General features: G+C 42.0%; 54 protein-coding genes and 1 tRNA gene (1 of these 55 cut by a window edge). 27 read left to right on the forward strand and 28 right to left on the reverse strand.

Features of this window, described 5'->3' with window-relative positions; genetic code table 11:
• Positions 1 to 63: 63 nt before the first annotated feature.
• The gene (locus EW142_RS11530) at positions 64 to 477 is read right to left on the reverse strand and encodes a DUF6691 family protein (RefSeq protein ID WP_130613992.1); all 414 of its coding nucleotides are present in this window, start codon (positions 475 to 477) and stop codon (positions 64 to 66) included.
• Between the two features lie 2 nt (positions 478 to 479).
• A complete protein-coding gene (locus EW142_RS11535) occupies positions 480 to 1037 on the reverse strand; it encodes a YeeE/YedE family protein (protein ID WP_130613994.1) in 558 nt (185 codons plus the stop codon).
• 106 nt (positions 1038 to 1143) lie between these two features.
• Between EW142_RS11535 and EW142_RS11540 the strand changes: the two genes are divergently transcribed.
• From EW142_RS11540 to EW142_RS11550, 3 genes are read left to right on the forward strand one after another with little or no spacing between them, the layout of a single operon-like run.
• A complete protein-coding gene (locus tag EW142_RS11540) occupies positions 1144 to 2364 on the forward strand; it encodes a sulfite oxidase (protein ID WP_130613996.1) in 1221 nt (406 codons plus the stop codon).
• Between the two features lie 2 nt (positions 2365 to 2366).
• Positions 2367 to 2828, forward strand: coding sequence for a monoheme cytochrome C (locus EW142_RS11545; protein WP_130613998.1), 462 nt, complete (start codon positions 2367 to 2369; stop codon positions 2826 to 2828).
• A 7-nt stretch (positions 2829 to 2835) separates the two neighbouring features.
• Complete coding sequence (locus tag EW142_RS11550; RefSeq protein WP_130614000.1) at positions 2836 to 3714, forward strand: sterol desaturase family protein; 879 nt, start codon at positions 2836 to 2838, stop codon at positions 3712 to 3714.
• Here the strand turns inward: EW142_RS11550 and EW142_RS11555 are convergent.
• The 5 genes from EW142_RS11555 to EW142_RS11575 all read right to left on the reverse strand — a co-directional run bounded on the left by EW142_RS11555 (position 3711) and on the right by EW142_RS11575 (position 8843).
• A complete protein-coding gene (locus EW142_RS11555) occupies positions 3711 to 4091 on the reverse strand; it encodes a rhodanese-like domain-containing protein (RefSeq protein WP_130614002.1) in 381 nt (126 codons plus the stop codon). The two genes, EW142_RS11550 and EW142_RS11555, sit on opposite strands and share 4 nt — an antisense overlap.
• A gap of 3 nt (positions 4092 to 4094) precedes the next feature.
• Positions 4095 to 5507: an MBL fold metallo-hydrolase gene (locus tag EW142_RS11560; RefSeq protein ID WP_130614004.1), complete on the reverse strand. Its 1413-nt coding sequence runs from the start codon at positions 5505 to 5507 to the stop codon at positions 4095 to 4097.
• A 57-nt stretch (positions 5508 to 5564) separates the two neighbouring features.
• A complete protein-coding gene (locus tag EW142_RS11565) occupies positions 5565 to 7316 on the reverse strand; it encodes a SulP family inorganic anion transporter (RefSeq protein ID WP_240740204.1) in 1752 nt (583 codons plus the stop codon).
• A 33-nt stretch (positions 7317 to 7349) separates the two neighbouring features.
• The gene (locus EW142_RS11570) at positions 7350 to 7982 is read right to left on the reverse strand and encodes a Crp/Fnr family transcriptional regulator (RefSeq protein WP_130614006.1); all 633 of its coding nucleotides are present in this window, start codon (positions 7980 to 7982) and stop codon (positions 7350 to 7352) included.
• Positions 7983 to 8105: 123 nt separating this feature from the next.
• Positions 8106 to 8843: a slipin family protein gene (locus EW142_RS11575; protein WP_130614008.1), complete on the reverse strand. Its 738-nt coding sequence runs from the start codon at positions 8841 to 8843 to the stop codon at positions 8106 to 8108.
• 196 nt (positions 8844 to 9039) lie between these two features.
• Between EW142_RS11575 and EW142_RS11580 the strand changes: the two genes are divergently transcribed.
• Positions 9040 to 9762 carry an energy transducer TonB gene (locus EW142_RS11580; protein ID WP_130614010.1) on the forward strand — a complete coding sequence of 241 codons (723 nt, stop codon included), beginning with the start codon at positions 9040 to 9042 and terminating at the stop codon, positions 9760 to 9762.
• Positions 9763 to 9859: 97 nt separating this feature from the next.
• On the opposite strand, the gene EW142_RS11585 is transcribed toward EW142_RS11580, so the two are convergent.
• Positions 9860 to 10294 (reverse strand): hypothetical protein, encoded by a 435-nt coding sequence (locus EW142_RS11585; protein ID WP_130614012.1) that lies wholly within the window; start codon positions 10292 to 10294, stop codon positions 9860 to 9862.
• A 470-nt stretch (positions 10295 to 10764) separates the two neighbouring features.
• Here EW142_RS11585 and EW142_RS11590 point away from each other — a divergent pair, with 470 nt between their 5' ends.
• A complete protein-coding gene (locus EW142_RS11590; protein WP_165395266.1) occupies positions 10765 to 11298 on the forward strand; it encodes a hypothetical protein in 534 nt (177 codons plus the stop codon).
• A gap of 3 nt (positions 11299 to 11301) precedes the next feature.
• On the opposite strand, the gene EW142_RS11595 is transcribed toward EW142_RS11590, so the two are convergent.
• From EW142_RS11595 to EW142_RS11635, 9 genes are all read right to left on the reverse strand, one after another.
• Entirely contained in the window at positions 11302 to 12471 is a 1170-nt protein-coding gene (locus EW142_RS11595; RefSeq protein ID WP_130614015.1) for a porin, read from the reverse strand.
• 64 nt (positions 12472 to 12535) lie between these two features.
• Complete coding sequence (aspA, locus tag EW142_RS11600; RefSeq protein WP_205783300.1) at positions 12536 to 13957, reverse strand: aspartate ammonia-lyase; 1422 nt, start codon at positions 13955 to 13957, stop codon at positions 12536 to 12538.
• Between the two features lie 36 nt (positions 13958 to 13993).
• A complete protein-coding gene (locus EW142_RS11605) occupies positions 13994 to 15295 on the reverse strand; it encodes an anaerobic C4-dicarboxylate transporter (RefSeq protein ID WP_130614019.1) in 1302 nt (433 codons plus the stop codon).
• A 39-nt stretch (positions 15296 to 15334) separates the two neighbouring features.
• On the reverse strand, positions 15335 to 15763 hold the full coding sequence (locus EW142_RS11610; protein ID WP_130614021.1) for a hypothetical protein: 429 nt from the start codon (positions 15761 to 15763) through the stop codon (positions 15335 to 15337).
• Positions 15764 to 15901: 138 nt separating this feature from the next.
• On the reverse strand, positions 15902 to 17110 hold the full coding sequence (gene gltS, locus EW142_RS11615) for a sodium/glutamate symporter (protein WP_130614023.1): 1209 nt from the start codon (positions 17108 to 17110) through the stop codon (positions 15902 to 15904).
• Positions 17111 to 17113: 3 nt separating this feature from the next.
• Positions 17114 to 17686: a hypothetical protein gene (locus tag EW142_RS11620; protein WP_130614025.1), complete on the reverse strand. Its 573-nt coding sequence runs from the start codon at positions 17684 to 17686 to the stop codon at positions 17114 to 17116.
• Between the two features lie 97 nt (positions 17687 to 17783).
• Positions 17784 to 18218 (reverse strand): hypothetical protein, encoded by a 435-nt coding sequence (locus EW142_RS11625; protein WP_130614027.1) that lies wholly within the window; start codon positions 18216 to 18218, stop codon positions 17784 to 17786.
• 42 nt (positions 18219 to 18260) lie between these two features.
• Positions 18261 to 18773 carry an MBL fold metallo-hydrolase gene (locus EW142_RS11630; RefSeq protein ID WP_165395267.1) on the reverse strand — a complete coding sequence of 171 codons (513 nt, stop codon included), beginning with the start codon at positions 18771 to 18773 and terminating at the stop codon, positions 18261 to 18263.
• Between the two features lie 84 nt (positions 18774 to 18857).
• Positions 18858 to 19097, reverse strand: a complete 240-nt coding sequence (locus EW142_RS11635) for an MBL fold metallo-hydrolase (protein WP_130614031.1) — start codon at positions 19095 to 19097, stop codon at positions 18858 to 18860.
• Between the two features lie 105 nt (positions 19098 to 19202).
• Here EW142_RS11635 and EW142_RS11640 point away from each other — a divergent pair, with 105 nt between their 5' ends.
• Positions 19203 to 19886, forward strand: coding sequence for an outer membrane beta-barrel protein (locus tag EW142_RS11640; RefSeq protein WP_130614033.1), 684 nt, complete (start codon positions 19203 to 19205; stop codon positions 19884 to 19886).
• Positions 19886 to 21001: a BamA/TamA family outer membrane protein gene (locus tag EW142_RS11645; protein WP_130614035.1), complete on the forward strand. Its 1116-nt coding sequence runs from the start codon at positions 19886 to 19888 to the stop codon at positions 20999 to 21001. Before EW142_RS11640 ends, EW142_RS11645 begins: the two co-directional genes overlap by 1 nt.
• Positions 21002 to 21006: 5 nt before the next feature.
• On the opposite strand, the gene EW142_RS11650 is transcribed toward EW142_RS11645, so the two are convergent.
• From EW142_RS11650 to EW142_RS11685, 8 genes are all read right to left on the reverse strand, one after another.
• On the reverse strand, positions 21007 to 21672 hold the full coding sequence (locus tag EW142_RS11650) for a potassium channel family protein (protein ID WP_130614037.1): 666 nt from the start codon (positions 21670 to 21672) through the stop codon (positions 21007 to 21009).
• 9 nt (positions 21673 to 21681) lie between these two features.
• Positions 21682 to 24792: an efflux RND transporter permease subunit gene (locus EW142_RS11655; RefSeq protein ID WP_130614039.1), complete on the reverse strand. Its 3111-nt coding sequence runs from the start codon at positions 24790 to 24792 to the stop codon at positions 21682 to 21684.
• Between the two features lie 22 nt (positions 24793 to 24814).
• Entirely contained in the window at positions 24815 to 25906 is a 1092-nt protein-coding gene (locus EW142_RS11660; RefSeq protein WP_240740205.1) for an efflux RND transporter periplasmic adaptor subunit, read from the reverse strand.
• Positions 25907 to 25924: 18 nt separating this feature from the next.
• The gene (locus EW142_RS11665; protein ID WP_205783262.1) at positions 25925 to 28300 is read right to left on the reverse strand and encodes a TolC family protein; all 2376 of its coding nucleotides are present in this window, start codon (positions 28298 to 28300) and stop codon (positions 25925 to 25927) included.
• Positions 28278 to 28673: a hypothetical protein gene (locus EW142_RS11670; RefSeq protein WP_130614043.1), complete on the reverse strand. Its 396-nt coding sequence runs from the start codon at positions 28671 to 28673 to the stop codon at positions 28278 to 28280. Before EW142_RS11670 ends, EW142_RS11665 begins: the two co-directional genes overlap by 23 nt.
• Positions 28674 to 29058: 385 nt before the next feature.
• On the reverse strand, positions 29059 to 29916 hold the full coding sequence (locus tag EW142_RS11675; protein WP_165395269.1) for an MORN repeat-containing protein: 858 nt from the start codon (positions 29914 to 29916) through the stop codon (positions 29059 to 29061).
• A gap of 35 nt (positions 29917 to 29951) precedes the next feature.
• Positions 29952 to 30764 (reverse strand): DUF2490 domain-containing protein, encoded by an 813-nt coding sequence (locus EW142_RS11680; protein WP_130614047.1) that lies wholly within the window; start codon positions 30762 to 30764, stop codon positions 29952 to 29954.
• Positions 30765 to 30790: 26 nt separating this feature from the next.
• The gene (locus EW142_RS11685) at positions 30791 to 32743 is read right to left on the reverse strand and encodes a hypothetical protein (RefSeq protein ID WP_130614049.1); all 1953 of its coding nucleotides are present in this window, start codon (positions 32741 to 32743) and stop codon (positions 30791 to 30793) included.
• A 254-nt stretch (positions 32744 to 32997) separates the two neighbouring features.
• On the opposite strand from EW142_RS11685, the gene EW142_RS11690 reads away from it, so the two are divergent.
• The 11 genes from EW142_RS11690 (at position 32998) to ggt (ending at position 48811) form a co-directional block, all read left to right on the forward strand.
• Positions 32998 to 33828, forward strand: coding sequence for a M48 family metallopeptidase (locus EW142_RS11690; RefSeq protein WP_165395270.1), 831 nt, complete (start codon positions 32998 to 33000; stop codon positions 33826 to 33828).
• Positions 33828 to 36176, forward strand: a complete 2349-nt coding sequence (locus EW142_RS11695) for an FHA domain-containing protein (RefSeq protein WP_130614053.1) — start codon at positions 33828 to 33830, stop codon at positions 36174 to 36176. The genes EW142_RS11690 and EW142_RS11695 overlap by 1 nt, the downstream gene beginning before the upstream one ends.
• 9 nt (positions 36177 to 36185) lie before the next feature.
• Positions 36186 to 37040, forward strand: coding sequence for a hypothetical protein (locus EW142_RS11700; protein ID WP_130614055.1), 855 nt, complete (start codon positions 36186 to 36188; stop codon positions 37038 to 37040).
• 21 nt (positions 37041 to 37061) lie between these two features.
• Positions 37062 to 37628 (forward strand): RNA polymerase sigma factor, encoded by a 567-nt coding sequence (locus EW142_RS11705; RefSeq protein WP_130614057.1) that lies wholly within the window; start codon positions 37062 to 37064, stop codon positions 37626 to 37628.
• Complete coding sequence (locus tag EW142_RS11710; RefSeq protein WP_130614058.1) at positions 37625 to 38761, forward strand: hypothetical protein; 1137 nt, start codon at positions 37625 to 37627, stop codon at positions 38759 to 38761. Before EW142_RS11705 ends, EW142_RS11710 begins: the two co-directional genes overlap by 4 nt.
• A gap of 75 nt (positions 38762 to 38836) precedes the next feature.
• Complete coding sequence (locus tag EW142_RS11715) at positions 38837 to 39370, forward strand: hypothetical protein (protein ID WP_130614060.1); 534 nt, start codon at positions 38837 to 38839, stop codon at positions 39368 to 39370.
• Between the two features lie 10 nt (positions 39371 to 39380).
• Positions 39381 to 40160, forward strand: coding sequence for a tetratricopeptide repeat protein (locus tag EW142_RS11720; protein ID WP_130614062.1), 780 nt, complete (start codon positions 39381 to 39383; stop codon positions 40158 to 40160).
• Positions 40161 to 40210: 50 nt separating this feature from the next.
• Entirely contained in the window at positions 40211 to 42976 is a 2766-nt protein-coding gene (locus EW142_RS11725) for a serine/threonine-protein kinase (protein ID WP_130614063.1), read from the forward strand.
• 9 nt (positions 42977 to 42985) lie between these two features.
• A complete protein-coding gene (locus EW142_RS11730; RefSeq protein ID WP_130614065.1) occupies positions 42986 to 43729 on the forward strand; it encodes a PP2C family protein-serine/threonine phosphatase in 744 nt (247 codons plus the stop codon).
• A 135-nt stretch (positions 43730 to 43864) separates the two neighbouring features.
• Positions 43865 to 47017: a WD40/YVTN/BNR-like repeat-containing protein gene (locus EW142_RS11735; RefSeq protein WP_130614067.1), complete on the forward strand. Its 3153-nt coding sequence runs from the start codon at positions 43865 to 43867 to the stop codon at positions 47015 to 47017.
• 96 nt (positions 47018 to 47113) lie between these two features.
• Positions 47114 to 48811: a gamma-glutamyltransferase gene (gene ggt / locus EW142_RS11740; protein WP_130614069.1), complete on the forward strand. Its 1698-nt coding sequence runs from the start codon at positions 47114 to 47116 to the stop codon at positions 48809 to 48811.
• Positions 48812 to 48923: 112 nt separating this feature from the next.
• Here the strand turns inward: ggt and EW142_RS11745 are convergent.
• Both EW142_RS11745 and rseP read right to left on the reverse strand, forming a co-directional pair.
• Positions 48924 to 48997, reverse strand: a tRNA-Asn gene (locus EW142_RS11745).
• A 68-nt stretch (positions 48998 to 49065) separates the two neighbouring features.
• Positions 49066 to 50421, reverse strand: coding sequence for an RIP metalloprotease RseP (gene rseP / locus EW142_RS11750; RefSeq protein WP_130614071.1), 1356 nt, complete (start codon positions 50419 to 50421; stop codon positions 49066 to 49068).
• A gap of 152 nt (positions 50422 to 50573) precedes the next feature.
• Between rseP and EW142_RS11755 the strand changes: the two genes are divergently transcribed.
• The 9 genes from EW142_RS11755 (at position 50574) to EW142_RS11790 (ending at position 57429) form a co-directional block, all read left to right on the forward strand.
• Entirely contained in the window at positions 50574 to 51248 is a 675-nt protein-coding gene (locus EW142_RS11755; protein ID WP_130614073.1) for an SCO family protein, read from the forward strand.
• A gap of 89 nt (positions 51249 to 51337) precedes the next feature.
• Positions 51338 to 51580 (forward strand): FeoA family protein, encoded by a 243-nt coding sequence (locus EW142_RS11760; protein ID WP_130614075.1) that lies wholly within the window; start codon positions 51338 to 51340, stop codon positions 51578 to 51580.
• Positions 51577 to 53814, forward strand: a complete 2238-nt coding sequence (gene feoB, locus EW142_RS11765; RefSeq protein WP_130614077.1) for a ferrous iron transport protein B — start codon at positions 51577 to 51579, stop codon at positions 53812 to 53814. Before EW142_RS11760 ends, feoB begins: the two co-directional genes overlap by 4 nt.
• Positions 53815 to 53964, forward strand: coding sequence for a hypothetical protein (locus tag EW142_RS16730; RefSeq protein ID WP_165395271.1), 150 nt, complete (start codon positions 53815 to 53817; stop codon positions 53962 to 53964).
• Positions 53965 to 54122: 158 nt separating this feature from the next.
• Entirely contained in the window at positions 54123 to 54620 is a 498-nt protein-coding gene (locus EW142_RS11770; RefSeq protein WP_130614079.1) for an RNA polymerase sigma factor, read from the forward strand.
• A gap of 2 nt (positions 54621 to 54622) precedes the next feature.
• Positions 54623 to 55414: a zf-HC2 domain-containing protein gene (locus EW142_RS11775; RefSeq protein ID WP_130615691.1), complete on the forward strand. Its 792-nt coding sequence runs from the start codon at positions 54623 to 54625 to the stop codon at positions 55412 to 55414.
• 19 nt (positions 55415 to 55433) lie between these two features.
• Positions 55434 to 56183 carry a DUF4097 family beta strand repeat-containing protein gene (locus EW142_RS11780; RefSeq protein ID WP_130614080.1) on the forward strand — a complete coding sequence of 250 codons (750 nt, stop codon included), beginning with the start codon at positions 55434 to 55436 and terminating at the stop codon, positions 56181 to 56183.
• Between the two features lie 22 nt (positions 56184 to 56205).
• On the forward strand, positions 56206 to 56907 hold the full coding sequence (locus tag EW142_RS11785) for a DUF4097 family beta strand repeat-containing protein (RefSeq protein ID WP_130614082.1): 702 nt from the start codon (positions 56206 to 56208) through the stop codon (positions 56905 to 56907).
• A gap of 3 nt (positions 56908 to 56910) precedes the next feature.
• A complete protein-coding gene (locus EW142_RS11790; RefSeq protein ID WP_130614084.1) occupies positions 56911 to 57429 on the forward strand; it encodes a DUF4440 domain-containing protein in 519 nt (172 codons plus the stop codon).
• Between the two features lie 3 nt (positions 57430 to 57432).
• On the opposite strand, the gene EW142_RS11795 is transcribed toward EW142_RS11790, so the two are convergent.
• Positions 57433 to 57671, reverse strand: the 3' portion of a protein-coding gene (locus tag EW142_RS11795; RefSeq protein WP_130614086.1) for a DUF423 domain-containing protein. 151 nt of this gene lie beyond the right edge of the window; 239 of the gene's 390 nt are visible here — the last part of the coding sequence; its start codon lies off the right edge, out of view; the stop codon is at positions 57433 to 57435.

The following is a 57671-nucleotide window of genomic DNA, read 5'->3' on the forward strand; positions in this document are numbered from 1 at the left end:
AGACCTTCCTGCGAAAATTCAAGCCAAATTCGGCGTTTGGACCAATTAACTGGACAGATAACCTTAATGAGGCAACCTACTCCTTAAGATTCCATAACAATAAGTCCCTAAAATTGCTGCCCCCAACGCAATCAGTATTGGGAAATAACCCGCGCCAGCAAGCACAAACATGGGACCTGGACAGGCACCGGCCAAGGCCCATCCCAAACCAAAAAGAATTCCTCCCAAGATGTATCTCGCATATCCCCGATCCTTGGGGATGAAAACAATTTTTTCACCATAAAATGATTTTATGTTGAATCTTTTGATCAGTTGAATCTGTACAATCCCCAAAACAAGTGCGGAACCGATTATCCCGTACATGTGGAAGGCGTCAAACTGAAACATTTCGTAAATACGGAACCAAGAGGCCGCCTCAGATTTAAAAAGGACTATTCCAAAGAAGATTCCGACAAATAAATAACCTAATACCCTCATTGCTAAAACAATATTGGAAATAAAACATGAACCATAAAAAGTCCTCCTATGAAAAACCCTATTACAGCAATCAAGGAAGGAAGCTGCAGGTTGCTAAGACCTGAAATCGCATGACCAGAGGTGCAACCTCCGGCATATCGAGCGCCGAAGCCTACCAAAAAGCCCCCAACTATCAATATGAGCAAAGACGAAATATCTGTAAAAACCTGGCTTCCAAAGAGGTTTTCAGGTAGATAGGCCTTACCTGCATCGGCAAAGCCCAAAGTATGAAGTTCCGCGCTGCTTTCGTTGGCAATTGCCACGGCATTATCAGGAGAAAGACCATAGTTGGCAATAAATCCTCCAATTATTACACCGAGAACCACAGTGAGATTCCATCGATTCGCTTTCCAATCAAACCTAAAAAAATCGGCATGTTTTCCGGCTCCACAAATGGTACACAGCGTTCTGAGGTTGGACGACATTCCAAAATTTTTGCCCATCATCGTTAGCAAAAAGAGTACAAGGGCTATTAATGGCCCTGATACATACCAAGGCCAAGGTTCGAAGATAAAATCCATACTATGTTTTGTTCATTCGTGCAAAAATACACTTTGCACGCGGGTCATTGGGTTACTTGGGTTACATAAGTATCCTAAAATATATGTTACCTTTAAATCTGGCATTATGAACCGAAGAGATTTCAACAACAAGTTTTCACTATCCACCATTGGAAGTTTTTTGGGAATCCATTTCATTTCCGGACACCTACTTTCAGCAAAACAGCTCCCAGTACACCTTCAAGATCCCGATCCCTACAAAATGTTCGGCAAGGATAAGAACATGGTGCTCTTGAATGACAGGCCATGGAACATGGAAGCGAGGGCCCACCTTTTGAATGATGCAATTACCCCGAACAAGTACATGTTCATCCGCAATAATGGCAAAATTCCACAGAACATCGACATCAAAAATTGGAGTTTGACCCTAGATGGTGAATCTGTAAAAACAAAAAAAACCTATTCCCTTAACGAGCTAAAATCAAGGTTTGAGCATCATACCTATCAGTTGACCTTGGAATGCGGTGGCAATGGTAGAAGTGAGTTCGACCCCCCTGCAAAGGGCAACCAATGGAGCGTTGGTGCGGTTTCATGTGCGGAATGGACCGGGATTCGGTTAAAAGATGTTCTCAAGGATGTCGGCCTTGAAGATTCTGCGGTTTATATCGGCTATCATGCAGCTGACACCCATTTGAGTGGTGACCCAACAAAAGAACCCATTTCACGGGGTGTTCCGATAGCCAAAGCGATGCAAGACGAAACCCTTTTGGCCTTTAAAATGAATGGGAAGGACATTCCTTTGGCACATGGATATCCGCTTCGTTTGGTTTGTGGCGGTTGGCCCGCCTCCGCTTCGGGCAAATGGATAAATCGCATTAGCGTTCGCAATAAAGTACATGATGGAGCCAAAATGGGAGGCAGCTCGTACCGAGTTCCCTGTGAAACCGTCGCACCAGGGGCTAAAGTTTCCGATGAAAATATGTGCATCATTCAGTCCATGCCCATAAAATCACTGATTACATATCCAAAGACCGGGGCTATACTTCCCTTGGGAAAATCACTATCCATTAAGGGTCATGCCTGGGCAGGGGAATTAGAGGTTGCTAAAATGGAATATTCCATTAATTTTGGAAGCACTTGGGCGTCCTGCTCGCTTAAAAATCCACCCAATCGCTTGGCATGGCAACATTTTGATGCCAAAATTCGCTTTCCCAAAAAGGGATATTATGAAGTATGGGCGAGAGCTACCGACTCCCATGGAATTGGTCAACCGATGGTGTTGCCAGGATGGAACCCTAAAGGGTATTTGAACAACGCTTGCCATCGTATTGCCGTAAAAGTAGTTTAAGAATGTCCGAAGTTTTTAGAAAACAGGTAAAAAGGTTGATGGGCATGCTAACGATATTCATGTTCTTGATAATTCTCTTTTTGGGCGGATTGATCTATTTTCAAAATCATCCAGAAAAACTATACCTCAATGCTCCGGAAGAGGAACTTGTTGAAATTTCGGAGCAAATTGACGACAAAATCGAAAATGGAATCCACGTTCGAACGGGATTTGTGGCTGATGAGGGCATGGACCTGGTCATCCAAAATTGTACCAGTTGCCATTCATCCAAATTGGTCACGCAAAATCGCATGAGCAAGGAAGGCTGGGAGGCTACCATACTGTGGATGCAGGAAACTCAAAATCTTTGGGATTTAGGGGCGAATCAGGACGTCATAACAGCCTATCTTGCCAAAAATTATGGACCTGTGGCCAAGGGAAGACGACAAAATTTAAAGGATATCGACTGGTATCCACTTAAATAAGTACCGTATGCAAGAATATTTTGAAGCATTCGTCAGTGGTTTTTTGGGGACTCTGCAATGGACATGGAAGTCCATACTTTTTGAAGTGCCCTGGTACACCAATTATTTTTGGGGCCTGGTTTTGATTTCTTTGTTCATTTGGGCATTGGAGATACTATTTCCTTGGAGAAAGGACCAATCGGTTTTTAGAAAGGATTTTTGGTTGGACGGGTTTTACATGTTCTTCAACTTTTTCATTTTCTCCATCGTCATCAATGGTGTTTATAAGATGTTGGAGGTTGGGTTTCAGGAATTTGGAATTTCAGCAAGCAGTTTGGCCCTTATTGATATGTCTTCATGGTCCATCGGGTTGCAATTGTTGGTCTTCTTTGTCCTTTTGGATTTTGTCCAATGGCTCACCCACATCGCCCTGCATAAGTTCCCAATACTTTGGCGCTTCCATAAAGTACATCACAGTGTAAAGGAAATGGGCTTTGCCGCCCACCTTCGCTATCATTGGATGGAAAACATTTTTTACAAACCCTTAAAAACTTTTGGGGTGATGTTGTTGGGAGGCTTTGAACCTGATCAGGCCTACATTGTACATTTTACCGCCATTGCCATTGGGCATTTCAACCATTCCAACATTAAGATTACTTGGGGGCCTTTCAAATACATCTTCAATAATCCCGTGATGCACCTGTACCATCATTCTTATACCCTCCCCAAAGGAAGCTATGGAGTGAATTTTGGGATTAGCCTGAGCTTATGGGATTACCTATTTAAGACCAATTACATTCCAGAAGATGGTGGTACGATTGACCTGGGGTATCCCGGGGACGAGTCCATGCCCAGCGGTTTTTTTAAACAACTGGTCTACGGATTTATTAAAAAAAGGAAGACTTAATCCCTGGTCCAGTCATCATAGCCCCCAGAATAGTCCAATATGTTTTGAAAGCCTTCTTTTCTCAATAGTTGGGCCGCCGAGTTGCTTCGCCCACCTTTTTTGCAATACAGGTACACCGGTTCATCCTTCTCGAGAGCCGAGATTTGTTTTAAGAAAGTTTCTTTGTCCTTAATGTTGAAATTAACGGCACCATCAATATGTCCTGCGGTAAATTCGGCAGGAGTTCGGACATCAAGTAGTTGTACATCCTTCCCCACAACCTCAGCCATCACCGTTTGCTTGTCAATCTTTTTGATGGAACCTTCCTTTTTTGGCTGGCATCCAAAAAATTGTAGAAAAAGAGCAACGGCAAGAACAGGTTTAAAAATAGTGCGCATTCCCTAATCTTTTAAAGTGGTCGGGCAAACAAAGTTCGTAACCGGGATTCCAGCCTTTTTAATGGCAGCAAAGCCACCAGCTACGTCCACCAAATTATGTACACCCCTACTTTTAAGAATGGATGCTGCAATCATGCTGCGGTAACCTCCAGCGCAATGCACATAAAAGGTTTCATCGGATGGGAACTCGGTCAAGTGATCATTAAGAAAATCCAGTGGGGTCAAGTGGGCATTATCAATATGCTCCGCGCTGTACTCAGGTTCTTTTCGGACATCAAAGACAGGTACTCCTTCCTCGACTTTGCTCTTAAAGGTGTCAGCTTGGATGCTCTGTACACTATCCGTTTCTTTTCCCGAGGCTTCCCAAGCCTCAATTCTACCTTTCAAATAACCTATGGTCCCATCAAAACCAACACGGGATAGCCTTGTGATGGTTTCTTCTTCCTTGCCCTCCGGTGTTATGAGCAAAATGGGCTGTTTCACATCAGCAATTAAGGAGCCCACCCATGGTGCGAAGCTTCCATTTAAGCCAATAAATATGGAACGTGGTATATGGGCCTTGGCAAAGTCATCCTGATGACGGACATCCAGAACTACGGCTCCGGTTTCGTTGGCAGCAATTTCAAAAGCCGCCGGTGACAAGGCAACAGCTCCTCTTTCGATTACTTCATCGATATCATCATACCCCTCTTTGTTCATTTTTACATTTAATGGGAAATATTGCGGGGGTGGTAATAAGCCATCCGTGACTTCTTTTATGAACTCCTCTCGGGTCATATTTGCTCTCAAGGCGTAGTTCATCTTCTTCTGATTGCCCAAAGTATCGACCGTTTCTTTCATCATGTTCTTTCCGCAAGCCGAACCTGCTCCGTGTGCCGGATAAACAATCACCTCATCTGCCAACGGCATGATTTTGGTTCGAAGACTGTCAAACAAGGTGCCTGCCAATTCTTCTTGGGTCATATCGGCCGCCTTTTGCGCCAAATCAGGTCTTCCCACATCCCCCAAAAACAGCGTATCACCACTAAAAATGGCATGGTCCTTTCCATTTTCATCCCTTAACAAATAGGTTGTGCTCTCCATAGTATGCCCTGGTGTATGCAGCGCAACTATGGTTAGTTTTCCTAAAGGAAACTCCTGGCCATCCTCGGCTATAATGGCATCAAAACTTGGATTGGCCAGTGGCCCGTAAACTATAGGGGCTCCACTTTCCTTGGAAAGGGTAACGTGGCCGCTCACAAAGTCCGCATGAAAATGGGTCTCGAAAATATATTTTATTTTGGCGCCATCGGCCTGAACCCTTTTAAGATAGGGCTCGACCTCACGCAAAGGGTCAATAATCGCTGCTTCTCCTTCGCTTTCTATATAGTAGGCTCCTTGCGCCAAGCATCCTGTATAAATTTGTTCAATTTTCATCTCAAATAATTTTAATTCAAAGATAACACTGCTAAACTTTCTTTTTGGCTACTCAAGTTACATAGCCCCAGTTTTTGATTGCAGGGAAATCTTTTCTTGAATTTCGTTTTTTGTTTTTGGGTTTTCACAATAATCCACAGCCTCATGGGTACGCACAAATAAACTTTGCTTGCCGATGATCTCTATTAATCCGCTAGAATAAAAAATATCTCGTGTCGGACCAATGGCCCCCGCTATTAAAAATTGAATATTCCGCGCTCGGAGATCGTTAATAATTTGTTCCAGCGTTTTGGCTGCACTGCTGTCAATATAATTTATGGCTTCGGCATTTAGCACGACATACCTTAACCCTTCTCCCTTATTGGTCACCTGTCTGAACAATTCCCTTTTAAAGTAATCTTTGTTTCCAAAGAAAAGTTGTGCATCAAACCTCAAAATTAGAATTTCAGGTCGGGTCTCCACTTCCTTCTCAAATCGTTCCACATTTTTAAAATAATTGGTGCCCTTGATACGGCCCAAAATGGCGATATGTGGTTTTGAAATTCGATTTACCAGAAGAAAAAGAGAGAACAATACGCCTATGATAATCCCCTGTGAAATACCAATCAACAAAGTGGTCAAAAACGTAAAAGCCAGCAGTATAAATTCATCTTTACGTTGTTTGTAAAGTTCCACGGGGTATTTAAAATCAATTAAACTATAGACTGCCACCAAAATAATGGCTCCTAATACCGCCTTGGGCAAATAACTGAAAAGCGGGGTCAAAAAAAGCAAGGTCAAAGCCACTACTAAGGTGCTAACTATGGATGCCAGCCCTGTTTTAGCTCCTTCATTGACGTTGACCGCTGTTCTAGACAAGCCGGAATTAGCGGGATAGGACTGGAAAAATGAGCCCACAATATTGGAAATGCCCAAAGCCCTTAGTTCTTGATTGGCATTAGTATAATACTTATTGCTGCGTTCCTCAACTGCCTTGGCCATAGTCATCGCTTCCGCAAATGAGATAAAGGCCAAAGTAAGCGCTAGGGGAAACAAGGTGGACCAGTATCCGGTACCCATTGAGTGCATGGTAAATCTTGGAAGTCCCTTGGGAATTTCACCCACTAGGGCTATGTTTCCTTCTTGTATAGGCAGGTAGTACACAGCTAAAATGGAAAGTATCACCACAGCCATGGCTGCAGGTAATTTTCGGTGTAGTCGCTTCAATGCCAAAATCAGTAGTACGCTGGCCAAACCAACTACCAAATCAGGAAAATTGGTTTCTCCAATTTTGTAGAAAATCTCTTTAAGAACAGCCAATGTGCCCAATGCATCTATCGATATGCCCAAAAGGTATTTTAATTGACTAATGGCTATCACCAAAGCTGCCGCGGAAGTAAAACCACTGACCACGGGACGTGATAAAAAATTGGCCAAAAATCCCATTTTTAAGAATCCCATAGCCAACTGCAACAATCCAACAAAGAGGGCTAGAAACAAAGCCATGGCAATGTAATCCTGAAGATTGGACAGTTTCAAGGCCGCTAAGCCAGATGCCACAATTAATGAATCGAGAGCCACCGGACCCACGGCCAACTTTCTGCTAGATCCCGTTATGGCGTATAAAAGATTCGGTACCAAGGCGGCATATAGTCCGTAAACTGGAGGTAGGCCCGCAATGAGAGCATAAGCCATACCTTGGGGAATGAGCATGATTCCCACGGTGACTCCCGCAGAAATATCTCCAGACCAATAGCTTTTTTTATAGTTTGGAAGCCAATCGAGTATTGGAAAGTAGCGTTTCAGCATTGCCACAAAGGTAGTTAGCATTTATGGGAAAGTGGGTAACCCAGGTTGCAAAACCTAAAGGTCCACTATCTTGATATGATTTCTATGAAGTTCAAGTTTGCCCATTTTTTCCAACTTTTTGAGCAATCTGGAAACCACAACCCGCGAAGTGTGCAAATCCATGGCTATTTCTTGATGTGTGCTCTGCAAATAAGTATCGTTGGCTATTTCTGATTTCTTTTTGAGATAGTCCACCAACCTTTGGTCTAAATTCTTGAATGCGATATTGTCCACAGTCTGCAATAGTTCATTCATACGGTTGTGATAGCTTTCCATAATAAACTTTCGCCATCCATGGTATTTCCCCATCCATTCCTCCATCTTTTGGGCAGGTATCATGATGAGTTCCGAGGGAGTCTCGGTAACGGCCATAATCTCACTTTTGGTTTGTCCCAAACAACATGCGGTGGTTACGGAACAGGTTTCACCTTGTTCCAAATAATACAACAAGAGTTCATCGCCGTCTTCATCTTCCCGTAAAACCTTTATGGCTCCAGATAAAAGAAGCGGTATGGACCGAATATATTTGCCTATCTCCATAATCTTTTCCCCAGTAGGTAATTCCAAAAGCTTGCCGACATCATTGATTTCATCAATTAATTCTTGCTCAAAAAGGTTTCCAAAAGTGGTTTGAAGTGCTTCTTTCATGACTTTAAATGACCCTTCTAAGATATCGATTTTGGGTGTTTCAGATATGATTTGGGTTCATGTAAAATCCTAAAAAGTCATCAGGGCCAAGCACAAAACAACCATTGAGGGGGAGTACAAGGTTTACTGCTTTGAATTTCGTGGCAGTACTTCCTCAGGAAATGGGAATAGAATCGTAGAGTTTTTCTCAGCCGCAATATTGGATAAGGTTTGATACAACCGGAGCTTGATGGCTGAGGGAGATTTGTCTATCTGTAGTCCTGCCTCCAAAAGTTTGGCGGCGGCCTGTTCTTCGGCTTCGGCCAGAATGATTCGTGCTCTTCTCGAACGCTCAGCTTCGGCCTGATTGGCCATCATTCGTCTCATATTTTCTGGCAACTGAATGTCCTTAATTTTTACATCCATGATTTCAATACCCCAATGGCCGGTTTCGTTTTCCACTATGCTTTTGATATTCTTGCCCATTTCTTCCCTTTTTGACAAAATGGTATCGAGTTCCACTTTTCCACAAACATCCCGAAGTGCCGCTTGGGACAACTGGGTTATCGCAAAATCGTACTGTTCCACTTCAAGAACCGCTTTTTCGGGGTCATTGATTTTAAAAAATACCACGCCGTCAATACTACAGGGCACATTGTCCTCGGTCATTACTTCTTGTGATACAATATTGATGGTAATAACACGGATATCGACCACCTGAATGGTCTCCACCAAAGGAATGATCCATCGGAAACCAGGATTCAGGGTCTTCACATATTTTCCAAAACGGAACTTCAATGCTCTTTTATACTCAAAAACAATTCGTATTCCGGCTAAAAGGATGATGCCAAACAGAATACTCAAGAATAATGGAAGGTTCATATTTTCTCTGATTTAGGTTGTGGATTTCGCTAGTGCTGCATCTCTATAATTTACGAAAAATAATCGGGACCTGAAAGCATGATTTTCCGTGGTAATGCCTACAAAATCCATCAAAAAGTGGACCTAGGATGATCTAGGTCATTTGGTAATTTAAATGTTCAGAAGATCTTTTAAACAAATACAGAAGACAAAAGCGATGGAACCCAAAAAATATCCTAAAGCAAATTTAAATCGAAGCAGCAGTCTTTTTTTTGTGATCGGTTTAGCGGTCACTCTGTTTCTAACTTGGATAGCCCTCGAATATAAAAGCGATGAAAAGGAAATTAAAATAGAGATTTCCCATAGAGAGGTGCAAGATTTAAGGGAAGATGTTCCAATCACCGAAATCATAAGAGCCGAGCCTCCGCCACCCCCTCCAAGCGCCCCAAGCGTAATAGAGGTCATTGAGGATGAAAATGAAATTGAGGAAACCGTTATCAAAAGCACAGAAGTTTCACAGGAAACGGTTGTAGATGACCCAATAATTGCGGTGGAGGATGTTGATGTTGACGAGGTGGAAGAAGAAATTACAGTTCCTTTTGCGGTAATTGAGAATATTCCCGTCTTTCCCGGTTGCGAGAATGGCACCGATGAGGAAAAGAGGGCCTGTTTTCAAAAAAAAGTTCAAGAGCACGTTCGAGATAACTTTAAATACCCCGATTTAGCCCTTGAAATGGGAATTCAGGGAAAGGTGTTTGTTCAATTCATCATTGATTCAAAAGGTCATGTCACCCAAATAAGGACTAGAGGCCCCGACAGGCTTTTAGAGAAAGAGGCAAAGCGAATCATAGCTTCATTGCCTCAAATGACCCCTGGCAAACAAAGAGGCAAGTCTGTGAATATGCCTTATAGTATTCCCATTAATTTTAAGCTACTTTAAGAAATACAATTACAGGGTTTAACTCTTCAACGAAGCGGATTGCCTTGTGGTAAAGCTCAATGCAATACTTCTGGTATTGATTTCATACTTTGTTAATCTACTTAATCCATATACCGTAAGGCGGTAAATCCCCGGTCGCCACAGTTTGACCCCATTTGACGGCTTTTGCCTTAAAACCTGACTTTTTGTTTTTCAGTTTGGTAGCAGTTGCCGAACCTTGTTCGGTGATTTTTGGAATAAGCTTATGTACCACAGCCTTTACCGCAAAAACGTAATGCCCTGGTGGAAGGTCGGGTTGATACTCCCATTTTTTTAACTGGATAATGTAAAAGCCGCTTGGACCTTCGGTGACCTTCTTAATCTCGCGCTGGTGTTTATTGGCATGATTCAAAGATGCCATATGATAAATTCCAAAATTTGTTTTGGTCAAATTCTTTACCGGCTTGCCGGTTTCTTCATCCGAAACAGAAACAACCATCAAAAAATTCCCAAAGAGCGGACTTGCTTCTGCAGATACTACTAATTTGCTCATGACCTATATAATTACTGTTGATAATCAGACTTTTATACTAGGTATGAATATTATTAGGGTTCTCCAATGGTAATTGTATGATCTGTACGGAATATTGTGTTTAAGGGGATTCTTGACGGGCACAAATGGTATTGCTACCTCAAATGACCCCTGGTAAAAAAAGGTCGGCCTGTGAATATGCCTTATAGCATTCCCACTAATTTTAAACTGCTTTAGAAAAGCCAGTTATCTTATTTCATCTTAATTTTGAGGTTATCTGGAACATAATCTTGATACTGTTTTCTCTTCGAGTTGATTTTGCACACTTTGATTATTGATTATCTTGGGATGGAAAAACTAAGCTGACCAGTATGATAAATCGTGTGCTAATATTTCTGCTAGGTTCATTAATCTTGAGTTGCACATCTACTAAACTCTCCAACTCATACAAGTCCGATAATTTTGAATCGATTCAGGACAAAAATATAATTGTGGTCTCTAGAACCCCTCAAGAAGATATCAGAAAATCTTATGAGAATGAGATCTCAAGAAAACTCAGGTCAAAGGGTTTTAATGCAACGGCCAGCCATTTGGTTTTTCCAAATCTCAAGCCTTTGAGGAACAAAACTGTGGAAAGAATAGCCGAAACAATTGCCATGTTTAAAGATGAGGGTTTTGATATTCTATTGTTGACTTCCCTTAGGGGTGTAGAAGAACAAGAAGTGCTTAGAAGGCAAGAAGGTTATGGTTCTTTGTTAGATTATTATGGTAATAAATATATCACCCTAAAAGGGTATTATGACGATGTCAACGCCCCACCGAAACTGGAACCTCTGAACAAGGAATTGCAACCGGTAACACAAAAGACCGTAACTTTTATTTTAGAGGCGGTGACTTACAATCTTTCCTTGCCGGAAGAACAGCGATTACTTTCCGTAGTGACCACTGAGATTACCAATCCCAGTACAGCTTCTTCCGTAAAGAAAGGGTTTGCTAAAATAATTTCTGAGCAGTTAGCGCAATAATTGTTAAAAATCAAAACGAATACCTATACCAAAGATGCTAGGCCTCCTACCATCTCCGTTGACATCCTTGCTTTGATCGATTCGAGAAGATGCTGAAATGTAACTGGATTTTTTAAATCTATATGCCAATTCAGTAATAAAGAATTTCGTGTCAAAATCACCTAAATCCTCATCTTCCTTGGGTTTCAGATAGTTGTATCCCAACGCAAAATGCCACCTTTCATTTTTTGAAAACCGGTATCGGCCAAAAAATTCGAGACCCGTGGCATCGTAGAAGACATCCCCAGCACGTTGATGTTGATTTAAACTAGCATAAGAAGCTGCCACGGTAAACCTATCTTTTTCATAGGACGCAGATACAACAAAGGACTCATCTCCCTCTTTGGCTTGGTCTGGCAGTGGGTCTTCAACACCATCGTTTACCTTGTTATACCCCACTCCGATACCAAATCCGTCGATTCTGTAATTGGCTCCAAAACCGTAGGTGTCTATAGATTCGTTGTTCTCTGAAATGTTTCTGACCTGTGCTTGTGCTCCAAGGCTCAATCCGTTTTTGGCATATTTCAATATCATGACCTGATTGGCACGCCCAGTTCCTGAAACACCCCCATCGGCAATATTCCACACTCCTATACCCGCCCCTCCAAAGGCAAGGGTTTTATCAACCTCAATAGCTCCCAATGTATAGTATACGGAGTTTTGTTTCCCGAAAGTAAATTGAAAGTCCTTATAGGTAACCCCCAACCAGCCCAGTCTACTAAAAACGGCATCTCCAACTTGGGCTATTCCAGCCCCCGGATCTACGGCAAATTCAATAGTTTCATCTCTTGAAACAAGGTTAAACCCAAGCTCAACCCTCCCGACGGCATTAAAATTGTCTGCCTTATTCGCAGATAAAGCATGTTTGAACCGTATTCCAGCACGAGGGGCATTATTACCTATGCCTATTTCTCCATCCTCGTCGAAACCCACACCTATACGGATACTGGCATATGGCTCAATTCTGGATGTTATCTCATCAAACCAATTGGTAACACCATCTTGATTGGAGACAGTTTGTGCTTGTGATACTTGAGCAACTACAAAAAACAATCCAAAAATCAATATTTTGAGATACCGGCATATTGAAGTCTTTCTAAGGTTCGAAATTTTCCCTTCTTTTCTCGATTCCATAGTTATACTTTTCGTCTGCAAATAGAATGCTTTATAGCAATTATTTAAAGAGGTTTTGAAACAATTATTTGTGCAATTTAGCCCTATACTTGGGATGCATTAGGTTGTCAATACTTAGAATCTTATCCAACTCTTCTTCGGTCAACAACTCTTTTTCAAGAACCAATTCTCGGATGCTCTTTCCCGTTCGTACCGCTTCTTTTCCTATGACATCGCCCATATGGTGCCCAATAAAAGGATTCAAAAAGGTGATGATGCCCACCGAGTTGAAGACCATTTGTTTGGTATGTTCCTCATTGGCGGTGATACCGTCAATACATTTTTCCGCCAAAGTTGTACAGGCATTGGACAACAGTTCAATGGATTCGAACATGCATTGCGCAATTACCGGTTCCATTACGTTCAATTGCAGTTGACCCGCCTCTGCAGCAAATGATACGGCGACATCATTGCCAATGATCTTGAAACAGACTTGGTTGGCAACTTCAGGAATCACTGGATTCACTTTGGCCGGCATGATCGATGAACCTGCTTGCATCTCCGGCAAATTAATCTCATTCAATCCGCATCGGGGCCCAGAGGACAAAAGCCGAAGGTCATTACATATTTTTGACAGCTTGACCGCGGTCCTCTTCAATGCTCCGGACATCATGACATAGGCACCACAGTCGGAAGTGGCCTCTATCAGATTGGCAGCAGGAACAAAGCTGGCCTTGGTGAATTTTTGCAAATACCCAATGGATAGGGCCGTAAAACCGTCGGGCGCATTTACACTGGTCCCAATGGCAGTCGCCCCCAAATTGACCTCGAGGATCAAGTCCCTAGAATTTTTCAGGTTCTTGGTCTCTTCCTTTAGGTTTACCGACCATGCCCCAAATTCATCCCCCAGGGACATGGGCACGGCATCCTGCAACTGGGTCCTACCCATTTTAAGCACTTTTTTGAACTCGGCCGCTTTTTTGTCCACGCTCGTGGTCAAAACATTGAGATGTTCGAGCAGTTCGTTCATGTAATAATAAAGGGCCACGCGAAACCCTGTGGGATAGGCATCGTTGGTGGATTGGGACTTGTTCACATGATCATTGGGGTGCAATATATCATAGTTGCCCTTTTCATGGCCGTTCAGGGTAAGGGCGACATTGGCAATGACCTCGTTGGCATTCATATTGACCGATGTTCCGGCGCCCCCTTGAAAAACATCCGAGGGGAAAAACTTGGAATAGGTATTCAAATCCCCAAGAATGTGGTCGCACGCCTGTAGGATCATATCAGCCTTGTCAGCGGGAATGGTCCCAATTTCCTTGTTGGCTGCGGCACAGGCTTTTTTAGTGAGGATAAGCCCCTTGATAAATATGGGATAATCCCCGATTTTGGATTTGGATATCTTAAAATTGTCAATGGCCCGTTGCGTGTGCACGCCATAGTACAATTCATTGTAAATTTCAAGTTCCCCCAAAAGGTCGGTCTCTTTTCTAGTCTTCATGATAGCTTATTATTAGGTTCCCAAAGGATATTGTAATGGTTATAAGATTAGTCCACCTATCAAAAACCCGAATATGACACTTGCGGCAATAGTGACGATGCCCGGGATGATAAATGAATGGTTGAACACGTATTTGCCTATTTTGGTGGTACCTGTATCATCCATTTCCACAGCGGCCAAAAGTGTAGGGTAGGTGGGCAATACGAAAAGGGCACTTACCGCGGCAAAGGATGCGATGGCCGCTACGGGACTTATGCCCAAAGCCAAAGCGGCTGGCATCAATGCCGTTGTGGTCGCCGCTTGGGAATACAATAGCATACTGGCAAAGAACAGTACCACGGCTAGCAACCAGGAGTATTGGTTCAACATTCCGCCCGCAGCGGCCTTGATTTCCCCTATATGGTTGCTGACAAAAGTATCACCCAACCAGGCGACCCCCAATACACAAATTGCGGCGCTCATCCCCGATTTAAACGTGGACATGTTTGGGATGTCCGACATTTTAAGCTTACAGACCAATGCAATGACTGTAGCTGTCAAGAGCATTACCGCTATTATGGCTTGATTTCTCGCAAGAGGCGGAGATTCTATAAGGCCCACTTTTTTGGATATGAGTGAGGCATAGGTAACTATGATTACAATGGCCACCAGAAACACCAAAACACTCCTTTTCGCTTCCTTGGTGTTTTCATTGGTCGCAGCATTTTTTTGTTTGACCAATCCGGCCTTTAACCGTTCTTGGTAAACGGGGTCTTCGGAAAGTGGTTTTCCAAGGCGGTTTGCAACGATGGCCCCTACGACGCATGCTAAAATGGTCGTTGGGATGGCTACGGCCAACAGTTGAAGGTAGGAAATGCCAAAAGGTTCCAGAAAACTGGCAAATATGACCACGGCGGCCGAGATCGGGGAAGCCGTTATGGCTATTTGGGAGGCCACTACTGAAATACTCAGGGGTTTGGAGGGTCGAACATTGCCCTCCTTGGAAACTTCGACAATTACCGGAAGTGCTGCATACGCGGTATGCCCGGTACCGGCAAGCAGGGTCATAAAATAGGTTACCGTTGGACCTAGGAAGGTGACCCGTTTCGGGTTCTTGCGAAGTACCGATTCCGAGAGATGCACCAGATAATCCAGTCCCCCGGCTTTTTGCATGGCGGCGATGGCGGCGATAACGGCCATGATGATCAAAATAACGTCTACGGGTACCGAACCGGCCTCAAGCCCAAATAGTAAGGTCAGTACCACCACACCGGCCCCGCCGGCATAGCCAATACCAATGCCTCCCATTTTGGAGCCAAGAAATATAAATAAGAGAACGATAAGCAATTCTAGCCAAATCATAATGTTCTTAGTTTAAGGGTTGATTATAGTAAATAGTACTCAGTTGGTGTCAAGGCCTTCTTTGAGAATTACGGCCCTAATGATGGCTTCCCAACTTTTTTGATGGATTTCGAACTGGGTCTCATTCAAGAATGGACGTACGTCATCATTGAGCAGTCCGACCTGCTGTCTGAGCCGTGATTTAATTTCCTCGTTATCGAGCTTCGGCCTACTTTGTTTCAAAAGCTCCATTTTCAATGCATGGTAGGCCACCATTTTGTGGTAGTCTTCCCGCAGCTTTCCCTTGAGTTTCATTTCGTCCATACGATCCTCATACCAAAGGCGCTGCAGCTCTTTGTCATCGGATGTGAAAATTATGACCTTGTATTTCAGATTTTCCCTTTGTTCCTTGGTCAATTCCTGACCATGTACAAAAGAGACGCCCATCATGGCCAGGCACAACAAGGCCGTGGTGTATTTTGCAACCATAGTTTAAATATTAGAAAGAAATTTGCCCTTCTTGTTGGCGTTAAGAATTATTTGCTCAAACCTGTAAAATCCCAACTATGTGAAGCTATGAAATTTAAAGGAAATTTAAAACCGACCTACGTTATTAAATTGTAAGGGTCAACCAAAGGTCCCGAGCAGAAATTTGATGATCAGCGCATTGGAAAGATCAATAAAGAAGGCACCTACCAAGGGTACAACAATGAAAGCCTTGGGAGAGCCCCCGAATTTTTTGGTGACCGCCGTCATATTGGCAATTGCGGTGGGGGTAGCACCAAGGGCCAACCCTGCATAACCGGCACTCATTACGGCCGCATCATAGTCCTTGCCCATGATACGGAATACAAAAAGCACCACGAACAGACTAATCACTATAACTTGGGCCAGTACGATTAAGAGCAAGGGGCCGGCCAGATCCACCAAGGTCCAGAGCTGTAGGCTCATGAGCGACATCGCCAAAAACAGACCAAGGGATAAATCGGAAGCCAGCGCGAGTGACTTGGATTTTTCAGGATTCCAGTCCACTTTCTTGAAGAATACGGGGATAAGGTTGGTGATAAGGATGCCCGCAAACAGGGCGGTGACAAAGCGCGGAAGTGAAAGGCCCATGGCACTGACCAGGGCATTGAGACCTTCACCAACGCCAACTGTGGCAAAAATCACATAGATCATCTGTAGGGCACTGCTATAGGTTATCTGAACATCCTCTCCCTTATCATGACGGACACCAACCGTGATCGGTTGTTCTTCTTTGGGCGTAAGCCGATACTTGTTGATCAAGAATTTTGCGATGGGTCCACCAATGACGCCTCCCAGTACCAGTCCTATGGTGGCACATGCAATGCCCAATTCCATCGCGTTGTCCAACCCAAAATCCCCTTTGAACGTCGGCACCCATGCAATGGTGGTCCCATGGCCCCCACTAAAAGAAACGGAACCGCCCAAGATACCGGTAGTTGGGGAAAGCCCTGTTATTGCGGCCACACCCATACCGGTGAAATTTTGAATGAAGAGATAGCCAACGGCAAGCACCAACAAAATGATCAGGGACCTACCCCCTTTTACCAAGGTCTTGAATTGGGATGAAAGCCCAATGGTGATAAAGAAAATTACCAATAACGCATCCCTAAGATCCAAGGCGAAACTGAGTTGTATGCCACCGATAAAATATAGCGCTCCGAATACTATGGAGAACAATACTCCACCCGTTACCGGCTCGGGGATATTATACTCCCTTAAAAATGGGACTTTTTTGTTAATGTACTTTCCAAAGAAGAGCACCAAACAGGCGATCATAATAGTATCGGCAGGCCCAACAGCTATATCCATAATTTATCTTGGAATTATTATTCCGTCAGCAACGATTTGATTGACCATGCTTTTGGTAAAGGTTTGCGAGGCAGCTTTTAAGGAAGAAGGCTCCAGCAAAGAAGATTGCCCTGTCCATACCATGGTTTCCTTTCCTTCAAACAACTCTCCTTTAACATTATACAATACCGCTTCAATGAGATATGATTTCGCATTGGTATAATAGCCCGGTGCACTATAGGTTCGATAACCTCGATAGATATATTTTCCTACACGATAATATGATGGGATATAGACGGTCTCCCCAGGCTGGTAGCGTTCTTTCTCGTTTGAATCCACTAAGGCCATGGTAAGAACGCCGTCCAAGTTGTTTTCCTTGATTATTTTGATATAGTCTTTGGGCCCGCGTATTTCTACTTTCCCGCCGGGGGGAAACATATGAATCCCTACAACTGCATTGATTCCTTGTGCTCTTAAAAGTTCAACGGCATCTTGTTCAAAAGTGTTTCGTGCCGATAGATCTTTCCCTACTCCGACAACCGCAATTTTAGCGTACTGCCTATCAGAATAACTTTCTTTGATCCATGTAGATTGCATTTTAGTGGGGCCACAAGACAACATAAGACTACCAATTGCAAGTAGAAGTATTCTGCCGATTACTTTTATTGAAAAAAAGTTTTTTATGTAACGTAGATTATTGAGTCGCACTGTCGTTCACCAAAATTTTAAGTATCGCTGTATCGAATTGATCAAATTCAATGTCTTCTCTGGTAAGTGATAGGGCCTCTGAAGTGATCTCCCCGATAGAATTTGGTTCAAAGCCTATTGACCTTGCTACCCGACCCAACCATCTGGTCTGATCTTTTCCCTCAATGGTTTTATCCGAGTTTAAAATTTTTCCCAACTCGTACAAGGCTTTTATTCGTTCATCTTTGGAATATGGAGCAGTTATAGGATAGCTCATATAGTTCTGCATGATAAACTCATATTCCCTCTCGTCGAGACTGAGTTTATACCTAAGGTGTTCCAAAAAGATAATCTCCCTTTCCGAAGCATCGCCATCTCTCAAGGTAATCTTTACCATACTGGCGAAAGCATCGTGGTATTGGCCTTTAAATGGATATCTCATTTCTTAACTGTTATAATCAAAGGTAATTGGCTATAGAACAATTCAAATTAAATTCTCATCTCCCTCTCTTGCAAAATAACAATTTTGAAACCTTTCTTGGCATTTTCTTTCTTCCTTTTGTAGGAATTCATCATTGTGTTCTGGGTCATGATTGGTAAGGTACAACTTCTTTACGCCGGCCAGTTTGGCCACTTCAATGGCCTGTTCCCAACTGCTATGTCCCCATCCCCTGAATTTTGGAAGCTCCTCCGGGGTATATTGTGCCTCATATATTAGCAAATCGGCCTCTTTCGCAAATTCTATGACTTTTTCATTCAAGCATTCACCATGCTCCAAATCGGTACAATACACAAACACCTTTCCCCCTACCTCCAGTCGGTATCCATAGGCCCCTCCGGGATGGTTGTGTCTATTGGTCAGCAAACGACCTGTTTTACCTGTTGAATAAGAATGTTTATCCGTATTCTCTAAATGAAAGCTGAACTGTGCGCCCATATTATCCAAACTCACTGGAAAGAATGTGCTTTCCATTTGCTTAGCAAATATTGTTTTCAAATCTGGTATGTTCAAGTCTTTTCCCATGGCAATAACATCAATTTTTTTTGAAGGGTCGTAGGCTGGAGCGAAAAAGGGAAATCCCTATAAATGGTCCCAGTGGAAGTGCGAAAAAGCCATTACAAGTCTGATTAGCTCACCAGGGGGTCTTAGCATCAATTCCTTTCCCAGTTTTCTTATTCCCGTTCCTGCATCAAAAATCAATACATCCCCTCTTTTGTTGTCCTCCATTACCGCAACACAGGTGGTGTTCCCTCCAAATTCTTGGAAACTTTTATCACATACAGGTATTGAACCTCTGGTACCATAAAACTTAATTAACATAATTCAAATATATTTTTTACAAAATGCCAAGCATCTATGGAAAATTTTATTTCCAATAATATATCGAGTATATTGCTATGATACTAATTACCATTCCATATTTTAATGGGACCAAATCTCAGCAAAAGCACCAACTTATATATTGTCGCCTTGCTCTTATTATCGGCATCTTTTTGTGTGCAAGCCCAGCAAAATATCACAACGGATTCCTTAAACACTCCTTTTCGAAAGGGACGATGGCTTACAGGGCTCTCCGGCAGTATAAGTTCCAATTCCAGTGAGGTCAGAGGTTCTGATTTAAAAACAATTACAAACGAGTTTGGACTGAACATCTCTACGGGTCAATTTATCAAGGACCGCTGGCTTGTAGGAGGTACGCTAAATGCGGATCGTGCCAGTTCGGGCGGAAATATTGACAGTACGACTGAAACCCTATATATAGGGCCATTTACAGGTTATTACCTTTCTTCAAATAGTCGAGGGTCACTTTTTGCAAGATTTTCCCCAGGTTATGTTCGATATAATGAAGAAACCCAACTGAACACATTGTCTGTGCCATCGGAGCTCGAATCGGAAGGCAGCGGTTTTGGTATGTTGATTGGTCTTGGCTATTCCTATGTCATACATGATAAAATCGCCTTTGATATTGGCTTCGATCTTAACCTATTTTGGATAGGAATTGACCAGGTACAACAGCCCCCTGGAACTACTACTTCCCAAAACCTGACCATAAGCAACACCGCCTTTACCTTTGGTTTCAACGTAATTCTAGATGATTTCTTTTTTTAATGGGAAAGCGAATATTACATTTTTTGACCTTGATTCTGGTTCCTCTCACTCTTAACGCACAGGGCCGCCCAGAGGAATTTGTAAAAACGGATACAATTGGCAAAAAAAAGAACATAAAATTTATAGGGCTTCCAATAGCCTTTTATACTCCAGAAACTGAGTTCGGAGTTGGTGGGGGCGGGCAAATGTTTTTGCTCAACAACACCAATCAATACAATCAACGATTATCCAACATTCTTTTTAGTGGAATATATACCACAGCAGGACAAATTATGTTCAATGTTACTCCACAGGTATATTTGGGCAAAGGCGACTATTTCATTGATGCTGACTATTTGTTTGAGATATATCCCAATTCCTTCTGGGGAATAGGTCCGGAAACTCCAGAGGAGAACGAAGAGTTTTATGAGCAAACTACACATAAGGTCAAATTGCGATTTCTGAAAAGGTTACCTCCGGATCTGAATTTTGGCCTTACCTATAATTTTGCAAATCATCAGGTCACAGAAGTACTTAGTGGGGGTTTATTGGACTCTGGTGATATTCTGGGTGCCGATAGGACTGTAATCAGTGGTATTGGTGCAGAGTTTAATCTGGATACCAGAAATAATACGGGTTCACCAACCAATGGACAATTATTTGAAATTGGGGCCCACTTTTCAAGTCCAATTCTAGGGGCAACCCATGGTTTCAATAAGTTTACGTTAGATTTACGCAATTACGCACCTGTCGGTACTTGGGGGACGCTTGCCACCCAAATCTTCGTCGAAAACAATTTTGGGGACGTTCCTTTTCAAGGCATGGCTTTCTTTGGGGGCAGTAACAGCGCAAGAGGTTATTTTTACGGTCGTTTTTTGGACAAAAACATGTATGTGGTACAAGCAGAATACCGGTATCAATTTAAACCAAGATGGAAGTTAGCGGCATTCGGTCTTTTCGGAAGTGTTGCAGGAGATGCTCAAGACCTGCTCCGATTTAACTCTTTAAAACCTGGTTACGGTGCAGGGGTGCGATTCAAATTATTAAAAGAGCAAGGTACATGGCTACGATTGGATATTGGTAATGGCAAGGATGGTCAGAATGGAATCTATTTTGGAATAAATGAGGCTTTTTGACATAATTATGAATTCCTTTGATTTATAAATTTCCCTACAACTACCGCAGTGATGATAACCAAATAAAATTGTCCTATGAGTCCAACTAATATTGCAGCTTTTTGTGCCAATGGTGTTACCGGCACAATCTCACCATAACCAATTGTCATCAATGTTATAAAACTAAAGTACATAAGCTGCTCCGTAAGCACATTGGGCATTTCACCTCGCATAGCCAAAAGTCCACCTTCAAAAGAATTCGGATGGGTCAACTCTATGCTCATATAAATAAAAAAGCCAATCAAACCAAGGCATATGAATCCACTTAACATACCAAGAATCACTTTTTTGTTCACTACGTCGGTATACCAGACCTGTCTGATAATCTCATAGCTTATCAACAAATAAAAAGCAAAATAAATCCCAAACTGGATATACCTTGTGGAAAGGGTCATATCATCATAGGCCTGCGCAAGACCAAGAATGATGCTACTGGCAAACAATAAGACCAAAAAGAACCAGAAAAGCTCTTTTCTTTTTGAAATTAATATAACACCCGCAACCAAGTTCAGCAAAAACGCAATGGGCGCAACCGTTTGTTCGAAAAATTCACCAGGAATAACGAGACCCCCAAAGAGAATAATCATTTGAGTAATAAAAAAGAGCTCAAACCGATACAAATATAGGTTCATAACAATAGGTTACTCAAGTAAAGCTTCATTAAAGGTATATCCCTTATAGTTTACACGATACAATACACTGTAAAATGCCGGAATAAACAATAAGGTAATAACAGTGCCGAATAAAAGACCCACCATAATGGTTACGGCCATAGGTTCCCACATTTCACCCCCACCTAGATATAAGGGTATCAAACCAAGAACCGTAGTGAACGTGGCCAAAAGGATTGGTCTAAAACGTTGCAGACAGGCCGCAATAATGGCATCCTGTGGTTTTCGTTGGAGTTCATTTTCCTCTATTTCTATCCTATCCACCAATACAATAGCATTGTTGATTACGATTCCCGCCAATGAAATAACACCTAAAAAAGCCATAAAGCCAAAGGGGACATTGAAAATCAACAATCCAAGAACCATTCCAATGATTCCCAATGGAATTGTACAGACAATCATCACCATTTTTCGGAAAGAGTTAAATTGAATGATTAATAACATCACTATTATGAATGCGGATAGTGGTAAATAATTGGCCACGGCACCCATGTTCTCAGCTGTACTTTCTGCGTCTCCACCCAATTTATAGGAATAGCCCGAACCCCATATTTCGGCCTGCTCCTCCAACCATGGTGTAACTTCAGCAACAATGGCGGACGCATTCCCATCTTCAGTCAATTCACTGGAAACGTTTACGGTTCGGGTCAAATCCAATCGTTTGATGCGGGTATATTGCCATTGCGGAATGATGGAAGCTACCTGAAGTAGCGGGACGCTTTTTCCCGAGTTTTGGGCATATATGTTCAATGTCTCCAAGGATGCCAGCGATTGTTGCTTATTTTGGTCGCTGAGCATCACTATAGGGATGGATTTATCCTCCTCTCTATACTCTCCCGTTCTAAAGCCATCCAGTACTGTTTGCAGAGAGGTTGCAATATCTTGATTGGTAACACCGGCCAATTGCGCTTTGTTCTGGTCAATGTCAATGATAAATTTCTTCCCTTTAGGTCCCCAGTCATCCTTAATGTTTTTAGTACCGGAAATACCAAACAATTTGGTTTTGATAGATTGTGATATCTCGGCCAGTTTGTCCGGATCGTCCCCTGATACCTTAATTTCAATGGGCGTGCCTCCTCCCCCTGAACCTAAAAGCCCCACTTTGATGTCCGCATTGGGAAAAGTATTGAAACTGAAAGAGTCCAGTTTTTTGACCATTTCATTGTTGACCAGAAAATTGGAAGTATTGATCAGGATATGGGCATAATTGGAATTTGCCTCATCGGGATTATAACCTAAATCGTAAGTAGAAGGCCCCTCCCCAATATAGGCTGACCAATCCACAACTCCATCGGTTTTTTCTTCGGAGACCTGAAGTTCATTCCGCATGAATTCTTCTATGGCCGCCACCATTTCCTCGGTGCGTTCAATTTTCGTGCCTTCAGGCAAATTGATGTCAGCCGTAATCATGTTTCGGTCGCTGTCTGGGAAGAACACAAAGGCTAACAGTCCAAAGCCCACAATAGATAGCACAAACAAGCCAACGATACCTAAAAGCACGGTGCGTTTCCAACTTAGTGCCACCAAAATCAAATCTTTGTATTTCTTTTTTAAACTGTTGATAAGACGGTCTAAGAAACTGGTTTTTCCCTCTTCCCTCTTTTTGACTTTTAAAAAGAACACACAGAACAACGTGATGATGCTCAAGGCAATGATCCAAGACGATAACAGTGCTATGGTGATGACCACAAAAATAGGCCCCATGATATCCCCCATTACAGATTCCGCCATGTAGAAAGAAAGGAAAGCGGCCGAGGTAGTCAATGTTGATATCAATAAGGGCGTAAACAACTCTGAACAAGAATCAATGGCAGCTTTTTTAACATTGGCCCCATTTTCCATTTTGACCATTATGGATTCAGCCACAACAATGCCGTTGTCCACCATCATACCCAAGGCCATGATCAAGGCAGCCAATGTTATTTGGTTAAGACCAACATCAATCAACCCCATTACAAACAGAGTGGTAATGGTCACTATTGGAATCAGACTGGCAATTATCAACCCCGTACGGAAACCAAGAAAAATCAGCATCACTGCCAAAACGATTCCTATGGATTGTAAAAGGTTGCCGACAAAATCACTGATTTTAAGTTCAATATAAGAATCAATGGAGGCTACTCGATTCAATTCCAATCCGACCGGAAGTTTTTCTCTCCATTCAGCAAGAACCACATTGAGTTCTTCTCCCAATTTGATAATGTTGGCGCCTGCTTTTAAGGAAACATGCAATGAAAGTGCATCCTTGCCATTGATACTTACAATTTGGGTGGGTGGGTTAATGTAACCTTTATGCACATTGGTAATATCTTTTAGAGGCACCACTTGACCGCTTTCCCCAACAGGAATCAACATTTCTTCTATATCAGACACATCATCGAAATTACCGGTAGGTTCCAAAATAATTCGTTCGTCCTCGACATTCACCTGTCCACCAGAGCTTAAAATATTGGTGTTGCTAATCAAGCCTTGCAACCGGCTTGATGTAAGTCCATAGCTCTTTAGTTTGGTGTTATCAAACTCTACAAAAACCCTTTCCTCTTGGTCCCCATTGATTTCAACCTTTGCCGCATCTGAGAGTTTAATAAGGTCATCCCTAATATCATCGGCAAATTCTTTCATCTCGGCATAGGAGTAGCCATCACTGGTGACACCAACAGCAATACCAAAAACCTCTCCAATGCCATCATCTTTCAATTGGGGTTGCACCCCATTGGGCAACCCTTGGATACTATTTAGTTTTCTACGAAGCCTATCCCAAACAGGTTGCAAATCTTGAGGTTCCACTTGCATGACCAATTCAACCTGTACCACGGAAAGACCTGTTCTAGAAGTGCTTGTTACCTTTTTTAATTCAGGAAGTTCTTGGGCTACTTTTTCAATTTTATCGGTAACCAATTCTTCAACGCGCTCAGGACTTGCTCCCGGAAAGGAAGAAACAATGGAAGCAACTCGAATGGTGTAGGGTGGCATACTATCACGCGAAAGACTTTGATAACCCACCAGTCCCATGAGCATTACCACACCCAAAATACTTAATACAACACGGTTGTTGTCGATTGAAAACTTAGTAAGATTCATAATGTGATTGGTTTCAGGTTGGTTATTGTAATCTTACTTTCTGACCATCAAGTAAGGTCTGCAGGCCGGCGGTTGCGATTTTCTCCCCTCCGTTAAGCCCACTTTTTACTTTGAAACCATTGCTCGTTAGTTCGCCAACTTCAATAGTTTGCCTTTTGACCGTACCTGTTTCCCCGTCCTCAGATTCAATGATAAAGACATAATTTCCATCACCATCTTCGCCTACAGCTTTTACTGGAATAACCAGGGTGTTATCATCTTCCACTTCTCCTGATTCAAAATTGAATGTAACCGATGCTGCCATACCTGGCTTGATTTCGGATGAAGGATTGATTATACCAATCGCGGTTATATAGGTCGAAGAGCTCTCATCTATCGAAGGAGAAACCTCGATGACCGTTCCCTTAAAGGAGCTGTCTTCAATTGAAGAAAATTCAAGGTCCGTCTCCATACCCACATTTACCCTATTGACAAGTGATTCTGGCAATCCAATTTCAATCTTCAAATCATCCCCGGCATTTAAAACTGCAAATACATGTCCAGCGGACACCCTTTCATTGACACCCCCATCAGTGCTTGCGATTACCCCATGCTTCGGTGCTCTTATAATGCCATAGCTCAATTGGGTTGCTTGTATACTTCTGTTTCGTTTTGCAGATTCGTATTGGTCCAAAGCGGATTGATAGGAATTCTTTGCTTGCTCATAATCACTTAAGGATTGACTCCCACTCTCATATAGGGCCTTGACGCGGTCAAGGGCCGATTTTGCAGTTTTCATGGCCGAGTTCGCACTGTTCAATGCCGAAACCGACTGTTCATAAGCTAAATTTGCTTCTACATTGTCCAATCTTGCAATGATATCTCCCTTTTTAACATTGGCCCCCTTCCAATGATTGACCTTAGTAATGACACCACCACTTCTAAAGCTTAAATCAATGGCGTCACTCGCTTTTGCGGTTCCACTAAACGTTCTAATTTTTTGGGCACTGGATGTTCCTACCACTTGATAGTTTACCGGACGTAAAGCTTCTTCCTTCTTCTTTTCTTCCTCTTTACAGGACGTAAATGCTACAATTGCTAAAAGCATTAGTGTTTTATAATGGAAAAATTTCATGGGTGGTATTTTTTATGTTTAGTTTCGACTTAGGATAAACGTTCTAGCTCTTTGAATAAAATCTTGATTGTTTTCATCGGAATTCATTAAAAAGAAATACCCAATGGCTCTTTCCAATTGCATGGAGGCCAGTAGATAGTTATAATTAGCAGTGGCACTTGCCAATTGTGATTGCAAATAGTTAGTCTGAGCATCAATTAATTGAATCAATGGAACGGCTCCTTCGCTGTACGCAATTTGGGTCAAATCCAAACTTTCTTTCGCCGCTTCCTCGGCAATTTTCGAAATTTGAATATTGGCAATCTCATTGGTTAAATCCAAAACTAGGGCATTGACATTGGTTTCGATATTTAAGTCGATATTATCTTTTTGGATATTCAGTTGGTCTTCTTGGATTTTAGCTGTTTGCCTACCAATATTGTTCAAGTTCTGTCTAAATATGGGAAGGGAAAGATTCAATCCAAAATTGTAAGTGCCATCGGGAGGCACAGGAAACCCAGTTGGTATCGTTGAACCTTCACCAGACTCGGTTAAAGCCAAATTATATTGTCCTTGAAGTGCCACTGTTGGAACAAATCTTCCGCTGGAACTCAAGCGGTAACTGCGTAGGGTTGCCTCAAGATTATATCCAATCCCCCTTAATTCCGGAGCATTCTTCTTAGCTTCTTCAATTAAAAAATCAACAAGGAACGGTCTTAGTTTAGGGTCATCTAAAATCTCCAAAAAATCCTCATAGCGATAATTGGAAAACAAACCTTCAGAAATAACAGCATCTTGGATGTCAATTTCTGTGTCAATCGGATTGTTCATCAATTGATTGACGGTAAAATAAGCTTGGTTCAGTTGATTGCCCGCCTCGATCAAGGTCTGAATGTTTTGGGCCAACTGACTACGAAAACGAAGTACATCGGATTTGCCTGAGGCTCCGGCCTCAAAATTTTGCTCCGAAATTTCAAGGTTCTCTTTTGTTACTTCTAAGTTCTCCGCCTGAATCTTAGCATTTGTCTTCAAAATCAAGGCATTAAAGTAGGCAACCGAGCCGTTCAAAATAGCATCCAATTCTGCTGCATTGTAGGTTTCAATCTGCGCTTTCTGCAAGTTCTCCTGTATGGTGATGCCCGCTGCTGCTGCTTCAGAATATAGCAATTGTTGCAATCCCACGCTACCTGCTGTAGAGAACTCTGGACTAGCTCCATTTGATATTTCCGCAATTCTGGGGTCGACATAGAGCCCAGTGGCGGAAGCAGTGACATCTGGATAAAAATTGCTTTTGGCCGTTTTTACATCCTGAATGCTCAAATCGATGTTCCTTCGCTCCACCTCCAGACTCAGATTGCGCCCAATAACCCCATTCATGATGTCCAATAGCGAGTACGCATTTTCTGAGGTGAATCTACTTTCACCTCCAACAATGTCAACAGTACCCAACATACTGTACCGCAGCGGAAATTGAATTTCCTTGGCGGTATTAAAATTTAGAGACAGTCGGTTTTTATATTCCAGACGTAATGGTAGATCTGAAGGGTTGGTGCCATTCACTATGGATTCCACATTGAGAGCTATCCGCCTAAAAAACTGGTCAATATTTGTTTCGGGTTGGTTGGTGGCCAAAATCCCCTTTTCCACATCCTGTTTTTTGCTTGCCGAAAAAGAAGGCAGTCGTCTTGCATTAATCTCTGAAACCAAGGTTTCAAAAGCGGCATCTGAAAAGGCAAAGCCTCCTGCCAAATATATGGCATCCTCATCTCCAAGTAGGTTAGCAATGTTGCCGTCAGTAGGCAGCGCAACTAAACTATAGGTAGATTCTTTGTCCGCAAAATAATCATCAAAAAGTTGTTTTAAGGGTAAGGCTCCAATCAAATAATCATCTACCAAAATGGCCACCTTTTTGAAGTCATAAATGGACTTGAAGGCGTCGAGATCCCCTGAGTACGAAATAGGCGTAATGATATAGGCCAAATTATTAATACCAGAGGTGGTCTGACCTTCTTCCAATTCTATAAAATCACCGTTAACGGAACCAAAAACAATTACGGGTTTTGCGTATGATTTTTCCTGATACAGGGCAATATTATTGATGACCCCGAAGGCAAGGATGATATCGGCATCACTTGATACCATTGCCAAATAATTTGCTTTGGCCCTTCTCAAATCAAACCCGTTCTCAACGGGCTCCTTAAAGATCACATTGGCATCTTGGCCAACCACTACAGTTATCTCATTTTGCAGTTTTTCAAGCAAAGGAGCATTTTCAGCAGAAGTTTCATCAGCCAATATTCCAATTGTGACAGTCTTTTTTACCTGCGCTGACAACCCCGAGGTCACAAAAAGAAAAAGAATGATAAGTATTGACCTCTTTATGTTTTGCATTTTATTTCCAACCCTTTCTATCATAGATATCTCGTAATAGTTTGTCGTAAGTATCAAGATAATATGCGTATTGTTTTTCATCCAATATGGTCTTTACCTCCTTGTGTTGTTTTAATAATAATTCATTGAATTTCTGTCTGATTTGATCCGATGTATACCCTTTTTCCTTTTTCTCCAAAGCCTTCATCTTATAGGTATGGTATAATACGGTGTTGTAGAATTCGTTCCTTTTATCCTCATTCAATCCCATTACCGTTGATCGGTCATAGAACCAAAGCTGTAGACTATCACGCTCAGAACCATTAAAAACGTCATTTGTTTTATCATTCTTTATTTGCTTTTGGCAGGTTGCGCTTAAAGAAAAAAGTATCGCAAAGCAGCTTAGTAAGACTCTCATATTTTCATTATTATGAAGGCAAGTTAGTTCTTTTTCAATATAAAGTTTTTTGGAGTAAAAACCAGCATTAGTCAATCATGAGAACCTAGGTGTTTTGTTTAAAGTTAAGCTTAGAAATGACCTTTTCATTGGTCAAAACTTAAACAATAATTGAATCAATGAGCTAAGGTATTCAATCAACAAAACAATTTTTAATATAGTTTAGATGAGCCTTAGCATAAGGTGAAATGAAAAGCACCCCGAACCAAACCGTTATTTAGATAAAGGCAGGCTTGAGCAAACAAAGAGGTCGGTCTGTGAATATGCCTTATAGCATTCCCATTAATTTTAAGCTACTATAGGTAGCTTAAGTTAAAAGGAATAAATAAAATGAATGTAATATGATTTAAGGTTTGTGAGCTTGCACCAGTTCATCGCTTTCCCAGATGCCCTTGGCGACTACTTTTCCGTCTTTACCATAAAAAACGCCTTCCCCAGTACGCTTGTCTTGCTCCCACAGGCCAACAAATTTTTCGCCATTTGACCAATAGTAGGTGCCTTGCCCATCACGTCGGTCGTTTTTGTACTCTCCCACATAATATTCCCCATCGGGCCAGTGAAAGGTACCCTCACCGTGGCGTTGGTTGTTGTTCCATTCGCCTTCGTATCGGCTACCGGTATTGAACAGGGCTATGCCATGCCCATGGGCCTTGTTGTTTTTGACTTGCCCTACATAGTGAATCTCGCTGCCTTTACTACTTTTAAAAGTTAGGTATCGGCCAAGAGATTTTTGGCTTAATCGCCTTTCCATACGTGCCATTCGTATTTTGGACTTTTCAAGAGCGAACCGCAACGAATCCACATAGCGAATTTCTTTGGGTGAGGGTGCTTCAGCCACGGTCAAACTATCAACGGTTTCCTGTGGTTGGCTAGGTTGGGATACCTGCTCAATATTCCTTTCCAAATCCATAAATTTCTGTGCCAAAGCAATACGCAAGTTTGCGTTGTTTTTCCAATCTTTGGTCTCCACAAATTTTTCTTTTGAAGCGTTTAAGGCATCCTCATATTCACCAGCCACCAATAGCGAATCAACCGCGATTAAACTTCGGTATTCCTCCATTTCTTGCTGAACTTCTTGTTGAGATGCCAATTGTTCCGTCAGTTGTTTGTTAAGACTGTTCGACTTAATGGCGTAAAACAGGGCCAAACCTGTTGCAACGACCAAACACGAGATCAAAATTTTTGTAGAAAGGGGCTGTTTCATGATATGCATTAACTGACTAACAGTACATATACGTTCTAATCGTCAAAATGGATGGCCGGAAGTTTATTTTTTACCCGGCGGATATCCGGAGAGAAGTACACATGAAAGCGAACCGTCCAACTTTGCTTAAAAACTCCAGGATTTTCAAGAGTCTGCCCATGGGAGTACATCAGCCCTCCGGCAAGGGTCAATCTTGGAGTCAGTATGTAGCCCAAAGTGGTGGTCAATCGCAAGTCTTCCATAACGCTGCCCACAACGGCCTTTCCACTTTGCATGATCAACTCCGCTTCGGGTGAGACATATAGCGTATTGGTTTCCAACTTGTAATTGTTCAGTGGAATCTTTGCCCGGAACATATATCGCCATCGATTCCGAAAGATATAGTTGCTGTTCTCCTCAAATCCTTGGGTCCATCGGTGCTCAATCCGAATTCGATGATAGATCATGGCACTATATAAGGGCATGGCAAATTGATATTGGTGCCAAATACGCCACTCCGGAACCACATTCCTATCGGTAGAATCTTCATCCGTATTGAAGTTGATACGCATGACCCCACCAAGGCTGAAATTGGTTTTTTTATCATAGATATAACCAATGGCGTGACGATTGTAAATCTGTGCAATTTGCCCGATGAAGGGGGTATCTTCCGACTCTTTAAATCTAAAATGCGTTTGAGCATCCCAGAATAAACGCTTTGATATGCGAATGTTCCCATAGGTATTGAACCATATTCTGGTATCAGGATCCTTAAACTCCGATGCTTCTGGAAGTACTTCGGTTTGCTGCGCGGTACCCACAACCAACGAACATAACCATGCCGCAGCTATCCAAACGGATTTTTTCATGAACAATGTTTTCATAAATGGCCTGCTCATTTTTTAGATTGGATATTGAACAGCCCAAGGACGATTTGAGGGTCTCGTTCCCGTTTCAATTTTCGCTCAAGCTTGGTGGTATTCTCATCCCTCAATTCATACATACGCATGTGAATTTGCTCCAGTAGCTTGTTAAATTGAGGGGTATTGTCACATGAAAGTTCTGATTGTATTGAAAGTAGCAAGTAGGGAATCAGGACATTTTCGTAGGCACTCATGATACGTTTTTTGACCGCTTCGTCCATAATCGTGGCCATAAATGGATTCCACACGGCATCTTGGTATTTTTCTTTTAGCTGGCGTTGCTCTTCGGGAAGGCCAGCTATGACAATGGCAAGCCGGTTAAGTTCTTTGAGGCATTCAGCAAGTTCAGTTCCCCTTGCCACCTTAGTGTCGTTATCCTGGATAGCTGTATATGCCTGGAGTTTGTTTTCACCAAATTTCTTAATCGCCGCAAGGGTTTTGCTCACCTCGTTGGGTAAGTTGCTCCCGACTGAATCGATTACCAGGTTAAGTTGTTTGATCTGGGCAATTAAACCCCTTTCCAGTTCCACCAATTCTTGTTGCTTTTGTTCACTGGCCAGTTTCTTGTTCAATATACTTGCGATGGAATCCGCACTGGTTTGGGCATAGCGGGCCATATGTTCCAGAGCTGTTACCGTACTACTTTCAAAGTTGTAAGTTTTCGCATCGGGTCCGGTGAACGTCTGTGCAGATAATACTCCATCCTTTTCAATTTCTACCGTGATATTTGCCGTAGGCCGCCCATTTGGAAATAATCGCTGTAGCAACAATTCGGTGGTAAGGTACCCTGTTATTCCACTTTCATGATATTCCTTTAACTGTTTTAGGGGTTGAAGAAAGTCCGAATCAATTTTTTGCAGTGCCTTGTAAAGAAAATCAACCTCGGTATCAGACCGAGCTATTATTTGTAATTGCGTGTTGTTCAAAAGCAATTCACTGGCAAGGGTCGCTTTGGCATACAAATCCACAATAGTATCCAAGCTTATGATTTCAGCACTGTCTTTTGTTATCTGAGGGACCTTTACCCTAAATTCGGGCATGAAGCTTGTCTTCCCCAAATGGGATAGAATGTCGGTTATCTTTTGATAATAGCCATGGTTCTGAAGCAGCAGAAACGCGATATCATTTTCAGCTCTTTCATTTACAGTCGCATCTCCCATCAAGTTCAAAAGATTGAGATACGCCTTGTTAAGCGCAACTATCTTGGTCTCCAATTGACTTTCTGTAAACACAGCGGTCTCTGTGGAGCCTTCTTCATCCTCGTAGGTTATTTGATTCAATAATCCTTCATCAAACACCCAACTTTCTGAAGTGTTGGTGTTTTCCTTATCGTAGCGAGACCAAACGTCATGGGCCAAACCATTTCGCAAAAAACGTCCCACAAGCGTGCTCTTTTCATTCTCAATGCGGACATTTCGCTGGGGAACTCCTTTTTCAAAGGAAATAACACTTCTAAAAAGATTGCTTTGAAGGGACGAGTTAACCAACTCATTGACCATAAAAATCCATTGGCCATTGGGTTTTCCTTGATTTATAACGCCATAGGCTTCAAACCGTGTTCCATTGATGTTCAGTCGGTATTGGCCATCTACCAGTCTCGTATTTCCATCAGTGGTATAGGAACCAAATTCAAAACGCCAAAATCCGTCAGCCTCACCATCCTTAAAACTTCCATCAAAAACGAAGGTTTCATCCCCGTCTTTCAAAAGGGCATCCAAATTTGACGATTGCATATGAAATGGCCCTTCCAAAAGGGTATCGGCTTCAAACAATCGGTACGCATAATCGGCATCCCCTTGATAGGAACCTATTTCGAAACTTCCCGTATAGCGCTGTTGCTCCTGAGATTTTAGAACTAGAGGATGTCCCAAAATAAAAACCCAAAAAACAAATTGAAAAAAAACGTGGGTCAGATACCGTACCATCGGTTGTGACAAAATTTTGATTAGTTAGATTTAGCTGGAAAATGCTTTCCTATAGCTTTTACGAAAAAAAACGAAGTGTGGATGTTATTTGAACAATGTGGTTGCAAAACAACAATTAAAAATGTCGCTGTTTCAATTTGAAACAGCGCTTGCATACTTCAGAAAATCAACACATTAATTTAGAAGAAAAAAGGACAAATGGAAGAAAAAAGATGACATTCGCTATTTTTGGTTATATACACCTAAACAACCTCATGAAACAAGCAGTTACCTTTATTCTTGTCTTATTTTCCCTTACACACCTAAGTGCACAGGAACTACCCATTGAAAAATTGGAAGAAGCATTCGCGGACTACACTTCAAAAATTGATCATGCCACCTTATTGAAGGATTGTGGGCATGCCTTTGATGGTCCTGCTTTTTTATTCAAACAATTTGAAAATAATTGGTTGGATGCCATGCTATATGTTACCAGCGATTCAAAGCAAAATATTGGAAAAGAAATCTATCAACAGTATGTTAGTCTAGGCCAGATAGATTATAATTATTTTGCCAAACAAAAGGCACAGGAAATCCTGGAGAACCTTACCAAAAACGTTTCAAGAAATGGGGTGACTTATACTTTGAGTATTCTAAAATCGGAGGAAATCAATGCTTTTGCCACTTTGGGAGGCTATCTCTATATTACCACGGGTCTACTAAACTTTGTGGATTCATATGACGAATTAGCATTTATTATAGGGCATGAGGTGGCCCATGAGGATAAGTTGCACACACAACGAAAAGTAACCAAACTTACCTTATCCACCGATCTGGAAAACATGACACGCGTAGAAGGTTTTCGGGATATCGCCAAAAGAATCAATGGCACTTTTTCTCCCCCATTTGATCAAATTGATGAGTACGAAGCTGACAAATTTGGTTTTGAATTGGCCCAAAAAGCCGGTTATGATGCAAGTAAGTTTGCAGATTTTTTCAAAAAAATGGAGCGCTACGAGAAACAAGATCTTCTAAAAAAACTTACCTCAACACACCCTTTTGCCGAACATCGCAAACAATGTATTGAGAGCTATATCCAAAACTAATGACCAACAAAATTCACCTTATTTGCAACGAAAAAACTGTTCCCTTATCAGAGAATCAAACTATAAGTTTGGGCCGCAAGGGACATGGTGCAGATTTGGAATTGAGTGATCGGATGATCTCACGAAGGCACGCAGAAATAAATATGCGGCATGATGGCGTGTTCATCCAAGATTTGGGAAGCTCCAATGGAACATTTGTCAACAATAAGCGCCTGGAACCCAATACTTGGACGAAGATTTCTTTTGATGATATGATACGATTGGCTTCTGAGAGCATTCAACTGAAACAAAAGGAAGTCAACAATGAAAAACCTAGTGCCAATCCATCAAAATTTATAGGATTCAAACAGGCCATAGTTGCCAAAGGGTCTCTCAGTATTGGTAGACAGTCCAATAACGACATTGTTTTGGATGATCCCACCGTTACACGACAGCATGCCCAATTAAGTTTTGAAAATGGGAGCTTTTGGATACAAGATCTGGGCTCCACTAACAAAACCTATCTCAACGGCAAAGAGGTAAAAACAAAAAGCAGGCTTAAAGACAGCGATACGGTAACTATTTCGTTTTATCGTATCACGCTTAAGGATGGGGCCAAGGATCTTCGAAAGGAAAGCAGTGCCATTAAGGCTTTGTCCATCCAGAAGAAATATCCCAACAACAAAATTGGTTTGCAAGACATGTCTCTGGACATACCGCACTCAACCTTTGTCGCTTTAATGGGGCCATCGGGCTGTGGAAAGTCAACCCTTCTTAAGTGTTTGAATGGAGAAAACCCCGCAACCTCGGGGGAGGTATTTATCCACGGCCTGTCCTTGGCCGACAACTTTAATTTGATCAAAAAGAAAATTGGTTACGTTCCCCAAGATGACATTGTCCACAAAGAGCTCACCGTATATAAAACACTTTACTACGCAGCCAAACTCCGTCTCCCCGATGATACCGCTCTTTCGGAAATCAATAAGCGTATCGATAAGGTCATCAATGACCTAAATCTTGATCAGGATAAGGAGAAGGACATTCGAGATATAAAGGTCGGTAATCTTTCGGGAGGGCAACGCAAAAGGGTTTCCATAGCCGTTGAACTGCTCACAGAACCCACGATACTGTTTTTGGATGAACCTACGTCTCCTTTGGATCCAGAAACCATCGAGAGTTTTCTGAAAAGCCTTAAAAAGCTCGCACATTCCGGAACCACCATTGTGATGGTTACCCACAAACCAGAGGACCTTAACTATGTGGATCAGGCCATTTTTCTAGGAGTTCAAGGACATTTGGTGTTCAAGGGCCCGGCAGATTTGTTGACCTCTCATTTTGAAGTGCAAAACATTGTTGAGGTGTATAGCAAAATGAGCGACTTGAGTGTGGTCTCCACCTACTATCAAAAACCTTCCAAAATTGGTTTCAAGAGTACAAATAACCCAGAGGTAAAAAAAGAAAAACCAGATTCGTACTGGTTGCAATTGTATTGGTTGTTTTCCAGGTATTTGAACATCAAGCTAAATGACAAGGAAAACTTGGTACTATTGTTGGCACAACCCATAATTATTGCCGGTCTCGTCTGTTTGGTGTTCAATAAATTTCAGGTTGGGGTTCTTTTTTTAATGGCCATCTCAGCTATATGGTTTGGCGTGAGCAATGCTGCCAAGGAAATTGTCGGGGAGCTATCTGTTTACAGGCGTGAGCGCATGTATAACTTAAACATCAATACCTACATCCTTTCAAAATGGATGGTCCTCTCTTTGTTTGCATTGGTACAGACTGTGATATTTGTGACCATCATCTATTTAAATTTCAGGTTCAACACTTTCGAAGGTTTTGATGATGTGTATTTGAGGCCTTATGGACAAAGCGTTCTCTTTATGTTCTTCATTTCATTTTCGGCCTCACTGATAGGTCTTTGGTTGTCGTCGGCATTTAATTCCACCGAAAAGGTAATGACCGTCGTACCAATAGCTTTAATGCCCCAAATCATGTTGGCTGGAGTAATGACCAAAATAAACAATCCGGTTGTAGAGGTTTTAAGTTTTTTCACTTTGGGCAGATGGGGAACCGAAGGGTTTGCCCGATTACAGGACAAAGCCTCTTCCACTTTGGATTCCGAATCTGAGGTGGTTCAGTCCGTATTGACATCAATACCCGTTCAACCTCCTGCTCAAGGAACCATGGAGGTAGCTTCCTCTGCCCTGACTGTTTTGGACTTATACAACTCCGACCTAGTGCATGAAGGCACGCTGATAGGGGATGTTTTCGACAGTTTTGACATGAACCTACTTGTCATCACCCTGCTCAATATTCTGTTTTATGTAATGATATACTACGCCCTTAAGAAAAAGGACAGTATTTAAATCAAAACAATGGGAAGAACCTTATTTATACTCATCCTTTTTATCCTCATGGTAAGCTGCAGCGAAAAACCGGAGTTTATAGCGATTGACAATGTTGCCATAAAGGGTTTGAAAGAGAACAACCTCATTGTGGATATGGATTACGTGGTCTATAATCCGAATAACGTAAAAACAAACTTGCGGCAATCAAGCATGTCCCTATTTTATAAAGACTCATTGGTCGGAGATGGATTCTTGAATGAACAGGTGAGCCTGGGGGCGAACGACACAATCAAAATACCCGTTACTTGTGAAATCAGCTTAAAAAAACTAAATGCCTACTATACTGAACTTTTAGAATCAGACTCAACGGTTTTTGCACTTAAGGGAAATGGGAAGGTAAGCTTTTTGTTGAATTCCTTCACCATTGCTTTGGAAGACAAAATCCATTTGAACACCAAAGAAATTATTTTGGAGGAAATCAACAGGAATCTTGATTATGGGAACAACTTCAAGATTCGGTCGATAGCTACGGACAGGTTGCCCTCACTGAAAAAAACCCACTTAAAGCTCGGCATGGAAACTTTAAACAAGCTACCTCTGGACTATACCATTACCCAACTAGACCTACAGTTTTATCTAGATAAAAAAAAGGGAGAGGTTGCCTTGTGGAGTTTAGCCCAGCCGTTTGAACAAAAAGTGGGAGGGACCTCAACCTTGCCCATCGATGTAACTTTGAACAACCTTGACATTTTGAAGCAGGTTAAGTTTTCATGGCTAACCAATCAAAAGGTCAATTTCACCATCATGGGCGATGCCAAAATTCAAATTCAAGATTATGCGTTCAACATCCCGATAAAAGACACTATTGAAATTGGGCTGTAACCCATCAAGAATTCTCTGTAAATGACCGACCACGAATTGATAGTACAGCTTCGAAACGGCAATGAAAATTGTCTAAAGCAGCTTTACAACCATATGGGAATGGTAAAAAGCTGGATTGGTCAAAACAATGGCAATGAAGAGGATGCCTTGGATGTGTTCCAAGAGGCGATAATGGTATTTTACAAAAATGTTTTGGCGGATAAATATGAACCGAGGGGTAAAATAAGCACCTATCTGTTCGAAATTTGTAAGCGGCAATGGCTGAACCAACTCAATCGCAGAAAAAAATATGAAAATAGGGACATTACGTTTTCGATATCTGATGGAGGACAGGAGAACAACACCATTGAAATCACCATAAAAGGTCCAAACCTAAAACAGTATTTGCAAAGTACTCTGGAAAAGATAGGAGATCCTTGTAAGTCAATTTTGGAAGCCACAATTTTCATGGGCCAAAAGATGGAAGAAATTGCGGAGCGGTTTAACTACTCCAGTGCCCGATCGGCCAGTCAACAAAAATTACGATGCCTTCAAAAACTCAGGGAAGAGGTATCCTACGATGTTATTATTCGTCTTAAACCAGAATGAAAAAGGAGCTTCGACATATTGATCTTATTGATAAGTACCTTTTGGGTCATCTGAATCCCGAAGAGGGGAAAGAGGTGCAACGGCTTCTAGCCGAAGATCCTGAATTTTCAAAAGAGTTTGAGGTATTCAAACAGATCTATAAGGGAGTTGAGCTACAGGCCGAGGATAAACTTCGAAGAAAGCTTACCCATCTCTATCAAGAATACCAGCAAGAGCAAAAGAAAAAGGCGAAGGGCGTTTACCGCAGACTCATTGTCTATGGTGGTGCCATAGCCGCTTCGATCATTGTGGGAACCGCTCTTTACATTTTCACCAGGCAAGACCCGCAAAGTCCAATTGGAGATGATACCCTTCCCACTACCGTTGATGCAGATACGTTAAAAAACGAAACTAAGGATACCCTATTCTTGCCAAAGAAGAATACTGAGCTTGTTGAACAAGATAAGACCACTCAAAAGGACACTTTTAAGCTTGATGTCGACAATGACGAAGTCCAATTGGCATTTTCAAATGCCAAAACGCTTTCAACAGAAGCAGTTCTTAAGGTTCCTTATCCGTCTGGAATGCTCACCTATACTTTTGATGGCAAAAAACTTTCCTTATTTGGAGACCCAAGAATTTCTGGACTTCAAATCAAACTGGGTAAAAATTCGAACGGGCTTTACTTTTTAGAATACCGGGGAAATCTGTATTCGTTGGATGTTACCCGAACTAAGAAAGAGTTGAACCAGATTGCCAGGCCATACGATTTCAAAACTGTTCTGGAAGAGGAACTGGAGATAGAAATCCACTCCCTTTTTACCAATGCCAAACCCTCCCAAGACCTTATAGTAAAAGTGGCAAGTGGGGCTTCACTAAAAAATGAATACTACTTTACAGAGCAAAACGGAAAGAAGGTACTGTTTGTTGATTCCAATATGGACATTGATAAAATGAAGGTAGTGGCTATTTCAAAAGAGGAGGGAGATGCGTATTACCTCATCCATAATACTACCTTATACCAAATTGAAGCCCATACCGCACAGATGACCCCACTAAAGGAATTGGATTTTACCGCCAACACCGAGACCCGAATGCTTATGGAAAGACCCTCTTTTGCCTCCAAAGTATACCCATTGAGCTTTCCAGAATAAAAAAGTTATAAAAAAAGATGACATCCAGACTTTACGGTTATATACCTACAGAATGTATAACCAAAACTAAAGAAGATGACATCAAAAAAATTAACAGTGGTATCCTTTGCCATTTTGCTTTGCGCCTTGGCCAATGCCCAAGAAACCGAGTCCAGAAGAAATAGGGCTCGACAAAATAAGACTGTTCAGAAGGTAGACAAGGTTGATCAAACAGTACAACAGACCAATACGGATATTGACAATACCGTACAAGGTGTTGAAAGTACGGTCGAAGGTGCCAAAGAAACTGTTGAGAAAGTAGGCAGTATACTTTTCGGTTCAAAAAAATCAAAACCAAAAAGTACCGTAAGCATCACTATTAATTCTTTGGAATATGACAATCAAATGGCGGAAAATCTGTATCAAGAAATTGTGAGCCAAAATGGAATCAAAAAGACCACCAAAACCTATTCCTCGGGAATTCTGACTATAGAAATCAAATCAAAAAAGACCGCCAATATCTTATGGCAACAACTCCCTGAAGGAATTCGTACTGCCTTCAAGGTGAGAGATATGGAAGAAAGAAGTATATTTATTAGGCTTCGAAAAAAAGCAACCAACAAATCCTAATCAACCAAAAATGAAAAAGATTACACTACTCATCGCCTTGGTGTTGTTCGTTCCGAATATAGCATCCGCAAAAAGAGTAAAAGGCTTATTTGGCAAAAGTGAACGCATAAAAAGAATCAGCGATGTGGATATAAAAGGTCCCAATGGCGAAGATCTTTACTTAGCCTACAAAACAACCTCCCAATTCTTCTTTATGGGCGTTTATATGACCGATGATGGATATGTGCTTGGGGTATCGAAGAATTTTGGAACATACTATCCGCTAGATGAGGAAAAGATTGCGGCTTTTCAAGCCAGTGGCAATTTACCTGACCCCTTACCAGATTATGGTATCCCCTTTACGGATCGTCTTTGGGGTTTCTCCCTATGGATATTGTTGGCTGTTTTTGCAGGGATTTGGTTTTTCCCAAAAAACAAGGAAGCTGTTTTTGCCCAAGGGTGTAAGTATTATTTCGGAAAAAATGTTGCGGTAAATTACCCGAAGGCGAAGAAGTACTTCGAAAAATCCGCTAAAAAAAACCATGCTCCTTCCATATTCAATTTGGGAATTATGCACCTGAATGGCCAGGGGGTTCAAAAGGATATCGACAAATCCATCCAACAGTTCAAGAAGTCCTCCGAGTTGGGCTATGTGGATGCCTTTGTTACCCTTGGGAATCTGTACTACAACGGCAATGAAGTAAAAAAAGATTTACAAGAGGCCTTGGCATGGTATACGGGAGCTTGCAATCGAGGCCATGAGAGCGCATGTAAAATGGTAACCCATTTGCAAGCCAATGGAACGGAGTAATGCCATTCGAAGACGATTATTTATACTAAAGGACATCAACTAAACCAATCATGAGACTATCACACTACGAATGGGATCCAGAAAAAGACCTTATAGCGGAAGGTGGATTTTCCGAAGTGTTCAAAGCTAAGGACCTGAACTCCGAGGGCCGCTATGTTGCCTTAAAAATCTATAAAGAGGCCGTGTCTAGGGGAACTTCTGGTAGTACCGGACAAAAAAAGTACAGCTTAGAAAAAGAATTCGCGAAGATAGATGGCCTTTCCCATACCAACCTTATTACATATTTCGAATTGGAGTACATCACCCATAAGGATGCCATGGGTCGTGATACAAGTTATCCCGTCCTCATTATGGAATATGCCGGTGAAGGCACCTTGAATCAGGCCATTAAAAACAAAATTAGTACGAGTGAAGCCCAAGATATCATTTCGGAAGTTGCCCATGCTCTTCAGTATTTGCACAGACAGGGCATTATTCATAGAGACCTAAAACCTGGAAATGTGCTTTTCTCCAAGGACAGAACCAAAAAACGAGTCGCTAAGGTCACCGATTTTGGAATCAGTCAAGATATTCTATCCGACAAAACCATTCAACAATCGATGACCGAGGGAGTGGGCACGCCACATTATATGGCGCCAGAACAATTCTTTAAAAGAAAGTTTGGCCTGAACGGAGATATTAGCGAACGTACGGACATTTGGGCACTTGGGGTTATCTCTTATAAAACTTTAACGGGTAAACTTCCTTTTGGCCACGGCGTAAAGGACTACGAACTCATTCGAGATGAGATCATATCAAAAGAACCAAATTATGATGTGGTTCCCGAACGGTTCAAGGCTTGCATCAAAAAGTGTTTGCAAAAAAATGCTGTTGATCGTTATGCCTCTGTTTCTGAATTTATTAAGGACCTCAATGGTCAGGATAATTCCGAAAATACCGTGTTCTTGGGTAACACCTCACAAGGGAACACGGTTCCCCCTCAAAATATAAAGAAGAGAAGAGTTTGGCCCTTGGTCTTGACCGGTATTTTTGCCATCGCCCTAAGTGTTGGAGGCTATTCCTTTTATAAATCATCAAAAGTAAAAAGCCTATTGGTCGGAGCGTGGGACGCCTATAAAACTGGAGATCATAAAAATGCTTACGAGCAATATTTAAGAGCTTCGGAATACGGATCGGGTGAGGCATTTTATTTTCTGTCCACTTTAAACCAATACGGATATGGCACCGAACAAAGCTATGAGATGGCGATTGAAAATGCCGATAAAGCTGTGGAACAAGGGTTTGAAATGGCCAACTTTCAACATGGATGGAATTATTACTACGGCTTGGGACACAATCGAGATTCCTCCAAGGCTATGGAGTATTTCGGCAAGGCCAACAAAGCTGTAAAAAAATTAAGTGATGCGGGAATGCCAGAGGCGCAAAATGTGTATGGCATTATGCATAGGCTTGGACTGGAAGTAGACCAAGACTTGGAAAAATCTGAAGCCCTTTATGAAAAAGCGGCGGCTCAGAATCATCCCGCTGCTATAGAGAATTTGGCCTATATAAAACGAGCAAAAAAAGAGTACAAGGCCGCTTATGATGGTTACACCAAGTGTAAAGATCTAAATAGATATTCCTGTTACCGAGGCTTGGCGGAAATGTATCGCTATGGATACTATCCCGAAAAGGACACGGTTAAGGCTTTGGAATTGTATACCACAGCTGCAGAGAACAGCGATGTGCAATCCCAATATTGGTTGGGCAAATTTTATAACAAAGGAATTCTTGCCAAGAGGGATCCGATAAAATCCATTAGTTGGTACACCAAGGCAGCTGAAAATGGATATTTGGACGCTCAAAATGAATTAGGTATCATCTACTATGATGATAAGAATTATTCCGAAGCAGGAAATTGGTTTCAAAAAGCCGCTGACAAAGGAAACGCCTTTGCCTCCTACAATTTGGCCTTGATCTACTACAACGGGTATGGAAGACCAAAAGATGTATCCGCAGCCTACAAATGGTTCCTGATTTCTGCTGAAAAAGGGTATGCCGCTGGTCAGTACATGACAGGAAAGATTTTGGAATTTGGTGAAGCTGGAGAAAAAAATCTCGATAAGGCCATTGAATGGTACGAATTGTCCGCGAATCAAAAATATGCATCAGCAGAATATGTTTTGGGAGCTTTGTACTATGAAGGAAAGGGGAAACCCCAAGACTATCAGAAAGCCAAGACCTACTTTTTAAGTGCGGCCGCCAAGAACAATCGAACGGCAAACTATATGTTGGGCGTAATGGCAGAGAAGGGCTATGCGGGTGCAATAAATTTTGTGGATGCAGAGAAGTGGTATCTCGCTTCGGCGCAACAGGGTTACATGAACGCCCAAAAAGCACTTGCCAATCTCTATTACAGTGGAAAATTGGGAAGCACCAATAAAATAAAAGCAAGACAATGGTATCTAAAAGCCGCGGAGCAAAGTGATACTCACAGTCAGTACCGAGCAGGACTCATGTACTACGACGGCAAGTATTACTATGCTGCCCGAAAGTGGTTCGAGAAGGCGGGGGAACAAGACCATGCAGAAGCCCTAAACTATTTAGGTGTAATTTATGAATTGGGGTATGTAGGAAGTAAAGACAAAACCAAGGCTTACAACTACTACCTCCAATCTTCAAATAAAGGGAGCTCTACGGCCACGTATAACTTAGCACTTTGTCATTACTACGGCAAAGGTGTCTCAATAAATCGGGGAGTTGCTAAAACCTGGTTCAATAAATCATGCAATATGGGATATTCCGATGCCTGTAGTTTTGTACAAAAAAATTATTAACCGGTGGGTATGAAACTTTTTATGCCTGCCAGTTGCCATCAAACTGGCAAGCGCTCGAACAATGAAGATGCTATATTTCCAGAAGCACCAACCGAGGAGAACCGATTGTTTCTGGTCTGTGATGGAGTTGGGGGAAATGCAAAGGGTGAAGTGGCTTCCTCTCTGGTCTGCGAGGGATTTTCCAGTCTATTTGAAACACGGCCTATAATGAGTGTAAATGAGGCATCGTATTTGTCAAAAGGTTTGGTATTTGTAGAGGAACAGTTTGAAGATTATATAGCGCACAATCCAAAAAGCCATGGAATGGCAACGACGCTAGCACTTCTATGGCTGTCAGATTCTGAGAATAAGGCCCTTATTGGGTGGGTGGGTGATAGCCGTGTATATCATATCAGAAACGGTGAAATTCTTTTTCAGACCCGAGATCATTCCGTAGTTCAAGATCTGTTGGAAATGGGAGAAATCACAGAGGAAGAAGCAAAGACCCATCCCAAAAGAAATGTGATCACCCGTGCCATCAACGGATTGAATCCAACAAGAATCGACCAAGAAGTAATTTCTGAGCTTAAGCCCAACGACTTTTTCCTAGTATGTAGTGATGGCCTTTTGGAAAGTGTTAACTCCGAAAATATTGGGCTTTGGTTTAAGGAAGACTGTACCCCTATTGAAATCAAGAAGCGCATCCTAGATGATATACGCGATAAAGCCCAAGACAATTATTCTATGTTTATCCTCAAGCTGATGGATACGTAATCAGCGTTGGTGAATTGGTTTTGTATTATCTGAACAATGGTCAAATGTGACTTCCTGCCTTCTTAATGGTTTCTGGTTTTTCTTTTTTTGAACTCAAAATTGGTTATTTTTAGAAATTGCTGACAATCACACTCAATGAAAAATTTATCCCTTTTCCTTTTTCTGATTTTATTCGTATTTCCTGTGGGCGATTTGCCCGCTCAACGTAAAAAGAATACCAACACTACCTCTGAAAACTATTCCGAATCTCTATACAATTCTGTTGAATGGCGTTTAGTGGGACCATTTCGAGGAGGACGTGCTGGCACGGTATCGGGAGTTCTGAACAATCCCAATCTGTACTATATGGGAACCGCCGGTGGCGGAGTCTGGAAAACCACGGACGCGGGCAATACCTGGAGCTGTATTTCCGATGGATATTTTGGAGGTTCCATAGGCGCCTTGGCCGTTTCAGAATCAGACCCCAATGTTATTTATGTGGGTGAAGGGGAACAAACACTTCGGGGAAATGTGTCTTCGGGAAATGGTGTCTGGAAAAGTTTGGATGCAGGGGAAACTTGGAAATTTATAGGTCTAGAAGGTTCTGAACATATCTCAAGGATTCGAATACACCCTACAAATCCCGATTTGGTCTATGTTGCAGCCATTGGCAATCTATGGAAACCCAACCAGACCCGTGGCGTCTATCGCTCCAAGGATGGCGGCAACAGTTGGGAAAAAATACTCTATGAAAGCGATAAGGCGGGTGCTGGAGACTTGATATTGGACCCAAACAACGCAAGGATTATTTATGCAGCAACATGGGAGATGAAGAGAAATGGGTACCGAATGGATAGCGGCGGGCCCGATAGTAAAATGTACAAAAGTATTGATGGGGGTGATACCTGGACTGACATTTCTAAATACGAGGGCTTGCCCAAAGGCCCATGGGGCATAGTAGGTATTACGGTTTCTCCTGTTGATTCAAATAGAGTCTGGGCGATTATCGAAGCCGAAAATGGTGGGGTCTTCAGGTCGGAAGATGGCGGTAAAACCTGGAAAAAAATAAATGAAAATAGAGCTTTGCGACAAAGGGCATGGTACTATAGTCGTATTTATGCAGATACCCAAAACAAGGATAAAGTGTACGTCATGAACGTCAGCTACGGGGTATCAACCGATGGCGGAAAGTCGTTCACTTTAAAAAACGCACCACATGGTGATCACCATGATCTATGGATCGACCCCAATAACAACAACAGGATGGTCATTGCCGATGATGGCGGAGCACAGGTTTCCAATGATGGCGGAGAGAACTGGACCACCTACCACAATCAACCCACGGCACAGTTTTATAGGGTTACAACGGATAATTCTTTTCCATATCGCATATATGGGGCACAACAAGACAATAGTACGGTTCGCATCTCGCATCGCACCTCTGGTTCAAGTATAACAGAAAGGGACTGGGAACCATCGGCGGGTGGTGAGAGTGCCCACCTAGCTCCAGACCCAAAAAATAATGACATTGTATACGGGGGAACTTATAAAGGCTATATGATGCGTAAAGATCATTCGGTTGACCAAACCCGTTCCATCAACATTTGGCCAGACAACCCTGCCGGCTCAGGTGCCGAGGTCATGAAATATCGTTTCAATTGGAATTTTCCCGTCAAATTCAGTATACATGACAACAACAAATTATATGCAGGCTCTAATTTTTTACATGTAACTACCAATGAGGGACAATCCTGGAAGACCATTTCTCCTGATTTAACCCGTGGTCTACCTGAGACCATAAAATCTTCCGGTGGGCCAATTACGCAAGATAATACGGGAGCTGAGTTCTATTCCAACCTTTTTGCCATTAACGAATCCCCTTTGGAGGAAGGGGTTATTTGGGTAGGTAGCGACGATGGGCTGATTCACATTACTCGGGATAATGGTGCAAATTGGGAGAATATTACCCCGCCTTCAAGCATAAGTCCGAAACTCAATATGATCAATTGTATTGACCCGAGTCCGTTTCGAAAGGGCACCGCATACGTCGCCGCTACTTCTTACAAATTTGGTGATTATAGCCCTTATCTCTATAAAACTTCTGACTATGGTAAAACTTGGAAGGTAATTACCAAAGGAATCAAAAATAACCATTACACCAGGGCCATCCGCTCGGATAAAGTACGGGAGGGATTACTCTACGCAGGAACCGAATGGGGTATGTATGTTTCCTTTGATGATGGCAGCAGTTGGTCCCCTTTTCAACTGAATTTGCCCATCACCTCCATTCGTGATCTTAATGTGCGGGACAACGATTTGATTGCAGCCACCCATGGCCGCAGTTTTTGGATGATTGATGACCTGACTCCGCTTCATCAACTTTCCGATGAAATAGCCAAGTCTCAGTTCTACCTATTCAAACCAGACAAAGCTTACAGAATACAGCAATCAGGCGGGTGGCGAAAACCAAACACAAAATTGGTGGGCGAAAACCATCCCAATGGAGCGATAATCAATTACTATGTAAAAAACAGCCAAAAAACGGATACTGTATCCATCGAGATTCTAGAAATGGATGGCACCTTGATCCAGCGATTTTCCCATGGGGCTAAGGAAGACAAATTGAACCCCGAAGCCGATAAACCTTTAGAAGTGAAATCAGGAGGCAACCGATTGATTTGGAATATGCGGTACCCAGGCTACAACACTTTTAAGGGCATGGTATTTTACTCATCCCCAAACATCGGACCCAAAGCGGTTCCAGGCGACTATAGGGTTCGATTGAACTATAATGGACAGACTTCAGAACAAGTCCTTACCATCGTCAAAGATCCCCGAATGCCCAATTCCGATAGCGATTATCAAAAACAATTTGATTTCTTGACGAAAGTGCGCGACCAGGTAAGCAAAGCCAATTCCGCAATAATTGATATTAGGACCGTCAAAAAAGATTTGGACTACCTCAAGGGAAAATCCGAAATGAAAAAGGGCTTGAAAGACATGATATCTGAATTTGAATCTCAATTGGATGTTATCGAAAACAACATTCACATGACCAAAAATCAGAGTCGACAAGATCCCTTGAACTACGGTATCCGAATCAACAACCGCTTGGCATTTTTGATGACCGACTCCCAACGCGGAGATTATCCCCCTACGGATCAAGCTCAGCAATTTTTTGTTGAGATCACCAAAGAGTTGGATACCGAAATCAATGCTTTGAACCAATTGATGGGTGAATATGTTTCCAAAATCAATGGACAAGTATCTGAAAACAAAATGGAAATGATTTCTTTGAAGGCTGAATAAGTTGTTCAAAAAGAAAGAACTTTTTTGATGCTGTACAGGTTCCGAGACTCACTACTATTGAATCTTATGTAGATTAAACACTTATAAAAATTTGTAATGAAAAACTTCTTCCCAATCCTTATATCCTTTTTTCTATTTATTTCTTATGCCATTGCCCAAGACCGTATTACCGGCGAACCTTTTGCCACACGATCTGAAGTGTTGGGACAAAACGGAATGGTTGCAACTAGCCATCCCCTAGCCACCCAAATAGGACTTGACATCCTAAAAAGCGGAGGAAATGCCATCGATGCTGCCATTGCAGCCAACGCTGCACTGGGATTAATGGAACCCACAGGCTGTGGTATTGGCGGAGATCTTTTTGCAATAGTTTGGGATGGTAAAACAAAAAAGCTATACGGTCTGAACGCAAGTGGAAGGTCACCGCAAAAGCTAACCTTGGAATATTTTGAAAAAGAAGGCATGGAGAAAATCCCTTCCCATGGCCCGCTGCCCGTAAGTGTACCTGGGGCTGTGGATGGCTGGTTTGAGCTTCATCAGAAATTCGGTTCCAAACCCATGACTGAAATTCTGGCCCCAGCCATCGATTATGCGGAAAAAGGTTTTCCGTTGACCGAACTTATTGCTTGGTACATGCAACGTACGGTACCTTTTTTTGAATCAAAGGGGTTCCCCAATATTGAGGATACCTACAAATCACAAAATGGTGGCAAATTGCCCGATGAAGGAGAGATTTACAAAAATCCCTATTTGGCCAATACCTATCGCAAAATTGCCGAAGGTGGGCGAGATGCTTTTTACAAAGGTGATATCGCCAAGACCATTGGTAAGTTCATTCAAGAGCAAGGTGGTTTCTTATCGGCTAAAGATCTTGCCTTGCATAAATCGGAATGGGTAGAACCCGTTTCCATCAATTACAGGGGATATGATGTTTGGGAACTTCCTCCCAATGGTCAGGGAATTGCAGCACTCCAAATGTTGCAAATTTTGCAGGGGTATGACTTTTCCCAAATTAAATTCGGAAGTGTGGAACATCTGCATCTTTTCACAGAAGCTAAAAAATTGGCTTTCGAAGACCGAGCCAAATACTATGCCGATATGGATTTCTTTGATGTTCCTGTGGAACAATTGCTATCTGACGCGTACGCCGAAAACCGAAGAAAATTGATTGGCGAACGTTCGGGAAAATACTCTGCAGGCGAAATTTCTGCTGGAGAAACCATTTACATGACCGTGGCCGATGATGAGGGCACTATGATATCCTTGATACAGAGCAATTATCGTGGAATGGGGTCTGGCATGGCACCACCAAAATTGGGCTTTATGTTACAAGACCGAGGTGAACTCTTCAGTTTAAAGCGTGGCCAAGCCAATACCTACGAACCAGGCAAGCGCCCCTTCCATACCATTATTCCCGCTTTTATGACCAAAGACGGTAAACCCTATGTTAGTTTTGGGGTGATGGGTGGTGATTTTCAGCCCATGGGCCATACACAAATCGTCATGAATCTTGTTGATTTTGGCATGAACCTGCAAGAAGCAGGCGATGCCCCGCGTTGGGACCATACCGGAGGAGCTAGTCCTATGGGAAGAACCACAGAAAATTCGGGATTGATTCGAACGGAATCTGGCATTCCTTACTCCACCATTCGTGGATTAATGGATAAAGGGCATAAAATTGGGACCGCCCGAGGTGTTTATGGCGGGTATCAGGCCATTCTATGGGATGACGAAAACAAGGTTTACCATGGGGCTTCCGAAAGTCGAAAAGATGGGCAGGCAGCGGGGTATTAAAACTTGACGGACCAAAAACGTTGTGTCCTTTTTAGCATCTCTAAGGATAAACTTCTTGCAACAAAAGGGTAATAAAAAAAGCCACACTCTCGTGCGGCCTTCTTCATTTATGCTCCCCCTCTTGGGCTCGAACCAAGGACCCTCTGATTAACAGTCAGATGCTCTAACCAACTGAGCTAAGGAGGAATAATTTCCATTAAGCGGGTGCAAATATAGCAGTTTCTTTAAAACACTACAACCAAAAAAGTGGTTTTCTATTTAAAAAGCCACTTGTACAAATCATTGCCATTGGCAAACAACAGCAAGCCAATCAACAAGAAGAAACCTACCATTTGGGCATACTCCAAAAACTTATCACTGGGCTTTCTCCCCGATACCATTTCGTAAAGCAAGAACATCACATGCCCTCCATCCAAAGCAGGGATGGGCAAGATGTTCATAAACGCCAAAATAATCGAAATAAAGGCTGTGGTTGCCCAGAAGGCAGGCCAGTTCCAAGTGTCTGGAAACATGCTCCCAATCGCGCCAAAACCTCCAACACCTTTATAGGCTCCTGTTTCTGGATTAAATATTTTTTTGAGTTGCTTTACATAGCTTTCCAAGATATCCACCCCTTTTCGAATCCCTGCCGGAATGGATTCCAAAAAACTGTATTTCACTGTTTGAATACGGTAGTAACCTCTGTCCTGATACTCTTCCAAGGTCAATGCACCAAGACGCACTCCCAACTTACCTTCATCACTTACTGTGGCATTTAAGGTTGCTTCCTCTCCCGTGGAACGGCGCACTTGAATGGCAATTTCCTTACCCTTGTTTTCTTCTAAAATGCGTTGTACCTGATCAAAATAAATGGCTTCTTGGCCATTGATCGCCAGAAACTCATCATGTTTTCTAAACTCTACAGCCTCATTGGCAGAGCCCTTTTCTACATTATTGACCACAAAAGGTTGCCTAGGTTGTAGGAACCTAATTTTGTTTTCATCTTCGATTAGGGTGGCAATAAAATCTACGGGTATATCCTTCTGAATTTTTTGGCCTTCCCTTTCCAACGTAAAACTGTTCCCGTTCACCAATCCCATAAACACATCGGAAAAAGCCTCAATTTTTTCTCCGTCAACGGCAACGATCTTATCTCCCGTCTGAACGCCCAATTCATCACCGATTTCTTTTTCAGTGACCCAAAGGCCATCCTTTAAACTTTCCATGGGAATGTACTGGTCTCCATAGGAATATGCCATGCCAATGTAAATCAAAACCGCCAGTACAAAATTCACGGTTACCCCTCCCAACATGATAATCAAACGCTGCCAAGCAGGCTTGCTTCGAAACTCCCAGGGTTTGGGCTCCTCCTTCATTTGTTCGGTGTCCATGCTCTCGTCGATCATCCCGGATATTTTCACATATCCTCCTAACGGCAACCATCCGATACCATAAACCGTTTCCCCTATTTTCTTTTTAAAGAGGGAAAACTTAACATCGAAAAAGAGATAGAATTTTTCAACTCGGGTTTTAAAAATCTTTGCAGGTATGAAGTGACCCAACTCATGTAGAACAATGAGAAGGGATAGACTTAAAAAAAATTGTATGGTCTTGATTACTACGGGGCTCATCAGCATTCATCTGTTAAAACGCACAAAAGTAAACTTTTAAGAAATCATAAAAAAACGTAAAAACAAAGCTGTTCTGGGTTTTAAGAAAGATTTAGCACCGGAATCTTTGTTTTGGTTTGAAGAATCTTTTTATGCAACGTAATTTTGCAAATATGCGCAGGTTTTTCGCTAAATATAAGTTTTTTGGGATTGTGCTGTCCGCAGTTTCATTGGTAATCATCTACCTATTCTACAACGCGCTACAGCCTAAAAAAAACTTACCCATTTATCAACCTTCCATGGTGAGCCAAGAATTGGTGGATAGTACCCTGCATTATAAAAAGAAATATCATTCCGTTTCCGATTTTAAACTCGTCAACCAAAATGGAGACACTATTACGCAGAATACTTACAACGGAAAAATTTATGTGGCCGATTTTTTCTTCACCACCTGCCCCACCATTTGCCCCATAATGACCAAAAACATGGCGGAAATCCAAACGGAAATATTGGAGGATAGCGATGTGATGCTTCTGTCCCATTCCGTAACTCCGGTTATAGATTCAGTGGCCCAGCTTAAAAAATATGCGTTGGAAAAAGGGGTTGTAGACAGTAAGTGGAATTTGGTGACCGGGGACAAAAAGCAAATTTATGAGCTTGCCAGAAAATCCTATTTAGCCGTAAAAACAGATGGTGACGGCGGACCTTACGATATGATTCATACCGAAAATTTCATACTTGTGGATAAGGAGCGAAGAATTCGGGGGTTTTATGATGGCACCAACTCAGAGGAAATTCAAAAGTTGTTGGTCGACCTCGAAATTCTGAAAGCAAGCTATACCGAATAAAATTCACATTCGCTTTTTAGAAGTTTCAAGGGGGGCATTGGGCATTTTTCTTTACTTTTGCTTACTTAAAATGAATCTAAATAAAGTTAGTGGCTACAGTTGCAGATCTTGAACAAGGTCAAAAAGGAATTATCAAAGACTTTGACGACGACATTCTCCCTATCAAACTCTTGGAATTGGGCTGTCTACCAGGAAATTCCGTGGAACTTGTTCAAATTGCACCCTTAAACGATCCCATATACATCAATTTAAATGGAAGCCATATTGCCATAAGACGTTCATTGGCCGCCGAAATACCTGTGGAAATTGTTGAAGATAAGTTAGCGCAATGAGCAAAAACATCAATGTTGCCCTCATCGGGAATCCCAATACAGGCAAGACCTCCGTTTTTAATCAGCTTACCGGCCTGAAACAAAAAGTGGGAAACTACCCTGGAATCACTGTGGAAAAGAAGGAGGGGCTTTGCAAACTGCCCAGAGGGGTAAAGGCCCATATTCTTGATCTGCCAGGGACATACAGCCTAAACACCACCTCATTGGATGAAAGCGTAGTAGTGGAACTCCTCCTGAACAAGAAAAGTAAGGATTACCCTGATGTGGCCATCGTGATCACCGATGTGGAAAACCTAAAAAGGAATCTACTTCTTTTTACACAGATCAAAGATCTGCGCATCCCAACCATTTTGGTCATTAATATGGCGGATAGAATGTCTCGTAAAGGAATTTCTCTGGACATTGACGCCCTTGAACAAAAACTGGATACTAAAATTGCTCTGGTTAGTACCCGAAAAAGCAGCGGCATCGATCACATCAAAGAACTTATTGCCAATTACAAAATCCTTTCCACCAATCCCGTTGTCAATGCATCCAGAATTGCCCCAGAATATTTTGATAGACTTAAAAAGGCTTTTCCCAATGAGGATTTATACAAACTATGGTTGGTGATTACGCAAGATGTCAACTTCTTGCCCATTGAAAAGAAGCGTATTGAAGACGCAACTTCGTTTTCCACCAAATCCAAGTCTGAACTCAAAAAGCTCCAGCATAGGGAGACGGTTCTCCGGTATCAATTTATCAATCAAACCCTTCGAGATACCTATAAGGTAGATTTGCAGGCAGCCAAAGGTCTTCGAGCCTCCTTGGATAAAATATTGACCCACAGAATATTTGGATACGTTATCTTTTTCCTTATTCTACTGATCATATTTCAAGCCATTTTTGATTGGAGCACATATCCGATGGATTTTATCGATGCCCAGTTTGCATCGGCCAGTGAATGGATCAAAACAACATTTCCTCCCGGAATTCTTACTGATTTATTGGCCGAAGGTATTGTAGCTGGCATAGGGGGTATTGTCATTTTTATTCCCCAAATAGCCTTTCTGTTCCTGTTCATCTCCCTCTTGGAAGAAACCGGATATATGAGCCGGGTGGTTTTTTTAATGGACAAACTTATGCGCCCATTTGGTTTGAGTGGCAAGAGTGTAGTTCCTTTAATATCAGGCACCGCATGTGCCATTCCTGCCGTAATGGCAACGCGTACCATTGAAAATTGGAAAGAGCGTTTGATAACCATTTTGGTCACTCCGTTCACCACCTGTTCCGCAAGATTGCCCGTGTATTTGATTCTGATTGCCCTTGTGATTCCAAAAGGAACGGTTTTAGGGCTCAGTTATCAGGCTCTTACCCTTATGCTTTTGTATTTACTGGGCTTTGCCATGGCCATATTCTCAGCAATGGTGTTGAACAAGATTTTGAAAATCAAGAGTCGTTCCCTATTTATGGTTGAAATGCCCACCTATCGTTTGCCCTTGACCAAGAATGTTGCGTATACCGTTTTGGAAAAAACCAAAAGTTTTGTTTTTGGAGCAGGAAAAATCATTCTAGCCATTTCCATTGTTCTTTGGTTTTTGGGGTCCAATGGTTTTTCAGAAGATTTCAAAAATGCCGAGTCCATCGTAAACAAAAGGATAGAACAACAAGGACTCTCCCCCTACAGCAAGAATTACATCCAAAACAACATTCAAACCTATATGCGCAATACCAAATTGGGCATTGTGGATCAAGAAAATGCGTTGGGATTAAGATCAATGCAAGATTCTGTTCAAAGTATGACCAGTATTCTTACGGAGCGTGCGAGAGATCAAGAAATTGCAAGCTATCGGTTGGAACACTCCTATATCGGTTTTGCCGGGAAGGCCATTGAACCTATCGTTCGACCTCTCGGCTATGATTGGAAAATTGGAATTGCCGTATTGACCTCCTTTGCTGCCCGAGAAGTTTTTGTGGGCACCTTGGCCACCATTTACAGCGTTGGTAATGACCAAGAGGAAACTATTAAAAACCGAATGGCCGCAGAACTTGATGAGTCCGGAAAAAAACCCTTGTTCAACCTGGCCTCCGGAATTTCCTTAATGCTCTTTTATGCCTTTGCGATGCAATGTATGAGCACGCTTGCCATCGTGAAACGGGAGACCAACTCATGGAAATGGCCTCTGTTGCAGCTGCTGTTTATGAGCGTTTTTGCGTATCTTGTAGCACTTACCGCTTTTCAAATTTTGAATTAGATGGAACTTTTTCAGCACATATTGGCCTATTTAATTTTGACCTTGGCGGTGGCTTATTTGGTCTGGAAATTTTTTCTTCCCAAATCCTTGGTAAGTTTTGGCAAAAAAAACACCAAAGCTTGTGGAGATGATGACTGCGGTTGCCATTAATCCCTTTTTTCTTCGGTTTTCTTACTACAACTAAACCTCTTCCAAAAAAAGTTCAATTTTTTTGGCCATGCTGTTGTAACCTTTTTAATTTTCTTGACTATATAGGATGAAACAACAACTAAAAACAACTTTTGGACCAGCTCACTGACGAAATTATAATGCAAAAGGTTGCTGAAGGTAATCTTGATCTGCTAAAAGTTCTTTTTGATAGACATCATAAGCATGTATTCAATTTTTTATGCAAGATGTCAGGTGACAGAATGTTAAGTGAGGATTTGACCCAAGATGTTTTTTACAAATTGATAAAGTATAGAGCATCTTACAAAAATGGATCGTTTGTTTCTTGGCTTTTTACCATCGCCAGAAACAGCTTAAAAACCCATTTTACAAGAAACCATCAAAACCATCTCGATGTAGATGTCTTAGAGTTTAGAACAGTGGAACCAGAGCAAGTGGTTGGAGATGAGTATTCGCATTTACAAAATGCCTTGAATCAATTAGACCCAGCGGATAGGGAACTGGTCATTTTGAATCGATTTAAGGAAATACGTTACGAAGAGTTGGCCGAGATTGTGGGAAGTTCTCCCGGTGCGGTGAAAACCAAAGTGTGCCGGGTATTGAAGAAATTAAAGAAAATCTATTTGGAAACTATTTAGCCATGAAAGAAGATCATGTATCAGAAATGTTACCGGAATATTTGGATGGTATGCTCTCAAGTACTGACAAACAACTTGTCAAAGCCCATTTAAGCAACTGCCCTAGGTGTAGTCAAGAGCTTGAAGACCTTAAATCGTTGTTTGGTGCTTTTGATAACGAAAAGCTGTCTGTGCCTTCCAATAGGCTAAGTGCCAAGTTTGAGGAAGCCCTGGCATTGGAAAAGGAAAAAGCATCCAAAGTGGTGCCGTTGGTATCACAAACAAAAAAGTCGGCATGGGCCTCCAACATCTTGAAAATTGCAGCAAGTATCGCTCTCTTGGTGGCCTCATTTCAAATGGGGAGTGTATTCCAACAGAAAAAAGTGAGTGATGATATTGCCCAGTTGGAAAATGAAAGTCTGCAGATGAAACAAACCGTAATGCTTTCCCTTATGGAAAATCAATCGGCGAGCAAACGCATTCAAGGGGTTAATTATATTGAAGAAATCCCAAATCCCGATGAGGCCGTAGTCATTGCCTTGGCCAATCGCATGCTTAACGATGCCAATGACAATGTGCGATTGACCGCCTTTGAGGCGCTATCGAAGTTCACATCATCAGAAACCGTGAAAAACGTTTTCATTGAAGCCTTGGGGAAGGAAAAAAACCCTAGCATTCAAATTGCCATTATTCAGGTATTGGTTCAGATTCAAGAGAAAAAAGCAGTGGAACCCATGCGAAAATTATTGGAACAGGAGGACACGCAACCATTCATCAAAGAGCAAATAGAAACAGGATTACCAAAAATTATATAAACATCAAAAAACGAAAATCATGAAACGATTCATTATTCTTTTAGCAGCTTGTTTGGGCTTTAGTGCCCAGGCGCAAAACAACTACACCAAGTCTTTGAGTGGTGTGGAATGGGTAAAAATAGAGTCTAAATCAGACATCATTGTCCAGACCTATGACAAAAATGAGATTATGATCAAAGGGAGCAACAGCACCAAAACCGTGGAAAGGGCCAAAGGCTTAAAACTGGTCGGCGAAGGCGGCTCAGATAATACCAACATTGGGTTTTATGTGGTTCAAGATGGAAATACCCTCATCGTAAAAAATTTAAGAAAAGCGGAAAACGCCCACATCTTTTTGCCGGCCAATCAGAAAATAGCGGTAAAAAGTACTTGGAACGGTGATATTGAGATTGATGGTTTCACTGGGGAAATTGAGGCGGATGCCAAATTAAATGGAAGCATCGACATTCGGAACGCCAATGGTCCGGTTACCGCCAATGCCCTCAACGGCAATATCGATGTGATCTTTGATACGGTAAAGCAAAGTTCCCCTATTTCAATTTACACCACAAATGGTGAAGTGGATGTTACGCTTCCCGGCAGCACGCCAGCAGACCTCTCCATTAGTGCTACCAACGGTGATATCTATTCCAATTTCGACTTAAAACCAGTTGACAAAGATGGTATGAAATCCATCTCGAGCAGAAGAGTTAAATCGACCATTAACAATGGTGGTGTGGACATTTCACTAAAATCCACCAATGGAAACATCTATCTAAGAAAACAATAACCCATTCAAAAAACGAACAGTCATGAAAAAAATCACATTACTTCTGGTATTGGGACTTATAGCTCCCATCCTCCATGCTCAAAAAGTCATTGAAAAAAACATTCCCTACAATGATCGGACCATTGAGTTGGAAGTGAAGTTTGCTTCTGAAATCGAGGTGAAAACCTGGGACAAGTCCACAGTCTATTTCAAGGCCGATATCCAAACGGACGAAGGTAAATACTTAGATCTTTATCAACTCGACATCAAAGAAAGTAGCCAATACATTAGCATTGTTTCTGAGGCAGAGCCCGTATTTAAGGCGTTCCATAAAGAGCGTCAGCAAAGTGGGAAAAAATACTACTACACCGACGATATGTATGATTTCAATTACGTACTCTACGTGCCGAAAAATGCCAATTTTAAGGTGAGTAGTATCAATGGCGACCTTAGTTCTGAAATCATAGAAGGTAATTTTACGGCTGACCTCATCAACGGTGATATCGAAATCAAGAAGTATTCGGGCAATCTTGAGTTGAAAACCATAAATGGTGCCATTGACCTGGTCGTTAAAAATTCTGCCTTGATCGCAGAGACCATTCATGGAGAGATTTATGCCGATGCAAAACTGGACCTCAATGTGACCAATAGACATGTGGGCCAGAAAGTGATGGGGCGTTTTGATCAAGCAGTCAATACCCTTAGCTTGAATACGATTAATGGTAATATGTACCTAAGACAATAACGCATGAAGCCTTTGCGCCTTATCGTTTTAATGCTGATATGGACTTCTTGCCAACAACAAAACGAGGCTCCAAAAGCGATGGAATCCTTTTCGAAGGATTCTGTCGTTCTTGCCAAAATGATTGATGCCCGGGAACAGGCCATGATTCAAAAAGATATAAGCTCAGCGATTGACCAGTTTGCTGAGGATGTCACCTGGATCAACTCTCAAGGCTATTTTTTTAAAGGCAAAGAAGAAGTTAAAAAGTTCCACTTCATGCTCAGTGGCAATGATACGTTGGACTACTATTACGAAGGCGGAAAACCCTTAATTCGGGTAATGGACCAAAATAATGCTTTGGCCTACTACTCTTGGAAGATGTTTTGGTTCAGAAAAGAAAATCCGGCCGACACCACATTTAAAGAAATTGGTTTAATGACCCTGAACGCTCAAAAGTTCGATGGTACTTGGAAGTGGAATGCCATCACTAATCAGCACACCCCTTGGTTTTATCAAGAAATCATACCTCTAACCGTGGATTAAGGTTTAAATCGCATACATGAGGTTCAAAATCAAAAGGAACCACCCTACCGCCAATAACAGACCTCCCAGAGGGGTGATGGGTCCCAAAAATCTCATTTTGTTTCCTTTGGAACTGCTTAAAACCAAACCATAGATACTGAAAGAGAACAAAAAGGTTCCCAAGACCAAACTGTACCCCATATATTTTTCCAGAGCAACATTGAAATCAAAGGAAAATCCTAAGATCATGAGCAGTAGGGCAT

This window comes from Flagellimonas allohymeniacidonis (assembly GCF_004296335.1).
GTDB classification, from domain to species: domain Bacteria; phylum Bacteroidota; class Bacteroidia; order Flavobacteriales; family Flavobacteriaceae; genus Flagellimonas; species Flagellimonas allohymeniacidonis.

Coding starts and splice junctions, on each gene's coding strand:
- EW142_RS11605 (WP_130614019.1), bottom strand. CDS start 15,295: ATGATTTGGCTAGAATTGCTTATCGTTCTCTTATTTATATTTCTTGGC.
- EW142_RS11660 (WP_240740205.1), bottom strand. CDS start 25,906: ATGAAATTTTTCCATTATAAAACACTAATGCTTTTAGCAATTGTAGCA.
- EW142_RS11655 (WP_130614039.1), bottom strand. CDS start 24,792: ATGAATCTTACTAAGTTTTCAATCGACAACAACCGTGTTGTATTAAGT.
- ggt (WP_130614069.1), top strand. CDS start 47,114: ATGAAAAACTTCTTCCCAATCCTTATATCCTTTTTTCTATTTATTTCT.
- EW142_RS11790 (WP_130614084.1), top strand. CDS start 56,911: ATGAAGCCTTTGCGCCTTATCGTTTTAATGCTGATATGGACTTCTTGC.
- EW142_RS11680 (WP_130614047.1), bottom strand. CDS start 30,764: ATGAAAAAATCCGTTTGGATAGCTGCGGCATGGTTATGTTCGTTGGTT.
- EW142_RS11635 (WP_130614031.1), bottom strand. CDS start 19,097: ATGTTAATTAAGTTTTATGGTACCAGAGGTTCAATACCTGTATGTGAT.
- EW142_RS11580 (WP_130614010.1), top strand. CDS start 9,040: ATGGAACCCAAAAAATATCCTAAAGCAAATTTAAATCGAAGCAGCAGT.
- EW142_RS11725 (WP_130614063.1), top strand. CDS start 40,211: ATGAGACTATCACACTACGAATGGGATCCAGAAAAAGACCTTATAGCG.
- EW142_RS11610 (WP_130614021.1), bottom strand. CDS start 15,763: ATGGTTGCAAAATACACCACGGCCTTGTTGTGCCTGGCCATGATGGGC.
- EW142_RS11665 (WP_205783262.1), bottom strand. CDS start 28,300: ATGATAGAAAGGGTTGGAAATAAAATGCAAAACATAAAGAGGTCAATA.
- EW142_RS11530 (WP_130613992.1), bottom strand. CDS start 477: ATGAGGGTATTAGGTTATTTATTTGTCGGAATCTTCTTTGGAATAGTC.
- EW142_RS16730 (WP_165395271.1), top strand. CDS start 53,815: ATGGAACTTTTTCAGCACATATTGGCCTATTTAATTTTGACCTTGGCG.
- EW142_RS11685 (WP_130614049.1), bottom strand. CDS start 32,743: ATGGTACGGTATCTGACCCACGTTTTTTTTCAATTTGTTTTTTGGGTT.
- EW142_RS11575 (WP_130614008.1), bottom strand. CDS start 8,843: ATGAACCTTCCATTATTCTTGAGTATTCTGTTTGGCATCATCCTTTTA.
- EW142_RS11560 (WP_130614004.1), bottom strand. CDS start 5,507: ATGAAAATTGAACAAATTTATACAGGATGCTTGGCGCAAGGAGCCTAC.
- EW142_RS11570 (WP_130614006.1), bottom strand. CDS start 7,982: ATGAAAGAAGCACTTCAAACCACTTTTGGAAACCTTTTTGAGCAAGAA.
- EW142_RS11640 (WP_130614033.1), top strand. CDS start 19,203: ATGGGACCAAATCTCAGCAAAAGCACCAACTTATATATTGTCGCCTTG.
- EW142_RS11670 (WP_130614043.1), bottom strand. CDS start 28,673: ATGAGAGTCTTACTAAGCTGCTTTGCGATACTTTTTTCTTTAAGCGCA.
- EW142_RS11700 (WP_130614055.1), top strand. CDS start 36,186: ATGGGAAGAACCTTATTTATACTCATCCTTTTTATCCTCATGGTAAGC.
- EW142_RS11720 (WP_130614062.1), top strand. CDS start 39,381: ATGAAAAAGATTACACTACTCATCGCCTTGGTGTTGTTCGTTCCGAAT.
- EW142_RS11555 (WP_130614002.1), bottom strand. CDS start 4,091: ATGCGCACTATTTTTAAACCTGTTCTTGCCGTTGCTCTTTTTCTACAA.
- EW142_RS11675 (WP_165395269.1), bottom strand. CDS start 29,916: ATGAAACAGCCCCTTTCTACAAAAATTTTGATCTCGTGTTTGGTCGTT.
- EW142_RS11650 (WP_130614037.1), bottom strand. CDS start 21,672: ATGAACCTATATTTGTATCGGTTTGAGCTCTTTTTTATTACTCAAATG.
- EW142_RS11550 (WP_130614000.1), top strand. CDS start 2,836: ATGCAAGAATATTTTGAAGCATTCGTCAGTGGTTTTTTGGGGACTCTG.
- EW142_RS11585 (WP_130614012.1), bottom strand. CDS start 10,294: ATGAGCAAATTAGTAGTATCTGCAGAAGCAAGTCCGCTCTTTGGGAAT.
- EW142_RS11625 (WP_130614027.1), bottom strand. CDS start 18,218: ATGAGATATCCATTTAAAGGCCAATACCACGATGCTTTCGCCAGTATG.
- EW142_RS11770 (WP_130614079.1), top strand. CDS start 54,123: ATGCAAAAGGTTGCTGAAGGTAATCTTGATCTGCTAAAAGTTCTTTTT.
- EW142_RS11705 (WP_130614057.1), top strand. CDS start 37,062: ATGACCGACCACGAATTGATAGTACAGCTTCGAAACGGCAATGAAAAT.
- EW142_RS11775 (WP_130615691.1), top strand. CDS start 54,623: ATGAAAGAAGATCATGTATCAGAAATGTTACCGGAATATTTGGATGGT.
- EW142_RS11545 (WP_130613998.1), top strand. CDS start 2,367: ATGTCCGAAGTTTTTAGAAAACAGGTAAAAAGGTTGATGGGCATGCTA.
- EW142_RS11780 (WP_130614080.1), top strand. CDS start 55,434: ATGAAACGATTCATTATTCTTTTAGCAGCTTGTTTGGGCTTTAGTGCC.
- EW142_RS11695 (WP_130614053.1), top strand. CDS start 33,828: ATGACCAACAAAATTCACCTTATTTGCAACGAAAAAACTGTTCCCTTA.
- EW142_RS11710 (WP_130614058.1), top strand. CDS start 37,625: ATGAAAAAGGAGCTTCGACATATTGATCTTATTGATAAGTACCTTTTG.
- EW142_RS11595 (WP_130614015.1), bottom strand. CDS start 12,471: ATGGAATCGAGAAAAGAAGGGAAAATTTCGAACCTTAGAAAGACTTCA.
- EW142_RS11735 (WP_130614067.1), top strand. CDS start 43,865: ATGAAAAATTTATCCCTTTTCCTTTTTCTGATTTTATTCGTATTTCCT.
- EW142_RS11690 (WP_165395270.1), top strand. CDS start 32,998: ATGAAACAAGCAGTTACCTTTATTCTTGTCTTATTTTCCCTTACACAC.
- gltS (WP_130614023.1), bottom strand. CDS start 17,110: ATGGATATAGCTGTTGGGCCTGCCGATACTATTATGATCGCCTGTTTG.
- EW142_RS11645 (WP_130614035.1), top strand. CDS start 19,886: ATGGGAAAGCGAATATTACATTTTTTGACCTTGATTCTGGTTCCTCTC.
- feoB (WP_130614077.1), top strand. CDS start 51,577: ATGAGCAAAAACATCAATGTTGCCCTCATCGGGAATCCCAATACAGGC.
- EW142_RS11785 (WP_130614082.1), top strand. CDS start 56,206: ATGAAAAAAATCACATTACTTCTGGTATTGGGACTTATAGCTCCCATC.
- rseP (WP_130614071.1), bottom strand. CDS start 50,421: ATGAGCCCCGTAGTAATCAAGACCATACAATTTTTTTTAAGTCTATCC.
- EW142_RS11565 (WP_240740204.1), bottom strand. CDS start 7,316: ATGCTAACTACCTTTGTGGCAATGCTGAAACGCTACTTTCCAATACTC.
- EW142_RS11540 (WP_130613996.1), top strand. CDS start 1,144: ATGAACCGAAGAGATTTCAACAACAAGTTTTCACTATCCACCATTGGA.
- EW142_RS11715 (WP_130614060.1), top strand. CDS start 38,837: ATGACATCAAAAAAATTAACAGTGGTATCCTTTGCCATTTTGCTTTGC.
- EW142_RS11730 (WP_130614065.1), top strand. CDS start 42,986: ATGAAACTTTTTATGCCTGCCAGTTGCCATCAAACTGGCAAGCGCTCG.
- EW142_RS11535 (WP_130613994.1), bottom strand. CDS start 1,037: ATGGATTTTATCTTCGAACCTTGGCCTTGGTATGTATCAGGGCCATTA.
- EW142_RS11620 (WP_130614025.1), bottom strand. CDS start 17,686: ATGCAATCTACATGGATCAAAGAAAGTTATTCTGATAGGCAGTACGCT.
- EW142_RS11755 (WP_130614073.1), top strand. CDS start 50,574: ATGCGCAGGTTTTTCGCTAAATATAAGTTTTTTGGGATTGTGCTGTCC.